This window comes from Phycisphaerales bacterium (assembly GCA_040217175.1).
GTDB lineage: Bacteria > Planctomycetota > Phycisphaerae > Phycisphaerales > UBA1924 > JAHCJI01.
Genome location: JAVJNT010000002.1, coordinates 1203712 through 1259379, shown reverse-complemented (window position 1 = coordinate 1259379; position 55668 = coordinate 1203712). Strand labels below are relative to the sequence as shown.

53 protein-coding genes and 1 tRNA gene (2 of these 54 cut by a window edge) are annotated in these 55668 nt (G+C 68.5%); 25 read left to right on the top strand and 29 right to left on the bottom strand.

Annotation, left to right across the window (positions count from 1 at the left end):
* Positions 1-283: the 5' portion of a VCBS repeat-containing protein gene (locus RIA68_12600; protein MEQ8318282.1), read on the bottom strand. Its footprint begins 914 nt before the window's first position; 283 of the gene's 1197 nt are visible here — the first part of the coding sequence; it begins with the start codon at positions 281-283; its stop codon lies beyond the left edge, outside the window.
* Between the two features lie 239 nt (positions 284-522).
* Here RIA68_12600 and miaA point away from each other — a divergent pair, with 239 nt between their 5' ends.
* Positions 523-1509, top strand: coding sequence for a tRNA (adenosine(37)-N6)-dimethylallyltransferase MiaA (gene miaA, locus RIA68_12595; GenBank protein ID MEQ8318281.1), 987 nt, complete (start codon positions 523-525; stop codon positions 1507-1509).
* Between the two features lie 192 nt (positions 1510-1701).
* Positions 1702-4539, top strand: a complete 2838-nt coding sequence (locus RIA68_12590; GenBank protein MEQ8318280.1) for a DNA topoisomerase — start codon at positions 1702-1704, stop codon at positions 4537-4539.
* 15 nt (positions 4540-4554) lie between these two features.
* Here RIA68_12590 and RIA68_12585 read toward each other — a convergent pair whose 3' ends face one another.
* From RIA68_12585 to RIA68_12570, 4 genes are read right to left on the bottom strand one after another with little or no spacing between them, the layout of a single operon-like run.
* Positions 4555-5043 carry a cupin domain-containing protein gene (locus RIA68_12585; protein MEQ8318279.1) on the bottom strand — a complete coding sequence of 163 codons (489 nt, stop codon included), beginning with the start codon at positions 5041-5043 and terminating at the stop codon, positions 4555-4557.
* A 26-nt stretch (positions 5044-5069) separates the two neighbouring features.
* Entirely contained in the window at positions 5070-6002 is a 933-nt protein-coding gene (locus RIA68_12580) for a DUF5996 family protein (GenBank protein MEQ8318278.1), read from the bottom strand.
* A 37-nt stretch (positions 6003-6039) separates the two neighbouring features.
* The gene (locus tag RIA68_12575; GenBank protein MEQ8318277.1) at positions 6040-7434 is read right to left on the bottom strand and encodes an excinuclease ABC subunit UvrC; all 1395 of its coding nucleotides are present in this window, start codon (positions 7432-7434) and stop codon (positions 6040-6042) included.
* A 27-nt stretch (positions 7435-7461) separates the two neighbouring features.
* The gene (locus RIA68_12570) at positions 7462-7980 is read right to left on the bottom strand and encodes a hypothetical protein (GenBank protein ID MEQ8318276.1); all 519 of its coding nucleotides are present in this window, start codon (positions 7978-7980) and stop codon (positions 7462-7464) included.
* A 100-nt stretch (positions 7981-8080) separates the two neighbouring features.
* On the opposite strand from RIA68_12570, the gene RIA68_12565 reads away from it, so the two are divergent.
* Positions 8081-8941, top strand: a complete 861-nt coding sequence (locus RIA68_12565) for a hypothetical protein (protein ID MEQ8318275.1) — start codon at positions 8081-8083, stop codon at positions 8939-8941.
* 15 nt (positions 8942-8956) lie between these two features.
* On the opposite strand, the gene RIA68_12560 is transcribed toward RIA68_12565, so the two are convergent.
* Entirely contained in the window at positions 8957-9952 is a 996-nt protein-coding gene (locus RIA68_12560; GenBank protein ID MEQ8318274.1) for a prepilin-type N-terminal cleavage/methylation domain-containing protein, read from the bottom strand.
* Between the two features lie 174 nt (positions 9953-10126).
* Here RIA68_12560 and RIA68_12555 point away from each other — a divergent pair, with 174 nt between their 5' ends.
* The 4 genes from RIA68_12555 to RIA68_12540 all read left to right on the top strand — a co-directional run bounded on the left by RIA68_12555 (position 10127) and on the right by RIA68_12540 (position 14234).
* Positions 10127-11080: an ABC transporter substrate-binding protein gene (locus tag RIA68_12555; GenBank protein MEQ8318273.1), complete on the top strand. Its 954-nt coding sequence runs from the start codon at positions 10127-10129 to the stop codon at positions 11078-11080.
* On the top strand, positions 11077-12126 hold the full coding sequence (locus RIA68_12550; protein ID MEQ8318272.1) for an iron ABC transporter permease: 1050 nt from the start codon (positions 11077-11079) through the stop codon (positions 12124-12126). Before RIA68_12555 ends, RIA68_12550 begins: the two co-directional genes overlap by 4 nt.
* Complete coding sequence (locus RIA68_12545; GenBank protein ID MEQ8318271.1) at positions 12123-12983, top strand: ABC transporter ATP-binding protein; 861 nt, start codon at positions 12123-12125, stop codon at positions 12981-12983. Before RIA68_12550 ends, RIA68_12545 begins: the two co-directional genes overlap by 4 nt.
* Positions 12984-13079: 96 nt before the next feature.
* The gene (locus RIA68_12540) at positions 13080-14234 is read left to right on the top strand and encodes a hypothetical protein (protein MEQ8318270.1); all 1155 of its coding nucleotides are present in this window, start codon (positions 13080-13082) and stop codon (positions 14232-14234) included.
* 6 nt (positions 14235-14240) lie between these two features.
* On the opposite strand, the gene RIA68_12535 is transcribed toward RIA68_12540, so the two are convergent.
* Positions 14241-15104, bottom strand: coding sequence for a S24 family peptidase (locus RIA68_12535; protein ID MEQ8318269.1), 864 nt, complete (start codon positions 15102-15104; stop codon positions 14241-14243).
* A 173-nt stretch (positions 15105-15277) separates the two neighbouring features.
* On the opposite strand from RIA68_12535, the gene RIA68_12530 reads away from it, so the two are divergent.
* From RIA68_12530 to RIA68_12515, 4 genes are read left to right on the top strand one after another with little or no spacing between them, the layout of a single operon-like run.
* Entirely contained in the window at positions 15278-15715 is a 438-nt protein-coding gene (locus tag RIA68_12530) for a sigma factor-like helix-turn-helix DNA-binding protein (GenBank protein ID MEQ8318268.1), read from the top strand.
* Positions 15712-16410 carry an AAA family ATPase gene (locus RIA68_12525; protein ID MEQ8318267.1) on the top strand — a complete coding sequence of 233 codons (699 nt, stop codon included), beginning with the start codon at positions 15712-15714 and terminating at the stop codon, positions 16408-16410. The genes RIA68_12530 and RIA68_12525 overlap by 4 nt, the downstream gene beginning before the upstream one ends.
* Positions 16364-17038 carry a GNAT family N-acetyltransferase gene (locus RIA68_12520; GenBank protein ID MEQ8318266.1) on the top strand — a complete coding sequence of 225 codons (675 nt, stop codon included), beginning with the start codon at positions 16364-16366 and terminating at the stop codon, positions 17036-17038. Before RIA68_12525 ends, RIA68_12520 begins: the two co-directional genes overlap by 47 nt.
* Positions 17035-18495 carry a hypothetical protein gene (locus RIA68_12515; GenBank protein ID MEQ8318265.1) on the top strand — a complete coding sequence of 487 codons (1461 nt, stop codon included), beginning with the start codon at positions 17035-17037 and terminating at the stop codon, positions 18493-18495. The genes RIA68_12520 and RIA68_12515 overlap by 4 nt, the downstream gene beginning before the upstream one ends.
* On the opposite strand, the gene RIA68_12510 is transcribed toward RIA68_12515, so the two are convergent.
* From RIA68_12510 to RIA68_12500, 3 genes are read right to left on the bottom strand one after another with little or no spacing between them, the layout of a single operon-like run.
* Complete coding sequence (locus RIA68_12510) at positions 18486-19109, bottom strand: DUF2306 domain-containing protein (protein ID MEQ8318264.1); 624 nt, start codon at positions 19107-19109, stop codon at positions 18486-18488. The two genes, RIA68_12515 and RIA68_12510, sit on opposite strands and share 10 nt — an antisense overlap.
* Before the next feature lie 26 nt (positions 19110-19135).
* Positions 19136-19468, bottom strand: coding sequence for a hypothetical protein (locus RIA68_12505; protein MEQ8318263.1), 333 nt, complete (start codon positions 19466-19468; stop codon positions 19136-19138).
* A 37-nt stretch (positions 19469-19505) separates the two neighbouring features.
* Complete coding sequence (locus RIA68_12500; protein ID MEQ8318262.1) at positions 19506-21296, bottom strand: serine hydrolase; 1791 nt, start codon at positions 21294-21296, stop codon at positions 19506-19508.
* An 81-nt stretch (positions 21297-21377) separates the two neighbouring features.
* Here RIA68_12500 and RIA68_12495 point away from each other — a divergent pair, with 81 nt between their 5' ends.
* Together RIA68_12495 and RIA68_12490 are read left to right on the top strand one after the other, a co-directional pair.
* Positions 21378-21962 (top strand): helix-turn-helix domain-containing protein, encoded by a 585-nt coding sequence (locus RIA68_12495; protein ID MEQ8318261.1) that lies wholly within the window; start codon positions 21378-21380, stop codon positions 21960-21962.
* 239 nt (positions 21963-22201) lie between these two features.
* The gene (locus tag RIA68_12490; GenBank protein ID MEQ8318260.1) at positions 22202-22975 is read left to right on the top strand and encodes a DUF695 domain-containing protein; all 774 of its coding nucleotides are present in this window, start codon (positions 22202-22204) and stop codon (positions 22973-22975) included.
* 24 nt (positions 22976-22999) lie between these two features.
* Here the strand turns inward: RIA68_12490 and nuoF are convergent, their stop codons facing one another.
* Positions 23000-24409 carry an NADH-quinone oxidoreductase subunit NuoF gene (gene nuoF, locus RIA68_12485; protein MEQ8318259.1) on the bottom strand — a complete coding sequence of 470 codons (1410 nt, stop codon included), beginning with the start codon at positions 24407-24409 and terminating at the stop codon, positions 23000-23002.
* A 188-nt stretch (positions 24410-24597) separates the two neighbouring features.
* On the opposite strand from nuoF, the gene RIA68_12480 reads away from it, so the two are divergent.
* A complete protein-coding gene (locus RIA68_12480) occupies positions 24598-25431 on the top strand; it encodes an outer membrane beta-barrel protein (GenBank protein ID MEQ8318258.1) in 834 nt (277 codons plus the stop codon).
* A 43-nt stretch (positions 25432-25474) separates the two neighbouring features.
* On the opposite strand, the gene ribB is transcribed toward RIA68_12480, so the two are convergent.
* Together ribB and RIA68_12470 are read right to left on the bottom strand one after the other, a co-directional pair.
* Positions 25475-26671 (bottom strand): 3,4-dihydroxy-2-butanone-4-phosphate synthase, encoded by a 1197-nt coding sequence (gene ribB / locus RIA68_12475; protein MEQ8318257.1) that lies wholly within the window; start codon positions 26669-26671, stop codon positions 25475-25477.
* 26 nt (positions 26672-26697) lie between these two features.
* Positions 26698-28029, bottom strand: a complete 1332-nt coding sequence (locus tag RIA68_12470; GenBank protein ID MEQ8318256.1) for a serine hydrolase domain-containing protein — start codon at positions 28027-28029, stop codon at positions 26698-26700.
* Positions 28030-28113: 84 nt separating this feature from the next.
* Between RIA68_12470 and RIA68_12465 the strand changes: the two genes are divergently transcribed.
* Together RIA68_12465 and RIA68_12460 are read left to right on the top strand one after the other, a co-directional pair.
* Positions 28114-28782, top strand: a complete 669-nt coding sequence (locus tag RIA68_12465) for an O-methyltransferase (protein MEQ8318255.1) — start codon at positions 28114-28116, stop codon at positions 28780-28782.
* A gap of 24 nt (positions 28783-28806) precedes the next feature.
* On the top strand, positions 28807-28986 hold the full coding sequence (locus RIA68_12460) for a hypothetical protein (protein ID MEQ8318254.1): 180 nt from the start codon (positions 28807-28809) through the stop codon (positions 28984-28986).
* Between the two features lie 9 nt (positions 28987-28995).
* Here the strand turns inward: RIA68_12460 and RIA68_12455 are convergent, their stop codons facing one another.
* Positions 28996-30237, bottom strand: a complete 1242-nt coding sequence (locus tag RIA68_12455; GenBank protein MEQ8318253.1) for a hypothetical protein — start codon at positions 30235-30237, stop codon at positions 28996-28998.
* An 81-nt stretch (positions 30238-30318) separates the two neighbouring features.
* Here RIA68_12455 and RIA68_12450 point away from each other — a divergent pair, with 81 nt between their 5' ends.
* Entirely contained in the window at positions 30319-30969 is a 651-nt protein-coding gene (locus tag RIA68_12450; protein MEQ8318252.1) for an RluA family pseudouridine synthase, read from the top strand.
* A 227-nt stretch (positions 30970-31196) separates the two neighbouring features.
* On the opposite strand, the gene RIA68_12445 is transcribed toward RIA68_12450, so the two are convergent.
* Genes RIA68_12445 through RIA68_12435 form a run of 3 tightly spaced genes read right to left on the bottom strand, consistent with a single transcriptional unit; the run spans position 31197 to position 33491 of the window.
* Complete coding sequence (locus RIA68_12445; protein MEQ8318251.1) at positions 31197-31853, bottom strand: PEP-CTERM sorting domain-containing protein; 657 nt, start codon at positions 31851-31853, stop codon at positions 31197-31199.
* Between the two features lie 30 nt (positions 31854-31883).
* Positions 31884-32648: a GC-type dockerin domain-anchored protein gene (locus RIA68_12440; protein MEQ8318250.1), complete on the bottom strand. Its 765-nt coding sequence runs from the start codon at positions 32646-32648 to the stop codon at positions 31884-31886.
* A 21-nt stretch (positions 32649-32669) separates the two neighbouring features.
* Positions 32670-33491, bottom strand: coding sequence for a type II secretion system protein (locus RIA68_12435; GenBank protein ID MEQ8318249.1), 822 nt, complete (start codon positions 33489-33491; stop codon positions 32670-32672).
* A 107-nt stretch (positions 33492-33598) separates the two neighbouring features.
* On the opposite strand from RIA68_12435, the gene RIA68_12430 reads away from it, so the two are divergent.
* Together RIA68_12430 and RIA68_12425 are read left to right on the top strand one after the other, a co-directional pair.
* Positions 33599-34672 carry a tRNA-dihydrouridine synthase gene (locus RIA68_12430; GenBank protein ID MEQ8318248.1) on the top strand — a complete coding sequence of 358 codons (1074 nt, stop codon included), beginning with the start codon at positions 33599-33601 and terminating at the stop codon, positions 34670-34672.
* A 223-nt stretch (positions 34673-34895) separates the two neighbouring features.
* Complete coding sequence (locus tag RIA68_12425; protein MEQ8318247.1) at positions 34896-36623, top strand: GC-type dockerin domain-anchored protein; 1728 nt, start codon at positions 34896-34898, stop codon at positions 36621-36623.
* A gap of 71 nt (positions 36624-36694) precedes the next feature.
* Here RIA68_12425 and RIA68_12420 read toward each other — a convergent pair whose 3' ends face one another.
* Positions 36695-38722 (bottom strand): cation-translocating P-type ATPase, encoded by a 2028-nt coding sequence (locus tag RIA68_12420; GenBank protein ID MEQ8318246.1) that lies wholly within the window; start codon positions 38720-38722, stop codon positions 36695-36697.
* A 182-nt stretch (positions 38723-38904) separates the two neighbouring features.
* Between RIA68_12420 and RIA68_12415 the strand changes: the two genes are divergently transcribed.
* On the top strand, positions 38905-39957 hold the full coding sequence (locus tag RIA68_12415) for an NAD(P)H-dependent glycerol-3-phosphate dehydrogenase (GenBank protein MEQ8318245.1): 1053 nt from the start codon (positions 38905-38907) through the stop codon (positions 39955-39957).
* Between the two features lie 237 nt (positions 39958-40194).
* On the opposite strand, the gene RIA68_12410 is transcribed toward RIA68_12415, so the two are convergent.
* The 6 genes from RIA68_12410 to RIA68_12385 form a co-directional block, all read right to left on the bottom strand.
* Entirely contained in the window at positions 40195-41109 is a 915-nt protein-coding gene (locus RIA68_12410; GenBank protein MEQ8318244.1) for a hypothetical protein, read from the bottom strand.
* A gap of 75 nt (positions 41110-41184) precedes the next feature.
* Positions 41185-41697, bottom strand: coding sequence for an N-acetyltransferase (locus tag RIA68_12405; GenBank protein MEQ8318243.1), 513 nt, complete (start codon positions 41695-41697; stop codon positions 41185-41187).
* Positions 41698-41706: 9 nt separating this feature from the next.
* Complete coding sequence (locus RIA68_12400) at positions 41707-43071, bottom strand: pyruvate dehydrogenase complex dihydrolipoamide acetyltransferase (protein ID MEQ8318242.1); 1365 nt, start codon at positions 43069-43071, stop codon at positions 41707-41709.
* 64 nt (positions 43072-43135) lie between these two features.
* A complete protein-coding gene (locus RIA68_12395) occupies positions 43136-43531 on the bottom strand; it encodes a hypothetical protein (GenBank protein ID MEQ8318241.1) in 396 nt (131 codons plus the stop codon).
* 15 nt (positions 43532-43546) lie between these two features.
* Positions 43547-44524, bottom strand: coding sequence for a TlpA disulfide reductase family protein (locus RIA68_12390; protein MEQ8318240.1), 978 nt, complete (start codon positions 44522-44524; stop codon positions 43547-43549).
* 60 nt (positions 44525-44584) lie between these two features.
* The gene (locus tag RIA68_12385) at positions 44585-45655 is read right to left on the bottom strand and encodes a pyruvate dehydrogenase complex E1 component subunit beta (protein MEQ8318239.1); all 1071 of its coding nucleotides are present in this window, start codon (positions 45653-45655) and stop codon (positions 44585-44587) included.
* A gap of 147 nt (positions 45656-45802) precedes the next feature.
* Between RIA68_12385 and RIA68_12380 the strand changes: the two genes are divergently transcribed.
* From RIA68_12380 to RIA68_12365, 4 genes are all read left to right on the top strand, one after another.
* Positions 45803-47839 (top strand): M1 family metallopeptidase, encoded by a 2037-nt coding sequence (locus RIA68_12380; GenBank protein MEQ8318238.1) that lies wholly within the window; start codon positions 45803-45805, stop codon positions 47837-47839.
* Positions 47840-47896: 57 nt separating this feature from the next.
* Positions 47897-48586: a TylF/MycF/NovP-related O-methyltransferase gene (locus RIA68_12375; GenBank protein ID MEQ8318237.1), complete on the top strand. Its 690-nt coding sequence runs from the start codon at positions 47897-47899 to the stop codon at positions 48584-48586.
* Positions 48587-48628: 42 nt separating this feature from the next.
* A complete protein-coding gene (locus RIA68_12370; protein ID MEQ8318236.1) occupies positions 48629-49243 on the top strand; it encodes a macro domain-containing protein in 615 nt (204 codons plus the stop codon).
* 39 nt (positions 49244-49282) lie between these two features.
* Positions 49283-49372: transfer RNA gene (locus RIA68_12365), tRNA-Ser, on the top strand.
* 37 nt (positions 49373-49409) lie between these two features.
* Here the strand turns inward: RIA68_12365 and RIA68_12360 are convergent.
* The 3 genes from RIA68_12360 to map all read right to left on the bottom strand — a co-directional run bounded on the left by RIA68_12360 (position 49410) and on the right by map (position 51688).
* Positions 49410-50078 (bottom strand): hypothetical protein, encoded by a 669-nt coding sequence (locus RIA68_12360; protein MEQ8318235.1) that lies wholly within the window; start codon positions 50076-50078, stop codon positions 49410-49412.
* Positions 50079-50081: 3 nt separating this feature from the next.
* Positions 50082-50753, bottom strand: coding sequence for an isoprenoid biosynthesis glyoxalase ElbB (elbB, locus tag RIA68_12355; GenBank protein ID MEQ8318234.1), 672 nt, complete (start codon positions 50751-50753; stop codon positions 50082-50084).
* A gap of 86 nt (positions 50754-50839) precedes the next feature.
* Positions 50840-51688 carry a type I methionyl aminopeptidase gene (map, locus tag RIA68_12350; GenBank protein ID MEQ8318233.1) on the bottom strand — a complete coding sequence of 283 codons (849 nt, stop codon included), beginning with the start codon at positions 51686-51688 and terminating at the stop codon, positions 50840-50842.
* 57 nt (positions 51689-51745) lie between these two features.
* Here map and RIA68_12345 point away from each other — a divergent pair, with 57 nt between their 5' ends.
* Positions 51746-53083, top strand: a complete 1338-nt coding sequence (locus tag RIA68_12345; GenBank protein ID MEQ8318232.1) for a dihydroorotase — start codon at positions 51746-51748, stop codon at positions 53081-53083.
* On the opposite strand, the gene RIA68_12340 is transcribed toward RIA68_12345, so the two are convergent.
* Positions 53084-54175 (bottom strand): aldo/keto reductase, encoded by a 1092-nt coding sequence (locus RIA68_12340; protein MEQ8318231.1) that lies wholly within the window; start codon positions 54173-54175, stop codon positions 53084-53086.
* 34 nt (positions 54176-54209) lie between these two features.
* Positions 54210-55668, bottom strand: partial view of an outer membrane protein assembly factor BamA gene (gene bamA / locus RIA68_12335; GenBank protein MEQ8318230.1) — the 3' portion only. Its footprint extends 974 nt past the window's final position; 1459 of the gene's 2433 nt are visible here — the last part of the coding sequence; its start codon lies off the right edge, out of view; its stop codon occupies positions 54210-54212.

The following is a 55668-nucleotide window of genomic DNA, read 5'->3' as shown; positions in this document are numbered from 1 at the left end:
AGTCGCCGGCGACAAGCTGCCATCCTCTGTCGGCCAGCGGCAAGGCAATGACAGGCTCGAAGTTTCCTTCGCCGTCGTTGCGGAGCACCTGTAGACCTGCGGCGCTCGTGGCCGAGGCGACGTCCAGATCACCATCGCCGTCGAGATCGGCCACCGCGACGGCGCCGAACCTATCGAAGGCAGTCGGGCTCGCGACCATGCGGACGAACAGCGATCGTGCATCGCACGGTTGGGCGGCCGCGTGGGTGTAGAGAAGCAGGCCCAACACCGCCGGGGCGAGCAACGAAGCGGAGCGTATCGACGAGGATTTCATGACAAGGTCCCTTCAAGCCTCCAGCGCGAACGATTCTCGGATGCAGGTACAGCGGGACGGCTCATGCTAACCGCCCCACGGTAGATCTTGCGCCGATTCTTCTTCGATGCCCATCCTCGTCCGCAATCTGGGCAAGCCGCGGCGTTATAGGTCCGACCATCTGCGACACGCCGTACGGATGCCGGCCCGGTCGTACACTCTTGGCTGTCGTGACCGCGCGCCCCCTCATCCCCGTCATCGCCGGCCCGACCGCCGGCGGCAAGACGGACCTCGCCATCGCGTGCGCGAAGCTCGCCGAGGCTCAGGGGCACGTCGCTGCGGGCGGCGCGCAGGTCATCTCCGCCGACGCGTTCCAGGTCTATCGCGGGCTCGACGTCGCCAGCGCCAAGCCATCGATGGACGAGCGCGAGGGCGTGCCGCACCACCTGATCGACGTCGTCGAGCCGAGCGAGCCGTTCACGGTCGCGCAGTGGCTGCAACTCGCTACTACGAAGATCGAGGAGATCGAGGCAGAGGGCGGCTGGCCCATCGTCGTCGGCGGCACGCACTTGTACATCAAGGCACTCATCGACGGCCTCTTCGAGGGCCCGCCCGCCGACGAAGCGCTGCGCGAGCAACTCCGCGCGATGCCCGCCGCCGATCGCCGGGCCGAGCTCGAACGCGTCGACCCAAAGGCCGCCGCACGCATCCACCCCGCCGACGAGCGGCGGACCATCCGGGCGCTGGAGGTCTTCCGCCTCACCGGCACGCCCATCAGCGACCTCCAGCGACAGTGGGACAGCGGCAGCAATCCCCTCGCCGATCGGCTACTGCTGGTGACGCTCCATTGGGAGACCGAGGCCATCAACGGCCGCATCAACGCGAGGGTGAAGGGGATGGTCGAGGCCGGCCTCGTCGAGGAGACCCGCCGGCTGCTGGAGGCCGGCGCCCTCGGCCCGCAGGCCGCGCAGGCGCTGGGCACCAAGCAGATCGCCGAGTTCCTCGCCGCCGATCGTCAATCCGGATTTTCCCTGGACGACGCCATCGAGCGGATCAAGATCGAGACCCGTCGATTCGCCAAGAACCAGCGAACCTGGCTCCGCCGGCTGGCCGCCAGCCCCGGAGATCGGCCGCGTCGGATGTCCATCCATCCCGACCGACAGCCGACGGCTGAAGCGTCGCAAAGCATTGTCAATACTTGTTTTATGGCCAATTGACAACCTTCTACCAACAATCTGCCAACAGTCCGCCCGTAGAAAGTCGCAGAATATCGGCAGTCCCCGGACCGTTTGTCGGCCGATGGAAAGACCCGGCACGGCCCGTTCCCGCCCTGGCGCTTGACAACGCCGCGGCGGGCTCCTTCCGTGTCGAGCGACCGTCCGACCCGTGGGGAAACTACCCACTTTCTCTTGAGCGACCCACGAATGGCGAAGAAGACCTCCAAGAAGAAGACGACCAAGAAGACCTCAAAGAAGGTCTCGAAGAAGACGGCGAGCCGGTCGGCGGGCGCTGGGCGCGGTCGCACCAGCCGGGGCACCGGCTACAAGGCCGGAGCCGCCAAGGGCAAGGACCTGGTCATCGTCGAGAGCCCCAGCAAGGCCAAGACCATCAACAAGTACCTGGGCGACGACTACGTCGTGCTCGCGTCGGTCGGCCACGTGCGAGACCTGCCCGAGAAGGCCGACAAGGGCGACAAGAGCCCCGTGCCCGGCGTCAACATCGAGAAGCGCTTCACGCCGACCTATCGCGTGCTGAACGGCAAGGAAGCCGTGATGCGCGAGCTCAAGCGGGCCGCGAAGGACGCCACGAGCGAAGGCGGCCACGTCTGGTTCGCGACCGACCTCGACCGCGAGGGCGAGGCCATCGCCTGGCACCTCGCTCAGGAGATCGGCATCGACGCCGAGGCCGCCAAGCGCGTGGTATTCGCCGCCATCACGAAGGCCGAGATCGCCAAGGCCTTCAACAACCCGCACCCGATCGACGTCGACAAGGTCAACGCCCAGCAGGCCCGCCGCATCCTCGACCGCATCGTGGGCTATCAGGTCTCGCCCCTCTTATGGAAGAAGGTCACGCGGGGCCTGAGCGCGGGCCGCGTGCAGAGCGTGGCGGTGCGATTGGTCGTCGAGCGCGAGCGTGAGATTCGCGTGTTCGTGCCCGACGAGAGCTGGAGCATCACCGCCAGCTTCGCCGGCACGCACGACGCCGCCCGTTCCCTCGCGCCGCAGTGGGCCAAGCTGCTTGCCGAGCGCGACGAGAAGGGCAACCCGCCCTCGCTCAAGGCCCAAAATGCGTGGCTGGCCAAGCACGACGGCCTGCGGGCCGAGCTGGTCGAGGTCAACGGCGAGAAGTTTGAGATCCTCCAGAAGGGCAAGCTCGATCCCGGTGCCACCGCCGCGGTCAGCGCCGAGAAGTTCCAGCAGGCCGACACGTGTGACATCACGCCGAGCGTCGTCGCCATGCTCGAGCAGGCGGGGCTGACCGACGTCAAGACGCACGTGACCGAGGACGAGGGCGGCCGTGGCCCCGCACGCTGGCTGCGCACCATTACCGGCACGCCCGACCCGAGCATGCCGTGGAGCGTGCGCTCGATCGAGACCAAGCGCACCACCAGCCGCCCGCCGCCGCCCTTCATCACGTCGACCTTGCAGCAGGCCGCCAGCACGCGGCTCGGCTTCGGCGCTCGACGCACCATGAGCGCCGCGCAGGGCTTGTACGAGGGCGTCAACATCCCCGGCGAGGGGCCCGTCGGCCTCATCACCTACATGCGTACGGACAGCACGCACATCGCCGGCGAAGCGCTCAACATGGCGCGCGAGCACATCAAGAAGACCTACGGCGACGACTACCTGCCCGAGAAGCCCAACTTCTTCGGCAGCAGCAACAAGAGCGCGCAGGAGGCCCACGAGGCAATCCGCCCCACCAACGTGGCCTACACGCCCGACCGCGTTCGCAAGAGCCTGAAGCCCGACCAGGCCCGGCTGTACGAGATCATCTGGCAGCGCTTCGTCGCCTGCCAGATGAGCCACGCGCAGTGGGACGCGACGACCATCCTCCTTGATGGCGGCAAATCTGACACGCTCACCTTCAAGGCCACCGGCCGCGTGCTCGTGTTCGACGGCTTCTACAAGGTCGCCGGCGTGCCGACCGCCAGCGACGAGGCGACCCTGCCCACGATCAAGGAGCAGGATACGCTGCACGCCTTCGGCGTCGATCCGCGCCAACGCTTCACCAGCCCGCCCGCCCGCTACACCGAGGCGAGCCTCATCAAGACGCTCGAGAGCGAGGGCATCGGCCGCCCCAGCACCTACGCCAGCATCGTGCAAACCATCCAGGACCGCAAGTACGTCGAGCAGCGCGAGCGCCGCTTCTACGCGACCGACCTGGGCGAGGTCGTCACCGACAAGCTGATCGAGGCCTTCCCGCGCATCATGGACCTGGGCTATACGCGCGAGATGGAGGCCGACCTGGACAAGATCGAGGACGAGCACCTCGACTGGATCGACATGCTCGAACGCTTCTACGGCCCCTTCAAGGAAAACCTCGAGCACGCGCTCGAGAACCTGCAGCACGCCAAGGCCGAGGTGCAGCCCAGCGACTACCTCTGCCCGCGCGACGGCGCCGAGCTCGTCTACCGCTTCGGCAAGAACGGCCGGTTCCTGAGCTGCAGCAACTATCCCGATTGCACATACGCGTGCCCGGTCGACAGCCACGGCCGCCCACGCCCGATCGAGTACGTCGACGTCCGCTGCCCGCGCACGGGTCGGCCCATGGTCCATCGCACGGGCCGCTTCGGCCCGTTCATCGCAACCGACCTGGCCGAAGGCGAGAGCCCCGAGGACGGGCTGATCCTGAACATCGACAAGAAGGGCCACGTCGTGGCGCCGTCGGTTCCGCCACTCGAGACCGAGCTGCCCTGCCCCACGTGCGAGGCGCCGCTCAACCTGCGTAGCGGTGCGCGAGGCCCGTGGCTGAGCTGCAGCCGCTTCCCCAAGTGTCGCGGTCGCGGCAAGTGGAGCGAACTCGACGAGAAGAAGCAGGCCGAGCTCGAGCGCAATCTCGAGGCCCACGAGCGCGCCAACCCCACGCCCATCATCGAGCGCCTCGACGGCACCCCGCTGACCGACGCCAAGGGCAAGCCCCTGGAGAACGCGCCGACCATCTCGCAGCTCATCCTCGACGAGATGCCCGCCGACGCCGTGAGCACGCACGAGCGCCCGGTGCCCAAGGAACACGCGAAGTCGGCGTGAGCGCGACGGTCCGGATCAGTCGTGCCGCATCAACGCCGGCGGCTCGAGGAACGACACGCCCCAATGCTCCCCAAGCTCGCTCAGGCCCTCACGCGTGAGCCTGCCGCTCTTTGCGAGCTTCTCCATCGCCTCGAAAAAGCCCATGAACCGGCCGGGCGTCACGATGATGGCCGTGCGACCCACGCCGCGATCGCCGGCGGCCGTGCACCGAAACCCGTGGGCAACCTCACCCGGCACGAACAGCACGTCGCCCGCGCTCGCGTCGATCGTGCCGTCCCGAGTGAAGAAGCGGAACGCGCCCTCGAGCACGAAGAACGTCTCGTCGAACGTGTGGTGCGCGTGAAACGGCGGTCCGCCGCCGACGGGGGTATCGCCGACGATGACGCCGTGCGAGCCGCCGGTCATGCCGGCGTTCACTGCGATGCCGGCGCGCGTCCCGCCCGCGTGTCCTTCGCCGAGTTCTTGATCGGCCCTCACGATCTGTACGTCGCGTGGTTGGTCCATGCGCTGTCTCGCTTCCTCTTGATACGTCAGTCTCGCGCATCGCCCGGCAGGTCGCACTCGAGTTCGGTGCGATCCCACTTCGCGAGGTCGGCCGCCGCCACATAGGTGCTCTCAAGAAACGCCATGAGCGCCGCGTCCGGATCCGGTGACCCGCAAACCGACGCGTACGGCAGCACGAACTCGCCCAGCTCGTTCGACCACGCTGCCGCGTCCGGCCGCACCGCTGCCTTCTCGAAACCGTCGGGCTTCGGATACGCGTACGAGTAGAACACCGCGTCGGCGTCGTCGTTTCCGGGCCAGAAGCCCGCACTGCTCACCTCGTGCGAGTACGCCTCACGAGCAACCCAATCCGGGAAGTTCGGCACGCCCCCGGGGTGCGGCGGGGCCGTCCGCCCCGAGAACCGCGTGACGGCGAGATCGAAGCTGCCCCAGAAGAAGTGCACCGGGCTGCACTTGCCGTTGAACCCAGCGCGGAACCGCTTGAACACGCGGTCCATCTGCACCAGCGCCCGCCAGAATCGCTCGACCGCCGCCGCGTCGTACGGCCGCTCCTGTGTGTCCTGCTCGAAGGGCGTCGCGTCGGCGATCTCGCTTGGCGTGGTGTAGATCTCGACGCCGAGGCCGAGGCTCTCGAACGCTTCCATCACCGAGCGATAGAACCCAGCAACCGTACCGGACCCGAGGCCAACGCGGCGCACCTGGCCCTCGATCGTCTCGATCACCAGGTCGTGGTCGACGAAGTCGAACCTCATCTCGAACGACCTGGAGCCCTTTGACATGATCGAAGTCGTCAGCCCGCGGGCGCTCACGTAGAGCGGCACGTGCCACGAGTGGTTCGTCCACGGCGTCAGCTCGAGCCGGACCTTGCCGGCCACCTGCGTGTAGAGGTGCAGGGCCTTGGCCGTCTCGGCCCACGAGCCGTAGGTGATTTCGGGCCACGGCGACGCGTTGCTGCTCATGCTGCTCCCTCTCGGCTGCGGGCGAGCACCGAGGCACTCACTCGCCAACGACCTTCTTGCGACGCAAGATATGGTGATAGTGCCGCGCAAACCGGTGGGCTTCGTCGCGCACCTGCTGGCACAGGCGCAGCCCGAAGTTTTCTCGCCCGAGCCGGATCGGCGCCTCGCGCTCCTGGACGTGGATCAACTCTTCCTTCTTCGCGAGCGAGATCACCATGGGCGCCGGCACGTCCATGTCCCGCAGGGCTTCCATCGCCGCGTGGAGCTGGCCGAGCCCGCCGTCGATCAGGATCACGTCCGGGTATAGCTCGTGGCCCGCACCCGCCTCGCGGTATCGGCGCGAAACCACCTCGCGGATCGACGCGTAGTCGTCGTTGCCCGTGCCCTTGATCTTGTAGCGCCGGTACTCGCTCTTGAACGGCCGGCCGTCGACGAAGCACACCTTGCTAGCGACCGTCTCGTTGCCACCCAGGTGCGCGATGTCGAATCCCTCGACCACCCTGGGCGGCTCGTCGAGCCCCAGCGTCCGCTGCAAGCTGCGCATCCCCTTCTCGGGCTCGACGTAGCCGATCTCGGTCTCGGGCTGCCACCCGTCACGCTTGCTCGAGCGCTCCTCGAGCTTCTCGATGGCGGCGATCTGGTCGCGCAGCTCGGCCGCCCGCTCGAATTCGAGCGCGGTGCTGGCCTCCTCCATCTCTCGCCGAAGCTCCACGAGCATCTTGCTCCGCTTGCTGCCCATGAAGCGCACGAATCGATCGACCTGCTCGCCGTATGCCGTCAGCGTCACCTTGTCGGCGCAGGGAGCCGTGCACTGGCCGATGCTGTACAGGAGGCACGGGCGGAAGTACTTGTTCTTCGGATCGCCCTCGGCGATGTCCAGCTTGCAATCTCGGAACTTGAACACCCGCTGGGCAACCTGCACCGCCTCGCGCAGCGCGCCCGCGTTCACGAAGGGCCCGAAGACCTTGGCGCCCTTCATGTACTCGGGCGTGCTGCCGTCGGGCCGCACGCCGGCGGGGTTCCGCGTCACGAACACACGCGGAAAGTCCTCGCGCTGCGTGACGACCAGGTACGGGAAGGTCTTGTCGTCGGTCAGCCGGACGTTGAACCGCGGGCGGATGTCCTTGATCAGCCGGTTCTCGGTCAGCAACGCCTCGAACTCGGTCTCGCACTCGATGAACTCGAAATCCTGCACGACGTCGAGCATCGGGCCCTTGGCCGGCCCCAGGTCGGCGCTGGGAACGAAGTAGCTCGCCACGCGGTCGGGCAACTTGCGGGCCTTGCCCACGTACACAACGACGTCCTTGGCGTCCTTCATGAGGTACACGCCCGGCACCTGCGGCAGCGAGCGCGCGCGCTTCAGCAGCCGGGCGAGTCGCTCGGCCCGGCCTTCGCCCTCCGTCGCACCGTTGTTCGTGGGCTCGTCGCTCAACCGAGCATTGTACGACGACCGTTCGGGCTACCCGCCCGGTCGCTGGCCGCGCATGCTGGATTCCCGCTGATCAGAACGTGCCGCGTCGGCCTCGGCCGCCATCGCACGCTCCTGCCCCTGGCGCTGCACCATCGCCGCGGGGTTCAGCGTGCCCTCGCGCTCGGCCTGCGCCCGCTCGGCCGCCGACCGGAGCTGCGCATCGCGCTCCAGGTCCGCCGAGGTCAGGCCCGTGCCGCGGAACATCCCCAGCCCATACACGAGCACGAGGACCGTAACCAGCACCAGCCCCGCCCCGGCGCCGAACGCGCCGAAGACGAGCTTCGGGCTCATCGAGCCGCCCTGCATCTCCTCGCGCCAGGCCGAGACGCGCTCGCCCAGCCGCTCGCGCAGGCCCGGACCATCATGCTGCCGCTGGAATCGCTCGAACAGCCCGCCGGTCGCCATGCGGTTGTGCAGCCGCCGCCGGGCCTCGCCGCCCGCGTTGAGCGCATCGTCGATCTTGCGACCAACGCCCGCGAAGCTGTCCTCGAACTCACGCCTGCTCATCGGGCCCTCCAGCACGCCGTGCGCTTCCATTGTATCGGAAACCGCCGGAGAACGGACCACCATTCGCACGCCCGAAAACGCTGCGAACGTAGACTCGCCGATGTACTCGGTCGGGAGCGAGCACGAAGGCCACATGCCCAGCGGCCTCACCTGCCTGCACTGCCGCTACGACCTGGGCGGCCTCGACTGGGGCCACCGCTGTCCCGAGTGCGGCTTTCCGGCTCCTACTTCCTGGCCCACCCCTTCGCTCATCGAGGCGCACCCCGCGTTCATCGCCCACCTGCACGGCCGCTTCCGCGATCTCTGGCACGTCGACGCCTGCATCGCCGCGAGTTCCCTGCTGACCGCTTCGGCGGTTACGCGCTCGATGCTGCTCCCACACAGCCAATGGAACGGCATCGCCCTGCTTCTGGGTGCGATCTTCCTGTTCACCGGCGGCCTCTACGGCTGCATCGCCCTGGCTCGCCTGTCAACGGCGCACCGGAACGCACGGAAGGACCTCGACCTGCCGCACCGGCGGGCCATCCTCTGGTCCTTCGTGCTCACGGTCGCGCCATTCGGCGTGCTGGTGCTGGCCGTCTTCTTCGCGTTCGTGGTGCTCTCGGGCATCTGGTGCATCATCGTGCCAACGCTACTGACCTCGGCCATCGCCGTCATCTGCCTGCTCGTGAACACCGGCGAACACGCCTCGACAACCATCGAACGCACGGGCAACAGCCCGCGGTGGACCCGGACCGAGCGCACGACGGGCTTCGTCACCGCATGCTGGCCCATCGCCATCCTGTTCTTCTGGGCCTACCTCGGCGGCGCAGGCGTGTTCGTCGCGATCCTGGTGTTCGTCGCCCTGCTCTGCTTCACCCACGGCCTCCGCATGCGCCACGCGCAGAAGTTCGTGCTCTGCACGCTCCGCGATCGCCGCGACCAACTGTCCGCCGCCGCGGCCGGCCCGGCGACGAACTAGCGGACCGCGTCATACCTACTTGGGAAGGTCAACCCCCCGCATCCCCCCGTTCGTCGCCCAGAAGTACAGCGGATGCTCGCCGTCGGTCGTCGCCACGCCGCCCAGGGGGTCGCGCCCCGACGGCACGCGGCTGGGGTACAGCGGCATGAGGTCGCTCGGCTGGATGCGTCCGCCCGGCAGGAACTCGTCGTTGGCCGCCGCCGCATCGCCCACCTTGCGCATGTCGGCCTGGCGCACGCCGCCGTCGCCCGTCGCCACGTGCGGCCGCGCCTCTGGGTTGCACCAGCTCGGCGCCATCTTCTGCCGCGTCGCGCTCCTGCCGTTCACCGCCACGCGGTTGTTGCGTGCAAAGTCGGCGCGCTCCCACAGCAAGACCTTGTCGGCCGGCTGGGCCATGCTCGCGACCGACATCGGCGCCAACGCACTCGGCCCCATCGCCGCGCGCGAGCCCGCGCCGAACCGGCTGGGCGCGCTCCACATCGTCGGGCTCATGTAATAGCTCGACGGGTAGAGGTACAGGCCGTCCCGGCTGTCCTGCAACGATCGGTACTGCGCGAGCTGGTCGAGCGCGAGGCGGTCGGCCGGCGAGAACTGCACCTCCGTGTCGCGCCCGCCCTGCGAGTTCCAATCGCTGAGCCACGAGTACCAGTACACGCCGAAGAATTCCGTGCTCCACTGCGGTGCCGAGGGCACCTCGAAATTCCACAGCGGCTGGTCCTTGCTCGGGTGCAGCGCGTCGCTCCACACCGAACCCGGCACGCGGCGCTTGCGGGCATCGGTTTCGGGGTTGAAGGGCGTGGGGAAGAACCGCTGCTCGTGCTCGTACAGCATCGTGAGCTGCGACAGGCTCCGCAGGTTGGCCACGCCCACCGTCGACCGCGCGGTCAGCCGGGCCCCGGCCAGAGCGGGGATCAGGATGCCCATGAGCACCCCGATGATGGAAATCACCACCAGCAGCTCGATCAGCGTGAAGCCGTGTGCCGCCCAGCCGTGCGCCCTGCCCGAAGCCATCCGGCCCCCTTCGCCATCCCGTGCCCGATCGCGACCCCACACCGTACTACGCCCTGCCAGGACCAGAGTTGCATGCCGATTCCCCGCCGGAGCGGCCGATCGCTATTGAGACTGCGTCTCAACACGATACCATCCCACCAGGAACCCTCCAGACCCCCAGGAGCCGATTCGCCCATGCCCAGCCGAGCCGTCCCGATCGCGTGTTGCGCCGCCCTCTCTCTGGCCGTCCTGACGGCGTGCGAGGACCAGGCGCCGGCCCCGGAGTCGATTCCCACCGAAGCTTCCAAGACCACCACGTGGCTGGCCCCGATCGATGATGCCGAGGCGACCGAAACACCCCGCGTGGCCGCCCTGCTCCCCTTCGCGGCCGACCAACTCATCGCCCTGGGCGTGCAGCCCGTGCTGGTGCCCACGCTGCCGGGTGGCCAACCCGAGGCCTGGCAGGGCATCGAGGCCGGCGCCCTCGACCACTCGGTGGGCCCCAACGTCGAGCAGGTCATCGCCGCCGACGCCGACGTGGTCATCATGAGCGCCGTGTACACGCAGTTCGTCCCGCAGATCGAAGAGACGACCGACGCCCGTGTCATCACCATGGACGCCGACACGCTCGAAGACGTCTCGACCCACACGCGCACCATCGGCGAACTCGTCGGCAAGCCCGATCAGGCCGACGCATGGATCGCCGACTTCGACGCGAAGCTTGCCGCAACCACGCCCATCGAGTCGGCCGGCGACCCCGTCAGCGTGTTGGCGGTGTTCGGGACGCCGCAGGCCTTCTATGCCTTCCTGCCCGACAGCTACCTGGGCGACCTGGTCGAGACGGCCGGCGGGCGGCTGATCACCAGCGACCTGCCCGCCCATCGCTTCTATCGCGGCCTGGCGCCGCTGAGCATGGAAGCCGTCGTGCAAAAGGACCCCGACGTCATCCTGGTCGTCTTCCACGGCCCCGAACGTGCGGCCCGCGCGATGTTCGATCGCGACCCGCTGTGGGGGCAACTGACCGCCATCAAGGACGACAACATCGCCTTCCTGGGCGAAGACCTCTTCGCCATGCGGTCCGGTTCGCAGGCAGTTGCCGCCCTGGAAGACGTCCGCACCGCCATCGAGAACGCCACGCCCGCCCCATGACCACCCTGGCGGCCGGCCAACCCGCTGCCGTCGCCCCCGCCACGCGCCCTGCGTGGCGTCGCTATGCCACGCCCGCCGCCGTGGTGCTTGTCCTGCTCGTGGGCATGGCGCTCTCGCTCGCGCTCGGGGCCGTGCGCATCCCGCTGGCCGAAGTCCTCGCGACGCTCACCGGTGCGGGCGAGGGCACGACCCAGACCATCGTGATGAACGCCCGCCTGCCGCGCGCCCTGGTAGCCCTGCTGGCCGGTGCCAACCTCGCCGTCGCGGGCGTGCTGCTCCAGGGCGTCACGCGCAACCCGCTGGCCGACCCGGGCATCATCGGCGTGACCGCCGGCGCGGGCGTCAGCGCCACCGTCGTGCTCGCCGCGTTCCCCCAGGCCGCGCACGCGCTGCCGCTCGCGGCGTTCCTGGGCGCGATGGCCTCGGCCGTGTTCGTCTACGCCGTGAGCTGGACGCCCGGCGGCGCGGGCAAGGGCGGCACCAGCCCCGTGCGCATGGTGCTCGCGGGCGTCGCCGTCAACGCCATCCTCGGCGCCGTCATCGGCGTGCTCATCACCGCGTTTGCCGACCGCATCCCCGCCGTCATGTTCTGGACCGCCGGCTCGTTCAACGGCCGCGGCTGGAGCCACCTGTGGATGGTGCTGCCCTACTCGGTGGTCGGCCTGACGCTGGCGTTCTTCCTGCGCTCGCGCGTCCGCATCCTCGAATTGGGCGACGACACCGCATCGACCATGGGCATCTCCGTCGAACGCACCCGCCTGCTCGCCTTCGCTGCGGCCGCCCTGCTCGCCGGCTCGGCCGCCAGCGTCGCGGGCCTCGTGGGCTTCGTCGGCCTGGTCGTGCCGCACCTGGTTCGCCTGGCGATGGGCACCAACCGCTTCATCGTGCCCGTCAGCGCCTTCGCGGGCGGCGCCCTCCTGCTGTGGGCCGACCTCGCCGCACGCACCGTGCTCGCGCCCAGCGAGCTGCCGGTGGGCGTCGTCACCGGCCTGGTCGGCGGGCCCTACTTCATCTTCCTCCTCTATAAGTCCGGGTGGCTGCGATGACGCTCCGAGCGCACAACCTCGCCGTCGACCTACCACCTCGCCGCGTGCTCGCGGGCGTCGACCTGACCATCGAGCCGGGCGAGATGGTCGCGATCGTGGGCCCGAACGGCTCGGGCAAGTCCACGCTGCTGCGCACCCTTGCGGGCCTGCTCCGCCCGGCCTCGGGCAGCATCACGCTCGACGCCAAGCCCCTGCACCGGTACGCCAAGCGCACGCTCGCGCGCCGCCGCGGCTTGCTCGCACAGTCGGCCGACCTCCCACAGCTCACGACCGTGCGCGAGCACGTAGCCATGGGCCGCCACGCGCACGCCAGCGCGCTCGCATCGCTCTTCCGAGCCAGCGACCAGGCGGCGCACGAGGCCGCGATCGACACCGCTATGCAACGCTGCGGCGTAGCGCACCTGGCCGACCGAAGGATGGAGACCCTCTCCGGCGGCGAACGCCAGCGCGTGCGCCTGGCCACCACGCTCGCCCAGGAGCCCGCCTACCTCCTGCTCGACGAGCCGCTCACGGGACTGGACATCGAGCACCAGCTCTCGCTGCTCGACCTGCTCCGCCGGCTCAACGAGGAGACGGGCGTCACGGTCGTCTGCGTCATCCACGAGCTCGGCCTGGCGCTGCGTCACTTCCCGCGCATCCTGGCGATCCACGACGGCGGCATCGCCGCCGACGGCCCGGGCCGCGACGTCCTGACCACCCCCACCCTGCGCACCGTCTTCGGCGTCGACGGCTGCGCCTGCTTCGACCTGCCCGACCACCCGGTCGTGGTATGCAAGAGCCCGGGAGATTGCGCCTCCGGCCGCGAACTGCCGCGAGTTGTCACGCCGAGCCTCGATCGCCGAGCCATTGCCCGATAACGCTCGAGTGTCATCAGGGGCGCACGTGTTGCGCTCGCGATGATCCGTTGGCAAATCGGACTCAAGACGCGCCCCCGCACGTTCGATAACCGGGGTATGGCACCCCAGAAAAGCAACCAGGCCGTCGCTCGGACCGAGAACTCGGGAGAGGACCAGACCGCGTCCTGCCCCGTCAGCAGCGGCCGCCAGCCGTTCAAGCTGTCGGCCCTGCATCCCCGGGCGGGCAAGGCCTCGGCCGCGGGCATCGCCCCGAACCTGATGGGCGAGATGGCCGGCCTGTTCGAAGGCAGCCTCACCAGCGGCTATGGGCCGCAGATCGGCATGGTGCCGACCGTCAAGCCCAAGGCGGATGATCGCCCCGACCGGCCCGCCAAGCCCGCCAAGCCCGCCCAGAAGCGCCGCAGCAAGGCCGCCACCGAAGCCAAGCCCAAGCCGGCCCCACGCCGCATGTCCGCCGAGGAGGCGAGGGCGTACCTCATGGGCTCCGAGGCGCCCGCCGGCCCGAACGCCGAGCCGCGCCCGATGCGCACGCCGCCCATCCCCCAAAACATCCGCGAGCTGCGCGTGCCGGGCTTCACGAACGTCTACGAGCTGCTGCCCGAAGAACCGAGGCTGTTCGCCCTCGAGTCGGTCTACGGCCGCTGGGACGGCAAGATCCTCGTGCTCGATTCGGCGCCCACGCACGTGCAGGTCGTCAAGACCCGGCTCGGGCGCAAGACGCTGCGCCCCTACTGCCAGCACGAAACGCCCGCGACGTACGGGCTGGCGCGCCTCGCATTCCCGCTCGCCAGCCGGGGCGTGCTCGCGGGGACCTGCTACGGCCCGCTACTCGTCAACGACAACGGCCGCGACGAGCTGAAGCGCCAGCGCGACGAGCTGCGAAGGGCAATGGCGCCCACGCTGCGTTTCGTCATCAAGAACATGCCCAACCTGAAGGCCGTCGTGTGCTTGGGCGTCACCGCGTACGACTTCGTGCTGCACGCGATGACCAGCAAGCCCTTGCGGCCCGGCTCGCTGCCGCGTTGGCCCGAGGAATTCGACGCCACCGAGCCCGTGCGTCCCATCTTTGGCGGGCCGACGGTGTTCCTGACGTGTCGCACCTCGCCCGACGCCATCCACCGCCGCGGCGGAGAGACCAGGGCCGCCGCCGACTGGCAGGCCGTCGCCGATCATCTGACCCACCAGGAGCGCCCTCGTGCGCTGAAGAGCATCGGTCGCGCGAAGGCGTCGATGCCCAATCACGCGGCCTGAGACGCACTACTCGCCCACCCTTCGCGTCACGCTCACCGCCGGATACAACCCCACCACCTTCTCCCGCGGCTCGACGCGCGCCTTATGCCTCGGATTAAGCGGCTGCAGGCGGATGAGCTCCTCGCCGTTGGTCCCGCGCTCGAAGTAGATGCGTTTGAAAGTCGTCTCGCTGTCGGGCTCGGCCAGACGCGCGAAGCAGTCCATGCCGTCGCGCACCTCGCGCCCGGGGCTGAAGATCACCACGTCGCCCTCGACGTACCGCGGCTCCATGCTGTCGCCCGTGACGCGCGCGGCGAACGCGTCGGGATCGCCCAGCTCGGGCGCCGCGACGTAGCTGTCGGCCACGCGGGCGGGGTAGCCCAGGTCGGTGAACTCCGCCGCCTGCCCCGCCGGAACCAGGTTGATGAGCGGAACGGCCCCGGGCAGCAACGCTTCGACGCGCTCGCCCTCGCCGCTCTTGTCGCCCTGGGGTGCGATGCGGTCCACGAGTCGCGCCAGCACGCCGCTCTCGAACGCGCGGTCGAGCCCGCCCGGGCCGGCGCGGCGGAGCAGTGCCGCGAGTTGCTGGGCTGCCTCTCCCTGTTCGCGACGTTCGACGAGCTCTTCCCGTACCTTGGCTGGGGTGCTGTTCATCGCGACGGTCTCGCCGAGCGAGCCCGCCTCGAGTTCGAGCGCCCGTTCCAGGCCCGCAAGCATGCGCTCCGTCGGAACGCCGCGCTTGCCCCGCTCCAGCAGCGAGAGATAGCCCTTGGTACAGCCGGCATCCTCGGCAGCCTCGCGCAAACTCAGCCCGAGCCGCATCCGTCGATCTCGGAGGAGCTTTCCGAAGTCGGTCGGATCCCTCGCCGGTCCCTTGCTGCTCTCGGGCATCCTGAAACCCCTTCTCCCAGTCGCTCACAACTGGTTTCCGCGAAATCTCGACCCCACCACCACGATTCTGCGCTATCTGGCGGATATACCAAACAATACCCTTGCATTTGTTTGCTGTCAAGTCGACAATAGGGGGCAAGAGGCTGAACACTTGGTAAACGGAGCGCGACGCCATGCAGACACGACTGGACGATGCAACCCTGGACATGCGACGCAAGCGGCGGCGGGCCCTGGTGACCCGTGTCCTCGACGCCGCCGACCACCTGCCGGCCGACGAGCGGCAGCTCCTGGTCGCCATCTACGGCCGAGGCATGGCCGTCAGCGAGGTCGCCGCGATGCTGGGCGCCCCCGAGCGGCAGCTCCGCCGCCGCGTCCGGGCCCTGGTCCGTCGGGTGTGCGACCCCAACTTTGACGCGGCGGTCCGCCTGAGCCCCGAGCTGCCCCGCCAGCTCCGCCAGGTCGCCCGGCTCAAGGCCATCGAGGGCCTCCCAATGCGGCAGATCGCCCAACGGTTGGGCGTGAGCTATCACACCGTGCGCAAGCACTACGACGCGTTTCGCGCCCTCATCGAGGCGGCCTCTTCCCGCCGCTCGCCCGGGAGCGCCGCGTGAACGACCGCATCGCCCACGCCCGCGCGCTCTTCGCCTTGCCCGCCGGCTCGACCGAGCCCACCCGCCGCTGCGCCCTTCGCGCGGCCCGAGACGCCGCCCGCTCGCTCGCAAGCCTCGAGCCCGGCCAGGTTGCGTTGCTTACCGGCCCGAGCGGCAGCGGAAAGAGCACCGCCATCGCCATGCTGCGCCGCCGGCTGTCGCGGATGGGCCGACCCGTCGTCCATCCGCCGGCGCACCTGTCCAGGCGCCGCCCCACGATTGAGCAAGTGGGCGACGACCTCGACCAGGCGCTCGGCCTCCTCGGCGCCGCAGGCCTTGCGGAAGCCGCGCTGCTCGTCCGTCCGGCTGGCAGGCTGAGCACCGGCCAGCTCGCGCGACTCACGATCGCCGCCGCCATGGATCGCTGCACGCCCGGCTGCGTGCTCGTCGTCGACGAGTTCGCCGCCACGCTCGACGCCGCCACCGCCCACTCGATGGCGCACGCGCTCGCGCGATGGTGCCGCCGGCGTCGCGTCACGCTCGTGGCCTGTAGTGCGCGCGAGGACACGCTCGAAGCGCTGTCGCCCGACCTGCTGGTTGCACTGCCCCTGCCCGGCGATCGCCCGTCGCCGCCCGTGGTCATCACCCGCGCCCCCGCGGAGCCATGCCGTGGCACACGCCTCGCTCGTCCGCCGATTCCGCGTCCCGAGAACTGACACCATCACCATCGAGCCCGGCACGATCGACGACCTGCGGTCGCTGTCGCGCTTCCACTACGTCGCCGGACGCCCCGGCCCGGTCACCCGCATCCTGCGTGCCACCGACGATGGTGAGACCATCGGCGTGCTCGTCGCCTCGATGCCCACCCTCAACGGCCGGTGGCGGGCAATCGCGTGGCCGGGCGACTACGACACGCCCGACAAGCGGGCCAACGCGCGGCGCCTGAACCGCGACGTGCGCGTCATCTCGCGTGTCATCATCGACCCGAGGTACCGCGGGCGTGGCCTGGCCGTCCGGCTCGTACGAGCGTACCTCGACGAGCCGTGCACCCCGCGCACGGAGGCGATTGCCGCCATGGCTCATGCGTGCCCGTTCTTCGAGCGGGCGGGCATGGACCGGATCGACCTGCCGCCCAGCAAGGCCGACGCGAAGCTCATTCGTGCGATGAATCGGCACGGCGTCGAACTGCCCGACCTGCTCGCGCAGGTGCCCAGCGCCATTCTGCCGGCGCTGCGGGCGTGGGCGAGGGCCCGGAAGCTGCGCGGCGGAGACCTCGGGGCCCGCGCCTTCGCGTTGCTCACGCATCCGCCGGTGGCGCACGTGCACGAACGGAGCGAACCGTGACGGTGCTGCCGGCCAGGCCGGCAACGATCGACGAGTTAGCCGCGTGCGTGCGAACGATGCTGGACGTCGAGGTGAGCGCCAAGCCGCTCGCGTATCTTGCGCACGCGTTCTTCGCGGATCACCTGCCCGGGGCGCTCGGCAACACCTCGGACGACGCCATCGACGCGGTCGTGTGGGCCAACCGCGGCGGCGGCAAGACGTTCCTGGGCGCCGTCGCAACGCTGCTAGACCTTGTTTACAAGCCGGGCATCGAGGTACGGATCCTCGGAGGTTCGCTCGACCAGGCCCAGCGCATGCACGCGCACCTGCGGCACCTGGTCCGTAGTCCTGCCGTGAGCGGGCTGGTCGAGGGCCGCGTGACGGATCGCCGGCTGGAACTGACCAACGGATCGAGGCTGGAACTACTGGCGCAGAGCCAGGCGTCGGTCCGCGGCACACGCATCCAGAAGCTGCGGTGCGACGAGGTCGAGCTCTTCGACCCGGCGGTGTGGGAGGCGGCCCAGCTCACAACCAGGAGCAAGGCCGTCGAGTACGACGGCACGACGTACACCATCCGTGGGTCGATCGAGGCGCTCAGCACCATGCACCGTGCGCACGGCCTGATGCGCGACGTCGTCGAGCAGGCCAGCGAGGGCTCGCGCGCGCTGTTCAAGTGGGGCGTCGTCGACGTGCTCGAGCACTGCGGGTCGCAGTACGAGTGCAAGGGTTGCCTGCTGTGGCACGAGTGCCGGGGTTCGGCGAAGTCGGAGGATCGCTCGGCCGGACATCTCTCTATTGCCGACGCGATCTCGCTGAAGGGCCGCGTCTCGCTGGCGACGTGGGACGCCGAGATGCGGTGCGAGCGGCCCAAGAGCGACGATGCGGTGCTACCCGAGTTCGACCAGGCCGTACACGTGCGTGCTGCGCCCGACGTCGAAGAAGACTGGCAGTGGGTGCTGGGCATGGACTTCGGCTATCGCTCGCCGACGGTGATCGTGTGGGGCGCGGTGAGCCCCGAGGGCGTGCTGCACGTCGTGCGCGAGCGCGTGGCGTCGCGGTGCCTGCTGAACGAGCACATCGATGCCATACTGGGCGGTGGGCTGGACGACGAGGCGCGAGCGCCGGCCTGGATCGGCATCGACCCCGCCGGCTGGCAGGGCAATGCGCAGACCGGGCTGAGCGATGCCCAGCAGATGCAGCGGGCCGGGCTGAGCGTGCGCGCGAGGCGGACGACCATCCGGGCCGGCCTCGACCTACTCCGCGCCCGCCTGCGGCCGGCCAGCGGCGAGCCGACGCTGTTCATCTCGCCGCAGTGTCCGCACCTGATCGAGAGCCTGGAGCGCTATCACTACGACATGCAGCGACCCATGAGCGAGGAGCCGGCCAAGGACGGGCCGGACCACGCGGTCGATGCACTGCGGTACCTCGTGACGAACCTGGATCGGCCGGGGGCGTTGAAGGCGGGGAGCTACTTGTAGGTCACCCTTGCCGTGACACGAATCAGCCACTCGGCCACGACCAGATTCGGCAGCCAGCAGGTCCATGCCAGCCAGGGGTAGAAAGACTCGAACGGCACGCCCGCGAGGGTGAGCAGGCCGAGCTGGATGCGCAGCGTGACGGCGGAGAGTGCGAGGGCGAAGTTGCGGATCATCCATCGGCGGTGTGCGGCAACGTCGCCCGCGCGGATGTGGACGAAGGCCATTACGCCCGTGAAGAGCCAGGTGATGGCGAGCAGTGCAAAACCGATCTGGCTCGTCCAGCCGCCGAAGGCGTTCAGCCCGGCGAAGAAGCCCGCGACGCCGCCGATGCCGACTCCGACCATCAGGTAGAGCCGGCCCGAGACGCGGTGCAGCTTCGGATATCGCGAGCGCAATGCGCGCACGAACTGCCACGGACCCAGCAAAAGGGCGAACGCGGCGCCGAAGATGTGGGCATAGATTGTGAGCTTGCTGGCATTGAAGGCGTTCTTCATGTCCGGATGGACGAGGTCGCCCAGCGGCACGAGCGAGTAGGCGACGACCGCGTAGCCAGCGACGCCGAGGGAGCCGAGGGCCATGAGGGCGAAGGCGGCGTTGCGGATGGCGGCGGCCATGTCGCGGAACGATAGCTGCGATCGTGCTAATGCCGAAACAGCCGGTAGACCATCAGGATGCCGCCGCTGAGCAGGGCGCCGGCAACGAGACCGATGATGCCGCCGAGGATGGCGCCGATGCCGGGTCCCGGGGGCGTCGATGCAGTGAAGGCGCCAACTCCCGCGCCGATGGCGATGCTCGCGAGGATGAAGACGGCCTGGAACAGGTTGTCCTTGACGCGCAGGTTCGGGCCGACGGCGACGTCGGCGATGATCTCGTGCGTTTCGGCCTGCCGGCGCTGCTGCTTCGGCTGCGGGGGCTTCGGCAGGGGCGATGGGCCGGGCTTCTTGGACGCTGGGCCGTTGGGTTGCGGTGGCATCACGAGCATGGTACCGGGCGATCGCAGCGGGCGTTGCTCAGGTATCGTCGCCGTCGCCGTCGATGCCGATGCTCACGCCGGTGATGTGGTGGGGCTCGACGGGCTGGAAGGTGAAGCCGAAGGTGATCCAGGCGTCGGTGTTGGGGCTCTGGCCCTCGATCTCGACGAGCGTGGGCGTGTTCGTGATCACGCGGATGCTCTGGAGCATGCCGAACTCGCTGTAGAAGTCGGCGTGCTGCCCCCGGCGTGTCGCGTCGAGCTCGGCCTGGGCGGCTTCGTCCTCGGCGGGCGGGCGGTACTGGCGGTTGACTCGGACGTAGGCGTCGGGATCGCGCTCGCCGACGGCGTGGACCCAGGCCATGGCGCGGCGTTCGCGTTCTTCGGCGGGCAGCGCGGTGGCCGCGTGGCGTTCGTTCATGGATGACTGGACGAGCTCGTGCAGGTCGCGCGCGAGAGCGCCGAAGCGCCGGCGATGGTCCGACCGTGTCAGGTTGGCGCTGTTGCTGATGAGGATGAAGCGGTCGGCCGGCGCGAAGGTCATGCGGACCTCGTAGCCATACATGTCGCCCGCGCCGGCCATGCCCGTTGCGTCGCCGAACATGGTGCGCGCCGCGTCCGGGCCGGCGAGCGTGCCGTCGTGGACGGCGCTCAGGAAGTTGTTGAGGTCGCGGGCGGTCGAGACCTGGCCGCCGCTGCCCATGACGAGCCAGGACGTCTGGCCCCAGTAGGGCGGTGCGTTGGTCTCGCCGTCGCTGCGGGCGCCGTAGCCGATGGCGATGCGGTCGGCCTTGTCGCTCTTGCCGAAGAAGCCGGTGTCGGGCATATTGGCGGGCTCGTAGATGTGCTCTTGCGTGGACTCCTGGTAGCTCTGGCCGCTGGCGATCTCGAGGACGGCGGCGAGCAGGCCCCAGGCCGAGTGGGAGTGGCGCGAGTCGGTGCCGGGCTCGAAGAGGAGCTGCTGGTTCATGATGCGGCGGACGGCTTCCTCGCGGTCGATCCAGCCGTGGTCGGGGTCGCGGTCGGTGGGGATGTCGTGGAAGTCTGGCAGGCCCGACTCGCCGTTCATGAGGTGGTCGAGGGTGATGGAGCGCTTGTCTCCGGGGACGTCGTCGAAGAACTTTGTGATGGGGTCGTGACGGTCGAGCTTGCCTTGGTTGATGAGCTGGAGGATGCAAACGAAGGTGAAGTCGATGGGCACCGAGCCGATGGCGAAGATGGTCTCGCTGTCAACCGGGCGATCGGTGTCGCGATCGGCCAGGCCGTAGCCGGCGTGGTGGGCGATGCTGCCGTCGCGCACGACGAGCAGGACGCCGGAGAAGCCGGCCGCTTCTTCGGCCTTCATGCGTTGGTCGATGGTGTCCCAGGTGAGGTCGGGGACGTCGAGGTCATCGCCCCGGGCGATTGCTCGTGCGCGGGTGAGGGCGGCCTTGAAGTCGTCGCGGTTGCGCAGCGAGTGGAGGTCGCTGTCCTCTTCCATGAGCTCGATGCGGTCGAAGCCGGCGTCGATGGCGGCGTAAAGGCTGGCGATGGCGTCTTCGTGCTTGCCCATGAGGGCCTGCGCGCAGGCGAGGTTGTAGAGGGCGGCGGGGCGGAACTCGGCGAACTCGGCGGCACGCCGGTGCGCGGGGATGGCGCGTTCGTAGTCGCCGGCCGCGTGCCACGCGTAGGCGGCGCGGAAAGCGGCCTGGCCGTCGGTTGGGTCTTGGGCGAGCTGCTGCTCGTAGGCACGGGCTTCGTCACGGAACTGTTGCGGGGCGTCTTGGGCGAGCGAGAAGGTCGAAGCGGCGAGCAGGGCGGCGATGGCGAGTCGGGTGCGTCGTGCGGGCATGGGGAGGTCCTCCAACGAAAATTGGCTGCACCAAACACGGAGTGCTGGCACCGGGGCTCTCCGTCGGCAATAATCAAAAATATGCCCGCGATTGGAAAAAAGGAGCGCCGGACGCGGCCCGAGCCCTACGAGATCCGAACGGCGCGGCAACTCCGGGCCATCGGCACGCCGATCTCGGCGGCGATCATCGAGGAGCTGCGGATGGGCGGGGCCATGAGCGCCGCCGAGATCGCCGAGAAGATCGGCAAGAGCCCGCAGGGCGTGCACTACCACCTGGGCAAGCTGCGCGAGATCGGGCTGGTGCAGGTGGCGGGCGAGCGCGAGACGGGACGGCGGCCCGAGATGCTGTTCGAGATGGAGGCCCACGACGTCCACCTGACCCAGGGCAAGCGCACGCCTGGGCTGCGCCGCGAGATGCTGCGGATGTGCCGGCTGTTCCTGCGGCGGGCGGGCGAGGACTACGAGGCGGCGGTGCACGACAAGGCCGACGAGCGGATGCCCGCCGGCCTGCGGCTGACGCGATCCGTTACGCGGCTGAGCGAGGCGGACGTCGAGGAGTTGGCGGCGAAGCTGGATGCCATCGACCGGTGGCTGGACGAGCGGGATGGTGTGGCGGGAGCGTGCCGGGTGAAGGTGACGGTGGTGGTGGCGACGGGGGAGGCGTGAGGGAGGCTTTGGGGACGTCGGGGATGTTCCGGGGCGCTGCGGGAGGAGCTTGGAGCGCGCCCCAGAGGGCTCCCGCAATTGCGTGAGCGGTCTGCGCAACGGCGGAAACGCTTCGGGACGCGCCCCGGAAGGCTTCGGTGGCGGGCGATGCGCAACTTGAGCGCATTTGGTACCATGCCCGACCATGGCAGGAGCACCTAGTCTCGTACGCCACGCGACCCCACGCGGGGAGAGCACGCATGTCAACGCCTGCTGACAACTGGGCGGTGTATTGGGCGAATGTCGAGGGCAAGGCCGCCACGATCCTGGTCGACCTGTCATGGCGTGATCGGGCGCCGGACCCGGCTCGCCCGATGCTCGTGGAAGTCTCAGTCCCATTCCACGCCTCGGGGGAGGACGGGTTTCCCGATCCGGATGAGCTTAACGCGCTCGACCCGATCGACGATCGCCTGGACGCCGCCCTGCAACGCGGGGTTGACGCCGTACCGGTGGGCTGCATGTCAAGTGACGGGCGGCGGCGCTGGTACTTTTACGCGCGAACCGGCGAGTGTGAGGCCGCGGTGCGTCGGGCCTTTGATGGAAGCGGATACGAGCCGACATGGAGCGCCAAGCCGGACCCGGATTGGAGTGGGTACAACGACACGCTCTATCCCAAGCCGGAAGAATTGCGATGGATCTGGGACGTGCGCGTATTGACGGCGCTCCAGCAGAACGGTGACAAGGCCGAGCGAGAACGCCCAATCGACCACTTCGCCTATTTCAAAGATCGCGGCGATGCGGAGCGGTTTGCGAAGTGGTGCACGGACGAGGGCTTCACCCTGAACGGCGAGCCGGACACGAACGCCGATGATGGGCGATTCGGCGTGGAGTTTTCGCATTTCGGGCCCGCCACGATCGACTCGATCCATGGCCGTACGGTTGCCGCCGATCGCGAGGCGACGCGGCTAGGCGGCATGTACGACGGTTGGGCGACGATCGTGAAAAGGCGACCCTGGTGGCGATTCTGGGATTGAGCGCTTACTGCTTCGGATCGTCGTTTACGAATGCGCCGCCGCGCCGATAGTCATCTTGACGGCGACGTGGCTGGGGCTGACGCGGCTCTCGAACTCGTCGCGGAACTTGTTCATGATGGTGCGCAGGGCCCAGTTGTTGCCATCCGCGAGGCCGCAGATGGTCGTGCCGGGCATCGACCCCATGCTCGTCGCGATCTCGAGGGCCATGTCCAGGTCCTTGGTCTTGGCGTGGCCGTCCTCGATGCGGCTGACGAGCTGGTAGAGCCAGCCGCTGCCCTCGCGGCAGGGCGTGCACTGGCCGCAGCTCTCGTGCTTGTAGAAGCGGGCGATGTTGCGGGCGACGGCGACCATGTCGGTGTCTTCGTCGAAGACCGTCGGGCCGGCCGTGCCCAAGCCCAGCACGTTGTACTTGGTGCCGATGTCGAAGTCGAGCTCGGCCTCGTACTGGTCGGTGCCGAGGATGCCCATGCTGACGCCGCCGGGGATGGCGGCCTTGTACTTCTTGCCGTTCCGCATGCCGCCGCAGTAGTCCTCGACGAGCGTCTTCAGCGGGATGCCCAGCTCGAACTCGTAGACGCCCGGGCGGTTGACGTGGCCGCTGACGCCCATGAGCTTCGTGCCGAAGCTGGGCGGGCCGCCGACGGTGCTCTCGACGCCCTGCTTGGTGAACCACTCGGCGCCGTTCTCGACGATGCTCGGGACGTGGGCCAGCGTCTCGACGTTGTTGATGATGGTGGGTCGGCCGAAGAGGCCCTCGACGGCGGGGAAGGGCGGCTTGATGCGCGGCCAGCCGCGCTTGCCCTCGAGGCCTTCAAGCAGCGCGGTCTCTTCGCCGCAGATGTACGCGCCGGCGCCGCGGTGGACGTAGCAGTCGACCTGGAACTTCGATCCGCCGGTGTTGGCGTCCGAATTGGTCAGGCCCTTGGGGCCGAAGATGCCGTTGTCGTAGGCCTCCTGGATCGCCTTCTCGAGGACCTTGGCCTGGTGGTGGTACTCGCCGCGGATGTAGATGAACGCCTTATCGAGCCGGCAGGCGTAGCAGGTGATGGCGATGCCTTCGAGCACCAGGTGGGGGTCGAAGTCCATGAGCAGCCGGTCCTTGAAGGTGCCCGGCTCGGACTCGTCGGCGTTGATGGCCAGGTAGCGGGGGCCGCGGTCTTCGAGCGACTCCTTGCCTTCCTCGATCTTGGGCAGGAAGGTCCACTTGAGGCCGGTGGGGAAGCCCGCGCCGCCGCGGCCGCGGAGCATGGAACTCTTCACGGCTTCGGTGACGTCGCCGGGGGCCATGGTGAGGGCCTTGCGCAGACCCTCGTAGCCGCCGGTCTTGACGTACTCGTCGTAGCCGACGACCCGGCGGTCTTTGGGGTCGCCGTAGGGCCAGGTGGGGATGCGCTTGCACAGGACGTGCTCTTCGATCTTGGGGGACCAGGCCATGGAGACTCCGTGGGGCTGAATCGGAAGCGGGCTCTCGGAAGCCGAAGGGCTGCAGGAACTTCGCGGGCATTCTAGCGGATGGGGTGGGTGGGCCGATCGACCCTCCGAGGGGTGTTAGGATTGGCCCCAAGCCGCCGAAGGATGGCGGCGTGGTCGAGGATCGGCGGCCCGGGGCGATGGAGCGAGCGATGCGGAATCGGACGACGATGGCGGCGTTGGCCTTGGCGGCCTGTACCACGGCGAGCCTGGGCGAGGGCGGGCGGCTGAGCTTCGTGCACGAGCCCTATGCGCCCGCGGCATCATCGGCAGGCGGGCACTCGGGCGGTTCGCTGGGCAGCACGGGGACGTCGAGCGCCCTCGGCGTGGCCGTCGCGGGCAGCGCGGCCCAGGACGACGTGGAGTGGAGCCGGCGGCAGCGCGAGATCGCGCTCCAGGAGATGTGGCTGTACTACCGCGTGGGCGTGGGCGCGACCGACCGCGGCAGCGCCCGGTTCGAGAACTTCAACGGTCTGGACTTCGACGCCGACTTCGACAGCCCGGGCCTCATCGCGAGCTTCGCCATCGGCGGGCGGTACCGGGTGTGGGCCGACGGCCCTTGGTCACGCGTGGGGATCCGCTTCGAGGTCGAGGGCATCTTCGGCTACGACGAGTACGACCGCAACGGCATCGGGGCCGGGCCTCGGGCGGGCGACGGCGACCTGTTCGAGTACGGCTTGTCGGCCAACATCATGCCCGACGTGAAGCTCGGTCGTTTCAACTTATTCGCCGGCGGTGGCATCGGCGGCTCGCTGTTCACCATCAGCGACAGCAGCCCGAGCGACTACGACGACTCGCGCGGCGCGCTCAGCCTGCAGGCGATGGCGGGCGCGAGCTTCGAGTTGACCGAGCCCGTGTCGATCTACGCGATGTTCCGGTATCGCACGTACAGCAACATCCACTTCTACGACGATTCGGACGTACGCATGCGGCTGCTTGATCTGGACTCGGCGTCGCTGGAAGTCGGTCTCGAATTCAGATTCTGAATCCGGAGGAGGCCCTGGCCTCGGCCTGCACCTCGCCGTCCGCTTACAGACCAACCCGCTCGGCAATGCTCAACCCGAACGCTTCGAGCTGGGGGTACTCGGCGTCGCTGTTGGTGAGCAGGCGCATCTGCGTGATGCCAAGGGCTCGGACGATCTGGCTGCCGGTGCCGTACTCAAGGGCGCCGGCGGCCTGGCTCCTGGTCGGGCTGTCGTCGCTATCGAGGTTGAAGGGCTGGGTGAGGCGGTTGTTGAGATTGGCGTGGGCACTGGGTGTATCGAGCCCGCCGCTGGGGCGCAGGTAGATGAGGGCGCCCTTGCCCGCTTCCTGGAGTTGCCGCATGGCGCTATCGAGGATGGTGCGCGCGTTGCGATCTCCGTGGCTCGCCGCGAAGATGTCGCCCAGCAGGTCGCGACGATGGACACGCACGAGCGTGGGACCGTCTTGCTCGACGACGTTGCCCGCGTCATCGAGATCGCCGACGCCGCCGAGGGTCAGTGCCAGGTGCGGCAGCGGGTCGGTGATGCTGCGGAAGGCGATGAGGTTGAACGGGCCGTGGGCGGTGTCGATGCGCGTGCCGGCCTTGGGCTCGAGGCGTTCGACGAAGCGCTCGGTGCGCAGGCGGTGCTCGATGAGCTGCTTGATCGAGCACATCTTGAGGCCGTGCTTCTTGTTGAACTCGACGAGGTCGGGCACGCGGGCCATCTCGCCGTCGTCCTTGAGGATCTCGATGATGACGGCCGCGGGCTCGAGGCCCGCGAGGCGGCAGAGGTCGATCGAGCCCTCGGTCTGGCCGATGCGCACGAGCACGCCGCCGTCTCTGGCCCGCAATGGATTGATGTGGCCCGGGCGGACGAAGTCGCCCGGCGTCGAGCCCGCATCGATGGCCAGGCGGATGGTCTTGGCCCGCTCGGCCGCGCTGACGCCGGTGGTCAGGCCGTGCTTGGGGTGGCCGTCGATGGCGACGGTGAAGGGCGTGCCCCTGACGGAGGTGTTGACGTCGGCCTGGGGCTTGAGGTCGAGCCGGCGGCAGTCGGCCTCGGTCAGGCTCAGGCACAGGTAGCCGCGGGCCTCGCGGAGCATGAAGCCGATGTTCTCGGCCTCGGCGAACTGGGCTGGCAGCACGAGATCGCCCTCGTTCTCACGCGTCTCGTCGTCAGTGAGCACGACCATGCGGCCGGCGCGGAGCTCGGCGAGGATCTCGGGGATGGGGCTGAAGCCGGGAGGTGTTTGGACGGTCACGGGCGAGGGTAGAACGGAGCCTTGCGTCACGAGCACCCCAGGTCGAACGCGTTCTGGAACGCCAGGAAGTCGAAGATCGTGAGCGCCCCGTCGCCGTCGAAGTCGGTCTCGAGCGAACCGGCGTCGAAGCGGTTCTGGAATGCCAGGAAGTCGAAGATGGTCAGCGAGCCGTCGGCGTCCAGGTCGGCGGCGCACGGGGGCTCGGCGATCTCGCCGGCCTGGACCATGCGGTCGATCTCGGCGGCCACGTCGACGCCCCAGGCGCTGCCGAAGGTCTGGTCGCGGTGGTTGAACAAGACGGCGACGCGGAGGCCCTGGCCGCGCTGCCACACCACCGTGTCGGTGCCCGGCAGCGACCCGCTGTGGGCGCTCAGGAACGTCGGGCCGACGCCGCCGGGCAGCACGACGCCCGAGCTGCCGCCAAAGAGGATGTACGCGTCGGCCAGCGCGAGCAGCGGCTCGCCCGAGGCAATGAGCCCGCCGAAGGACGCCGAGCCCTCGTGGTCCCACCCGCCGTAGGGCCAGCGGACGAACGGGCCGGTCGGGTCGAACACGTTCTGCGCGAAGCCGATGTCTTCCTGGTCGTACCAGGGCTCGAGCGGGCCCTGGTCGGCGGCGAACGTGCGGCCCACGCGAACCGCGCCGGGGTGGCCGAGATCGTCGAACAGGCGCTCGACCTCTTGCTCGTAGGTGTTGCCGGTGACTTGTTCGATGATCAGGCCGAGTGCGTGGTAGCCGATGTTGGCGTAGGCGTACTGCGTGCCGGGCGAGAACTCGAGGGGCTGGCCCAGGATCCACCGCATCTTGTTCATCGGGCCGGGCGGGCTGGGCACGCCCATCTCGCTGGCGATCTGCACGTCGCGGAAGGCGTGGTTGCCCACGAGGTCGCGGTTCCATCCGCCGCGGTGCTGGAGCAGGTTGGCGATGGTAATGTCGCCGATGCGCGGGTCGCCCAGGGACGGGAACGGATCGATGGGCAGGATGCCGCCGCCGGGCTGGCCGACGTCGAACGCCTTGTCGCCGGCCGAGAGCATGCCGTCGGAAATCAGGTTGCGCACGATGGCGGCGGTGATGGGCTTGGAGACGCTCGCGAGGCGCAGCTCGGCGTTCATCGGCAGCGGCGTGGTGCGGGCCCGGTCGAGCCAGCCGAAGGAACGCTGGTAGACGACCCGGTCGTCGAATGCCACGGCCAGCACGCCGGCGGTAATGCCGTTGTCGGTCATCGTGTCCTGCATGAGCCGATCGAGCTCGGCCAGCTGCGGCACGACCCGGCCGCGGCTGGGCAGGTCCTGGGCGAGTGCCGGAGCGACGACGGCGACGGACGCGAGGCAGGCAAGGCAGGCGAGTGGGCGGTGCATGGTCGTTCCCCTCCGGGTTTGCGACGTTGGGTTCATCCATGGTATTGGCCAGCCGCTGCCGGGGTTTCGGCACTACCGTCCCATATGCCCTTCGACATGACCCCCGACCGCTGGCGGCATACGTGCGATTACCTCGACGAGGTCTTCGGGCGTCAGGACGAGCACCTGGCGGGCCTCATGCCCCGGGCGATCGAGGCGGGCATCCCGGACATCGCGGTGTCGGCGTCGGTCGGGCGGATGCTGCTGGCGCTCGCCCGGTTGGTGGACGCGAAGCTCATCATCGAGGTCGGCACGCTCGCGGGGTACTCGGGCATCTGGCTGGCACGCGGGCTCTCGGCCGGCGGACGGCTGCTCACCATCGAGCCCGAGGAGAAGCACGCGGCGTTCGCCGAGCAGATGTTCGAGGAAGCCGGCGTGGCCGATCGGGCCGAGGTCGTCCGCGGATTCGGCACGCCGGTGCTCGAGGCGATGGCGCGCGAGCGGGCGGGCACGGCCGACGTCGTGTTCCTCGACGCCATCAAGAGCGAGTACCCGGACTACCTGCCGCACGCCAGGACGCTGCTGCGCCCGGGCGGGTTGCTGATCGCCGACAACATGCTGGGCTCGGGCGACTGGTGGATCGACACGCCCGAGGGCGAGAACGAGCACCGCGACGCGGCCGACCGCGTGAATCGGCTGGTTGCGGGCGACGAGGGCTTCGAGGCGTTCTGCGTGCCGCTGCGTGAGGGCGTGATGGTGGCGCGCAAGAAGTAGGCGGCGCGAAAGGAGCACATCGAGATGACCTGGTTGACGTGGGTGTTCGTGATCGCGCTGGGCGTGTTTGCGATCCGCAATATCTGGACGATCTACGAGTCTCTATCGCACGAGCCCAAGCGGGCGAGCCGCGCGGGCTGGGCCGTGCTCTTCCTCGTCATCGACGTGCTGCTGATCCTGTGGCTGCTGCGCGTGATTCCGTGACCGAAGACCTCACCCGCCGTTGGCGCGGCGCAGGGCGCTCCGGATGGCGTCGCTGTCGACCTCGGCGATCCAGGTCTGGCTGCTCGGACGATCTTCGCCTTCGGCGAGCGGTCCACGCTGGGCGGTCCACATGAGGTACCGGCCGTCGGGGCTGAACACCGGCAGCACGTCGGCGCCGCTGGCCTGCGTGATGCGGACGGGCGTCGAGCCCTTCGTCGGGTCGGTCCAGATCGCGAAGACCTCGTAGTTGCGGTGGCTGATCTCGCTGCTGGCGTAGACGAGCAGGTCGCCGTCGGGGTGCCAGTAGGGCGCCCAGTTCACGTGGCGGTTGTCGGTGAGCTGGGTTTCCTTGGTGATGCCGATGGGCACGCCGTCTTCGTTGAGCTCGAGGTCGGCCACGAAGAGCTGCAGCAGGTTGTTGCCCTGGCGGTCGCTGCGATAGCAGATGCGTGTGCCGTCGGCGTTGAAGAACGGACCGCCGTCGTAGCCAGCCGCCTCGACCAGCAGGTGGTGCTCGCCGGACTTGGTATCGAAGGCCCACAGGTCGGCGTCGGTCTTGCCCGCTTCGTCGCTCTTGGCCTGGTCGACCTGGGCGTACAGGATCGTGCGTCCGTCGGGGCTCCACGATGCTTCGGCGGTGTAGCCGGGCTTGCTGAAGACCACGTCGGTGATGGCCGGACGCAGGCCATGGAAGTCGTGCTCGTGCTCGGCCGGGATGATCGTGCTGCTGATGCTGCCGGCGACGATCTCCATCTCGCTGGGGAAGCTCCAGGCGTAGCGGCCGGTCGCGCGCTGGTAGCCGGGCACGTTGTCCTGCAGCGGCGGCTCGATGGTGCTGCCGAAGAGGACGATGTTGGCCTGCGTGGGGTGGAACCAGCCGCAGGTGTTGGCGCTGCCGCCCGTCGAGACGCGGATGGGCGTGCTGATGCCGGTGACCGCGCCTTGCTCCATCTCGAAGGGGGCGACGAACATTTCGTAGTGCGGGCTGGGGCCCCGGCCTTCTGGCGGCACGGGCGTGGCCTGGAAGATGACCATGCTGCTCGTAGCGTTGAAGTAGGCCTCGCCCGCGCGGGTGAACATGTCGCGGCTGGTGAGCTGGCGGTGGTTGGTCAGGATCGGAGCCTCGGCCTCGCGCCAGTCGCTGCTGGCGCTCTGGCTGGTCTCGCCGTAGGTGCCATGGCCGTTCTGTGCCTGAGCGATCGAACAGGCCAGGCCGACGCACGCGAGCACACCAAGTCGAATCCCGATCATCATCCGTCCTTCCCGAGCCATCGCCCGGCTGCACCTACCTGAGACTCTGTCGCAACGAGGGGGAGTATATCGTCCCTGCCCATGCCCGACGCCCCGACCGACAGCCTCCTCAGGATCATCCTGGACACCGGCCGCTACGTCGTGGCCGACAAGCCCAGCGGCCTGCTGAGCGTGCCGGGCAAGGGGCCCGAGAAGGCCGACTGCGTGCGAGCCCGCGTCCTCGGGATGTACCCCGACGCGACGGGCCCGATGACGGTGCACCGGCTCGACCAGGACACCTCGGGGCTCATCGTGGTCGCCCTCGACGCCGACGCGCAGCGGGCCATGAGCCAGGTGTTCGAGCACCGCAAGGTCACCAAGCGATACGTCGCCGTGGTCGAGGGCGAGCTGCGTGAGCACGCCGGGCTGATCGACCTGCCGCTGCGCATCGACTGGCCGAACCGGCCAAAGCACATCGTGGCCGAAGATGGCCGCGCGAGCCAGACGCGGTATCGCGTGCTGGGCGTCGAAGATGGAAACACCCGGGTCGAGTTCACCCCCATCACCGGGCGCGGCCACCAGCTCCGCGTGCACGCCGCCGACGAACGCGGCCTGGGCGCGCCGATCCTGGGCGATCCGCTCTACGGCGACACGACCAAGGCCCCACGCCTGCTTCTGCACGCGTGGAGCCTGGAGTTCGCCGACCCGTTCACGGGCGAGCTGGTGCACGTGCGGAGCGAGCCGGGCTTCTGACGAGTCACGCCATGACAAGCCCGCGATGCCGCGCCGGAAGCTCGGAACTTGTACATGAGACTGCGAAGCGTCGAAGAACGGCGCCATCGTCTCGCCAGGGTGCCCCGCGGAGCACTCGATCGGATCCGGCAAACCTTCGAGGCAATCCAAAGAAAAACCGCACACGCGTGAAGCGTGTACGGCCCTCTCCCTCGAAACCTCTGTGATGTTGGCGTGCGGCCCGCGCCCTAGCGGCGGCGGCGGCGCATCGCCAGAGCGCCGAGGCCCAGCACGGCCAGGGAAGCCGGGGCCGGGATGATGACGTCCTCGACGTAGTCGATCGCACGGTCGTGCTCGCCCGGGGCGGCGTCGTAGTCGAACACGAGGTAAGTCGTGTCCGCACCGCTGATGCTGCTGTCGCTGCTCCACAGGTCGATCGCCAGCAGGTAGACGCCCGCAGCCGGATCGTTGAGGTAGAAGTCGTAGTGCTCGTCGAAGCCGGCCGGGCCGACGCCGATGCCGAAGCCCGGGGCGCTGCCGGCCAGCGGGCTCGTGGCGCTCAGCGGGCCGAACTCGAGCGTGTAGGTCTGGGTCGTGCTCACGAAGGTCGAGCCGTCCCAGCGCTGCACGGGGCTTGCGAAGTTGAAGCCCAGGTCGCTGTCGGGGAACACGCCCGCCTCGGCGAAGAGGCCGGGCTCGTCGGCGTAGATGCGGCCGCCGAAGTCGAACATCTCGGCGGCGAAGACGCGCTCGCCGGGAATCACGAACTCACCGCCCGGGCCGTCTTCGACGATGCCGGTGACGATGCGGCCGTCGATGATGAGCAGGCCGACGTCACCCTCGTGGGCCACTGCGGCGCCGGCCGCAATGGCCAGTGCGGAAACACTCAGGATCGCTGCACGCATATCGAAACTCCTCTTCTTCTCTCCGGGCAATCAGCAGCCCGCGTCGAACTCGTTCTGGAAACTCAGGAAGTCAAAGATGGTCAGCGATCCGTCGCCGTCGAAGTCCGCCGCGAGATCGCCCGCGTCGAACAGGTTTTGGAATGCCAGGAAGTCGAAGATGCTCAGGCTTCCGTCGCCGTCGAGGTCGGCCCGGCAGGGCACGCCGATCAGCGTCGCCTCGACCCACGCCACCGCGTCGGCCAGGTCATCGGGGCTGGCGTTCTGGCCGAACACGATGAAGAACGGCTGGCTGTCACCAACCACCGCCGCGTCATCCCATAGCACCAGCTCGAGCAAGTAGACGCCGTCGGTCGACGGTGCCAGCAGCTCGAAGCCCACGTGGTGGTGGAACTTGCCGCTCGTGCTCGCCGTGCCGAAGACGAAGCCGGGCTCCATCCCCGAGTCGGGCGTCTCGATCGAGAACGGTCCCTTGCTGATGAGGATCTTCGGCTCGGCGACATCGACGAAGGCGGCGCCGTCCCACGCGAGCAGCGGTCCCATGACGTCGAACCCGAGCTGGGTCCGCGGCGGGAACGCGTCGGTGGGCGAGTCGAAGCCGGGGTCGTTCGTCCAGTTGGGCAGCTCGCCGAACACCGAGTCGAACACGCGCCGGCCGAACACGGGCGTGCCCGCATCGATGTAGCCCGTCTCGACAGCGCCGGAAACGCCGGTGATGGCGATGTCGCCAGTGTGGAGCTGGGCCAGCGCAACGCCCGGGAGCGCCGCAACCGCCAGCATGGAACACGTCATTCGCATCGTCCTACTCCTTGGATTTGCCTATTGGGCTATGCGTGGGTCGAAGCGGTTCTTCTCGAAACTCTTGTACACGTCCTCGAATACCTCGATCGACGCGTGGCCGTCGAGGTAGCCGTAGGTTGCCTTCGCGGTCCAGGCGCCGGGCTTGCCTCCGTGTGCATTGACCTGGGCCTCGAGCGAGGCCCGGAGCGGGATGCGCCCGCCGGGCGCCGCGCCCCAGTCCTCGGCGTGCACGTGGTCGGTGCGTGCAAAGTCGGAGGTCGCGTCGGTCTCGCCGAAGGTCATCATCAGCCAGTGCACCGTGGCGTACGGGCGCTGCACGAGGCGGTGCGCGTCGTACGTCTGGTCGGGCGAGGGCGAGACGCTGCGGGTGGTGTAGTTGTTCAGGCCGTAGCTCGTCCAGCGGGCCAGCGGGCCGAGGCCCGTGGTCTCGCCCGCGCGCACGCGGCGGAGAGCCTCGACGAACGACATGCCCTCGAACTCTCCGCCCTCTTCGACCGACCAGAACGGGCTGCGATCGACCGGCGAGCGGATGGCCACGCCGTTCTCGGTGTAGTCGGCCAGCAGCACGGGCCACGAGTTCGGCAGGTCGGCGATGCCGCCGTGGGCGAGGCCCGCGTCGACGTAGGCACCCTTGTTCGCGTCGGCGTACATGGTGTGGGCGATGCCAAGACCGCGCACCTGGCTCAGGCAGATCGAGGCCCGGGCCGTCGCGCGAGCCTGGCCGAGGGCCGGCAGAAGGATGCCGATGAGAACCGCGATGATCGCAATCACGACCAGCAGCTCGATGAGCGTGAACGCGTGCGGCGACCGAGCCGCGGTTGGGCTTCTGCGATGGGGCATCAACGCCTCTCCGACGATGTTCTACTGAGAGTCCTCTTTCAATACTACTGTGAATGAGAACGCGTTACAACCAAAGTCGGTGGCGATCTTCCCGGTACCATGTAGGAATGACCGCGATCTCCGCCGCCCCCACCTCCGAGCAGAACCCGGCAATCGGCCAGGCGTTAGTCGTTGGCGGCGTTGACCTTACGACGAACCTGCTCCTAGCTCCCATAGCCAACTACTGCGACCTTGCGTTTCGCCTCACGTGCCGAGACTGGGGCGGCGTGGGTCTGGCCTGCACCGACCTCCTGAGCCCGCAGGGATTGCTCAGGGGCTCGGCCGCCAGCCTCGACCTGGCCCGCACCAACGCCGAGGACAAGCCGGTGGGCATGCAGCTCTACGGGGCCGATCCGGCGATCATGGCCGAGGGGGCGAGGTGGGCGGCCGACCACGGGGCGACGGTGGTTGACATCAACATGGGCTGCCCGGTGGACAAGGTCTGCAAGAAGGACGGCGGCAGCAAGCTGATGTGCGACGTGCCCAACGCGATCGCGATCGCCAAGGCGGTGCGCGCGGCGCTCCCCGACTCGGTGCCGCTGACGGCGAAGATGCGGCTGGGCTGGAGCGAGCAGGACTGCGTCGATGGTGTCGCCGGCCGGCTCGCGCTCGGGCTCGTTGACGTGGGCGTCGCGGCCATCACCGTCCACGGGCGCACGACCGAGATGAAGTTCCGTGGCGACTGCCGGCGTGAGGACATCGCACGCGTCGTACGCACGGTGAAGGACGCGCACCCGACCATCCCGGTCATCGGCAACGGCGACGTGCGCACCGCGCAGGACGCCGTCGACATGATGCAGACCACCGGCTGCGACGGCGTCATGATCGGCCGCGGCGCGCTGAGCACGCCGTGGATCTTCCGGGACGCGTGGGCGCTGCAGACGACCGGCGTCGTGCCGCCCGAGCCGGGCGAGCACGAGAAGCTCGACGTCGTGCGCACGTTCTTCGACCGCATGCTCGAGTATCGCGGCGAGCACTACGCGATGACGCACATCCGCCGGCGGATCTCGTGGTTCGCCAAGCGGATCAATGGGGGGCATTGCAAGCAGCTGCGGGAGGCCATCCGGACCGCGGACGGGCCGGGGGCGGTGTATGGGGCGTTGAACGCCTGGGCGTCTGGCCGACTGCGTGAGAGCGTCTAGCCGAATCGCCAATCAGTCGCCGCCGGTCGAATTCGACGGCGACGCCAGCTTTCCCGTATTCGATCTGCTGGCCATTCAGAACACGCTCGACGCAGGCAATCGCTCAGGCGACTGACGCCGTTCTGAAGTCGCCTATCTTGCCAGATCGCCGAAACCACGTGGGCAAAAAGGCCATCGAACTTTGGGTAAACTTCGGTATGCTGGGGTCGGAAGGATCACAGCCATGCTCAACGACCGTCTTGCCGTGCTGCTGGCCTTCAGCGGCCTCGCCTTGCCCAGCGCCCTGCTCGCGCAGGACGATCCATTCCCTTCGATTCTGGATCTGATGGAACTGGACGGCTCGACCGGCTTCCGTCTCGAGGGTGCCGGGCCCGGAGCGTTCTTCGGCTCTTCGCTCGGATCGGTCGGCGACGTCAACGGCGACGGCTACGAGGATCTTGCGGTCGGTGCTCGGTTCCAGAGCTTCCGGGGCGCGGTCTATGTCTACTTTGGCGCAGAGGGCTTCCCACCGGTCGTCGACGTGAGCACGCTGGACGGCCAGAACGGATTCCGGATCGACGGCGCCAACCCTGGCGACCAAGCGGGCACGTCCGTCGGCGGCAACGTCGACGTAAACAATGATGGCGTAGACGACCTGTTGATTGGAGCCGACCGCGCCGATCCAGACGGCGTACGAGATGCGGGTGAGGCCTACGTCGTCTTCGGCCGAGATGTCGGCGTGGTCGGACCGTTCGCCGCGATCTTTGGGTTGGAAGATCTCGACGCCCTCACCGGAGTTCGGTTCAAGGGCGAGGGCACGTCGAGCTATTTTGGTGCTGGCTTTGGATCCGCAGGCGACTTGAACGACGATGGCTACGCCGATCTGATTTGTGGCGCATACCAATACAGTGCCGGGACTTCGTCGTACGAGGGCGCAGCGTACGTCTTCTATGGAGTCAGCGATGCCTTACCCCCGGTTGTGGAGGCCGGCGATCTCACGCCCGATGAGGGCGTTCGGATCGTCGGAGATCAGCCGGACGAGCGGGCCGGCAGTACGGTCGTTGCGGTGTGCGATGTCAATGACGACGGGCTCAAGGACTTCCTCGTCGGCGCGCCCCGCCGCAAGTACGGGGCCGGCATTGCCTACGTCGTCTACGGCGATACCGATCGTCCGAGCGTACTCGATGAGTTCGGCGACCTCGATGGCACCAACGGGTTCCAGGCCGTCCCACCCGCGGGCACGTATGGCAACAGCGGCCAAGCCGTCGCAAGCCTCGGTGACATCAACGGCGATGGCGTGGACGACTTCGCAATCGGCTCGCCGCTCGAAACCGCGGGCGGACGATACTCCGCGGGCGTGACACGCGTGATCTTCGGAAGAACCGACGGATTCCCGCCCGAGTTGGACACGGGCGACCTTGACGGCACCAATGGCTTCAGGATCGACGGTGCGATGGAATTCGAAGCTAGCGGTAGGTCGATCTCCGCCGGAGACATCAACGGCGATGGCCTGACCGATCTGGCGATCGCTGCGCCATACGCCGAGGGCGAGTTGGGACGCGTGTATGTCCTGTTTGGCGACGACGGTCCCAAGCCGCCAGTGATCCAACTGAGCGACATTGATGGCAGCAACGGCTTTGTCATCACCGGCGGTGGCGGCCGAGACCGCACCGGCTTTGCGACGTCGTTCGTTGGCGACATCAATGGCGACGGCCTCGATGACCTCGCACTCGGTACCTATCCCTCGCCGGGCTACGGCGATGAACGCGCCTACGTCGTGTTTGGTCGGCAGGTTGGCCTACCGCCATGCCCCCCCGACCTCGACGGCGACGGCGCCCTCACCATCTTCGACTTCCTCGCGTTCGGCAACCTCTTCGAACTGATGGACCCGCGGGCCGACTTCGATGGCGACGGGGAGTTCACCATCTTCGACTTCCTGGCGTTCCAGAACGCGTTCGCTGCGGGTTGTTGATTCGAGGCTTCCCGCCCATCAAAGAACCCACGCGAGTGCGTGGGTTCTTTTGTTGAGTATGCCGCGCCTGCTCAGGCCGTCGCGAGCCCGCGCATCGAGGCCTCGCGGCGCTTCGGGCCGCCCTCGGCCTCGCCCTCGATGGCGGCGAAGCTCTCGCCGAATCGGAACAAGCGGAAGCTATTGAACATCACGAACAGCACCGGCAGGATCTGGTAGAGCCCGGCGACGGTGAGGTTGATGAAGCCCGTCGAGGCGATGACCAGGCCAACGATCACGAACAGGATCGAGGCGATGATGTTCTGCAGGATGATCGCCTTGGTCTTACGCGCCAGCTCGATGAAGAAGGGGATGCGCGAGAGGTCGTCGTTCATGAGCGCGACGCCCGCAGAATTCGCCGCGATGTCCGAGCCGCTCAGGCCCATGGCCACGCCTACGTCAGCCTCGGCCAGCGAGGGGCCGTCGTTGATGCCGTCGCCGACCATCATGACGCGGTAGCCGCGGTCAACCAGGTCTCGCACGAGCTGGTACTTCTCTTCGGGCAGGCACTCGGCCTCGATGGCGTCGACGCCCACCGCCACGCCTACGCGCTTGGCCACGCTCAGGCGGTCGCCGGTGAAGATCGCGATGTGCCGGGCGCCCAGCTCGCGCAGGCGCTGGAGGACGTTCTTGGTGTTCTTGCGGACGCGGTCTTCGAGGCCGACGACGCCCATGTAGCGGCCGTCGCGCATCACGTGCACGCCGCTGACGCCCTCGATCTTGGCCTCGACGGCCTCGATGGCGGTGGCCTGGCCGGGCTTGAGTTCCTTCAGCCAGCTCGAGCGGCCGACGTGCAGCTCGCCACCCTGCGTGACGGCGCGGACGCCCTTGCCGTGCAGCTCCTGGAACTCGCTGGGCGTCTCGACGGGCACGCGGGCCTTGTCGGCGGTGCGTGCGATGGACTGCGCGAGCGGGTGGTTGCTGTTCCGTTCGGCCGTGGCCGCGGCCTTCAAGAGGTCCGCGCCCTCGACGCCCTCGGCCGGCACCAGTCGCGTCACCTCGAAGGTGCCGGTGGTGATGGTGCCGGTCTTGTCCATGATGATGGTGTTGACGCTGGCGGCGGCCTCGAGGAAGCCGGTGCTCTTGACCAGGATGCCAAGCCGGGCCGCGGCGCCGAAGGCGGCGACCATGGCGGTCGGGCTGGCCAGCAGCAGCGCGGCGGGCACCGCCACGACGAGCACGGCGAGCGCCGAGGCGAACGCGTCCTGCTGCGTCTGCGCGTTGTTGGCGCTGAGCATGAAGACGATGAACGCAACACCAATCGCGATCGGAACAAAGAACCTTGCCACCTGCTCGATGATCTGCTGACGCTGGGTCTTGGTGCTCTCGGCCTCGCGGATGAGCTGGGTGACCTTGCCGATGGTCGTGTCTTCGCCCACCTGGGTGACCTCGAGCTCGATGATGCCCGAGAGGTTGGTCGTGCCGGCGTAGACGTCGCTGCCGGCCTGCACCGAGACGGGGATGGCCTCGCCCGTGAGCGACGCCTGGTTGATCTCGCTCTGGCCCTTGACGATGCGGCCGTCGACGGGCAGGTTCTCGCCCGGGCGGACGCGGACGATCTGGCCCAGCGTGACGTCGGTGATCTGCTCCTCGCGCTCGTTGCCGTCCTCGTCAACGACGCGGGCCGTGTCGGGCGTCAGGCCGACGAGCGCCTCGATGGCGCGCCGCGCGCCGCTGGCGGTACGCTCGACGATCTCGTTGGAGATGTTCAGGATGAAGGCCAGCAGGCCGGCCTCGAAGTAGCGTTCGAGCGCGAGGGCCCCGCCCACCGCGATGACGACCAGGCACCTGGAGCCGAACTCGCCGCGGCGGATCTCGCGCCACGCCGGCGGCAGCAGGAAGCAGCCCAGCACCAGGGCCGCCACGCCCGCGGGCACGGCGGCGACGGCCTCGCTGGTCATGCCCGTCCAGCGGGCGACGACCGAGCACGCAAGCACGATGGCGGCGATCAGGAAGACCACGATCCGCAGCTCGATGCGGCTCTCCTGCTCGGTCTCGGCGCTCAGGTCCGGGGCCTCGAGCTGGTCCAGGTCTTCTCGGGAGGGGCTGGCGATCGTCGACATGGGCGGGCGTCTCCTGCCGGGGCGATGCTGGGGGACCGACGCGGGGCCACTTTAGGCCCTCGGGCGGCTCTCACCGGCCGCATGAACGGGCGCGTGGGCGCACGAGCACAGGCCCGGCGGGCCGGGGGTGAAGGCCTGCTTACGCCGGGCCCGGCGGGGTGGTTCGCGGCGTACCGTGGCCCATGCGACACGCGGCGGTGCTCGGAGCGGGACAGATGGGGCTGGTGTGCACGGCGATCCTGGCCTCGGCCTCGCCGCGGGAGGGCGAGCCGCACGAAGACGGCTCGGGCGACCGCGACGAGATCGGCCGCATCGCCCTCTGGGGCCACGAGCTCGACGCCCAGCACAAGCTAGCCCAGGTCCGCCGCAGCCCGCTGCTGGAGGGCTTCACCCTGCCCGAGCGCGTGGGGGTGGCCCTGAGCGACGAGTCGGCCCTGCACGGCGCGGGGCTGGTCGTGTGCGCCATTCCGGTACAGCACATCCGCGAGGCGTTTACGAGACTCAAGCCCCACGTGCCCACCGACGCCGGCATCGTCAGCACGGCCAAGGGGCTCGAGCAGGGCACGCTGCTGCGGCCGACCGAGGTGATCGCGGAGGTGATCGGAGCCGAGCGTCCGATCGCCGCGCTCAGCGGCCCCACCATCGCCGCCGAGCTCGCCCGGGGGCTTCCGGCCACCATGATCGCCGCCAGCGGGGACGACCGCTTCGCGCGCGACGTGCAGCGGTGGTTCGCGGCGAGCTACCTGCGGATCTATACCAGCAACGACCTCGTCGGCACCGAGCTGGCCGGCGCGATCAAGAACGTCATCGCCATCGCCGCGGGCATCCTCGACGGCCTGCAGGCCGGCTACAACGCCAAGAGCGCCCTGCTCGCGCGCGGCCTGGCGGAGATCGTGCGCCTGGGCGTCGCGATGGGGGCCGAGCTGGAGACCTTCTTCGGCGTCGCGGGCGTGGGCGACCTAGCGACCACGTGCTTCAGCCCCCAGGGCCGAAACCGGGCCTGCGGAGAAGCCCTGGGCAAGGGCCGCACGCTCGAGCAGCACATGGAGGCGACCATGCACGTGGTCGAGGGCGTCGCGACGACCCGGGCCGTGATGGAGCTGGCGGGCAAGCACAACGTCGAGATGCCCATCTGCGAGGCGGTGCACGCCGTGCTCTTCGACGGGCTCGACCCGGTGGACGCCATCGGCCTGCTGATGAGCCGGCCGCAGAAGCAAGAGCGGCTGGCGGACTGAGCCGGGCCGTCGGCGATCGCCGGCCGACGCCCGCGAACCGGCGATCGGGCCGCCCAGGACGCCATTGCGGATGACCAAAACCGATTTTTGGTCATCCAGAAACGCGATCCGGACGCCCTGAGCGGCGTTCTGGCTGCACCGAGCGACGATCCGGCCGCACGGAACGGCGAGCCGGCCGCCCGAGGCGAAGCCCCGCGCGGACCGGGTGGCGTTGCGGGGCGTCCAGCCGGCCGCCGCTCAGTCCCTCGGCGGCGCCGAGGGCTGGCCCAGCGGCTCCTCGCCCCGCAGGCGGCGGCCCAGGTCGGCCAGGATGCGGTCGTCCAGCGAGATGAGGTGGTGGCTCAGGACGACGCGGCCGGGCACCCAGATGGGGTCCTGCCCGTTGGGGGCGGCGTTGGTGGCGCCCACCCAGGTGTCGCGGAGCGTGGCGTAGGGGACGACGGTCAGATCGTGCGAGTCGCCGATGGTGGCGTCGTCGAGCATGGCCAGGAAGTCCGAGCCGGGTTGCATCTGGCGGGCAGATTCGTCCAGACGGATCCAGTTGGCCAGCTTCGCACCACGGTGCGGGCTGCCCAGGGTGTAGAGCGTCTGGATGTTCAGGCGCACGCCCAGGTTCCGCTTGACCTCGGTGGGCTCGGCCCAGGCCGTGCGGGCGACCAGGCCGCCCATGGAGATCGCAACCACGTCGACCTCGACGGTCCAGCGCTCGCCGGTGAGCGGGTCGACCTCGGTGCCGAACTCGTCGGCGACCTTCTGGGCGACCGTGTCGGCGATGTCGCGGATGTCCTCTTGCCAGACGTACGAGATGGAAAGCACCTCGTCGTCCTCCGCGCCGGTCATGTCCTTGATGCGCCCGGCCAGGCCGCGGCCGGTCATGCTCGGGCTGCGCCAGCCGCTGAGGACGACCAGCGGGCGGTCGAGCCCGACGGGGGCGGCCTCCATCTCGTCGATGGCGGCGTCGACCTCGGCGTTGGTCGCGGGGTACGCGGGGTTGGCCCGGTCGAGGTGGATGCACGAGGCCAGCGCGAACAGGGCCGTGCCAGCCAGCACGCCGATGGCGCCGCGGCGGAGTCGCTTGCGCCACCTGCGGGGCTTCTTGGCCGCGGCGCTCTCGGCGTTCGCGGCGTCGTTGTTGGCGTCTGCGTCGGTCATTGGGCCTCCCGGGGCGGTGCGCCCAGAGAGTGTACTGGGAAAAGCTAGCGACTGCTTACATTTGCATCGGCCGATTTACCCCAGAGCATCGAACGCCGGAGCGTATCGGACCAGCCCGCCGCCGTCAGGCAGCGAGCCGCCGGGGAGGGTGACCACCATGAACGCGTCGCCGGCGTCGTAGGTGCTAGACAGCCCGTGCTTAGCGGCGGGGCGGAAGCCGAAGCGGCGGTAGGAGGCGGGCTCACCCAGCACGACGCAGAACGCCGCGTTCCAGCACGCGGCCAGCCCCGCGGCGACGAGCGTGGCGCCGATGCCACGCGATTGATGGCTCGGCAGCACCGCGACGGGCGCGAGGCCGACGCCGTTGCAAGGTTCGCCGTCGATGGTCACGGGACTGATCGCGACGCAGCCGAGGACTTCGCCTTCGAGCTCGGCCACGAGCGAGACGCGGAGGTCGCCATCGGCGCGCAAGTGCTCGACGAGCTGCGCTTCGCCGGCGGTCGGGAAGGCCGCGCGCAGGACGCGGTCGATGGCGTCGACGTCTCGCTCGGTCTCGGCCCGGATCGTGACCGCCGGCGGCTCGGCCATGCGAGCGTCTTACACCAGCAGCGTCGCGGGCGCTTCGAGCATGCCCTTGACGGTGTTGAGGTACTGGGCCGCCATCGCGCCGTCGACGATGCGGTGGTCGCTGGACATGGTCATGCTCATGACGCTGCCGATCATGAGCTGCCCGTCGCGGACGACCGGGATCTCGCGCGCGGCGCCCACGGCCAGGATGCAGGCGTTGGGCGGGTTGATGATGGCGGTGAAGTGGGCGACGCCGAACATGCCCAGGTTGCTGATGGTGAAGGTCGAGCCCTCCATGTCCTCGACGCTCAGGCCCTTCTCGCGGGCCTTCTTGGCCAGGCGGCGCGTCTCGCTGGAGATGGTGCGCAGGCCCATGCGGTCGGTGCCCTGCAAGACGGGGACGACCAGGCCCCCGCCGCGCTCTTCGGGCAGGGCGACGGCGACGCCGATGTTGACGCTGCCGTGTTGGCGGATGGCGGGCTGCTTGCCGCTGTCGTCCCACGAGCTGTTGACGAAGGGGTGCTGGTGCATGGCCAGTGCACACGCGCGAACGAGGAAGTCGTTGACGGTGAGCTTCACGCCCTGGGCGCTGAGTTGCTCGTTGAGCTGCTCGCGCAGGTCGAGCAGGGCGTCCATGTCGACCTCGACGGTGACCTGGTAGTGCGGGATCGACTGCTTGCTCTGCACGAGGCGCTTGGCGATGGTGCCGCGCATGTTGCTGAGCGTGACGGTGTTGTCCTGCAGCGACGCACCGATGGGAGGCAGTTCGGGCTGGGCGGGCGCACCGCGCGATGCCGGGGCGCTCTCGCCGCCAGACTCGAGGGCGTGCTCGACGTCCTTCTTGACGATGCGGCCGCTGGGGCCGGTGCCGTCGATGCCCGCGAGGTCGACGTTGTGCTCGCCGGCGATCTTCTTGGCAAGCGGGCTCGCGAAGATACGGCCGCCGTCGCCAGCTCTCTCGCTCGATGCGGCCCCGTTGGTGCTGCCGTTGGAAGTCGGGGCCGGCGCGGTTGCCGTACCGCTGGAGGCGGACGACGAGCTCGAGCCCTCGGCCTGCTTGGTCTCGGTCTTGCCTTCGGACTTCGCCGCCGCCTTGGCCTCGCCGCCGCTCTTGGCGGCCTCGGCCCCTGCCCTGGCGGCTTCAGAGACGTCCTCGCCCTCTTCGGCGATGATGACGATGGGGTCGCCCACGTTGACCGACTCGCCCTGGCTGGCGGCGAGCTTCGCGACGGTGCCCTCGTCGAAGGCCTCGAGCTCCATGGTGGCCTTGTCGGTCTCGATGTCGGCCAGCACGTCGCCCGGCGAGACGGTGTCGCCCTCCTTGACGTGCCACTGGACGACGGTGCCGACCTCCATGGTGTCGGACAGGCGGGGCATGGTGACGGTGATCGGCATGGCGGGCTCCGGGCGCGGGTCGGACGTCGGCCGGTATGGTAGCGAACGCGGCCGCCACGCGTGGCTAGCCGGCGGGCGGATGGGGCAGTCGCTTGGGCTTGGGAGGAGCCGCCAGCGACGCCCGGATCAGGTTCTCGATGTCGGCTTCCGAGGGTTGGTCCGCGTCGATCGGCACGAAGCGCTTGCCCCGGCGTCCGGCCTCGCCCTGGAGCAGGCCCGCGGGATCTTCCATGAATTCGCCGAGCGGAAAGTCGAGCCGGAGCACGCCGCGGCGGTGGACGATCTGGCAGATCGAGCCCTTCACCGGCCCGCCGCGATCGGGGTCGTAGATCGAGATGGCGTCCCACGTCACGCGCTCGGCGGCGTGCGGCGCGAGCTCGAGCACGAGCCGGCGGACCGACGCCGCGCGCCGCCGCAGCGACGCGGGGAGCTCCATCATGAAGTCATCGGGCGTCGGCATGCGAGATTGGGCGTGCTACTTCTCGGCCAGGGCCTTGCGGTACTGCTCGAGCGTGCTCGAGTAGTAGTCGAGGAAGCCCGCGGCCGCCGGATCGGTCTTGCAGATCTCGACGGCCTCCGCCTGGAGTTGCACGGCCCTGGCGGTCTCGCCCTCGTCCGACGCGAGCTTCGCCAGGCTGTGCAAAGCGAAGGCGTCGCGGCCTTGCTTGAGCTCGTTGGCGCGTGTGGCGTACTCGAAGGCGACGGCCTTGTCGGCGTTCTGGATGCGGTTGCCGAAGTTGAAGGCGATGCCGAACGCGATCTTGCCCAGCAGATCGCCATCGTCCCAGAAGCCGGTCTTCGCGGCGGCCCAGTCCTCCTCGGCCATGATCCGGTCCTTCTCGGCCTGGATCGCCAGCTCGCGCTGGAATTTCTTCGCGTAGGCGGCCTCGTCCCACGTGCCAGCCAGCACGGCGTCGAGGATCTCGGGCAGTTCCTCGGCCTTCGGCAGGCCCACCCACACGAGCGTGCCGTCGGCGTCGATGATCGCCGCCTGGGGACGAACGCTTCGCACGCCCTCGGGCAGCAGCAACTGCGCCGTCGAGGCGTCGGCATCGACGCCCATCGCAAAGCGAGCACGGTCGTACTGCGTGCGCGGCTTCTGGCCCTCTTCGACCGCGACCGGCGTGCTGAGGAATCGGACGACGGTCGAGAGCTTCTCTTCCGTGACGCCGATGAAGCGGACGTTTCGATCGGCGTACTGCTCCTGCAAGCCGCTGATCTTGTCCATAGCCGCCACGCATGGCACGCACCAGGTGGCCCAGAAGTCGACGACGTACACGGTCCCGGGCTCGAACGCCTTGACGGGATCGCCCTGGGGGCGATCGAACCGCACCCAGTGCTCGAGGTCGATCGCCTCGACGCGCTCGCCGATGGAGAGCGTCTGGATCGGCGTCGAGTCTTGTGCAGGCTGGGCGAACGCCAGCGAGAGCAGCGGCAGGACGAGCGCGAGCATGGCGGGCCTCCTCGGAGCAAACCTCTCCCTTGTTAGGGATGAGCCCCGGGCGGTTGCCCGTCAGGCGTTCACGACGCCCTTGACGGCTTCCACAATCCTGCTCGCGTTGGGCAGGTACTCCGCCTCCAGGTTCTTCGCGTACGGCGTCGGCACGTCGGCCGTGTTGACGCGCACGGGCTGGTAGTCGAGCCAGTCGAAGGCGTGCTCGATGATCTGGGTGATGACCTCGCTCGCGACGCCGGCGAAGGGCCAGCTCTGGTCGACGATGACCACGCGGTTGGTCTTCTTGACGCTCTTCACGATGGCGTCGATGTCGAGCGGGCGGATGGTTCGCATGTCGAGCACATCGACCTCGATGCCCTCGCTCGACAGCGCTTCGGCGGCTTCCAGGCAGAAGTTGACCGGGCGGCCGAAGCTGACGAGCGTGCACGCGTCGCCCTCGCGCGCGAGGCGAGCCTTGCCGAAGGGGATGAAGTAGTCTTCCTCGGGCACGTGCATGGAATCGCCCAGCATGCGCTCGCTCTCCAGGAAGAAGACCGGGTCGGGGTCGGCGATGCTGGTGCGCAGCAGGCCCTTGGCGTCGAGCCCGTTGCTGGGGATGACCATCTTCAGGCCCGGCACGTTGCTGAACTGGCCCTCGACGCACCAGCTATGCGTGCTGCCGAGCTGGCCGCCCGCGCCATCGTTGCCGCGGAAGACGATGGGGCAGCCCCACTGCCCGCCGGACATGTACAGCATCTTGGGCGCGTTGTTGAGGATCTGGTCCGCCGCGACGAGGCTGAACGACCAGCTCATGAATTCGACGATGGGTCGCAGCCCGCTCATCGCCGCGGCGATGGCCATGCCCGCGAAGCCGTTCTCGCTGATGGGCGTGTCGATGATGCGCTTGGGCCCGAACTCGTCGAGCATGCCCTCGCTGACCTTGTACGCGCCGTTGTACTCGGCGACTTCCTCGCCCAGCAGGAAGACGCGCTCGTCCTCCCGCATGGCGAAGGTCATGGCCTCGCGTAGCGCCTGGCGGAACGGGATCGCGCGGTCGCCGTCGCGCGTGGGCTCCTGCCAATCCGAGAAGTCGGGGAAGGGCTGGGCCTTGAGCAGGGCGGGGTGCTCGATATCGATCATGGCGGGCATGGGCGGTTCCTTCGCGGAGACGGGCTGCTGGGGCGGAGGGCGAAGGGGATGGTATACGACACGGCCCGCCTGCGCAGAATCCGGACGCAGCGGGCAGCCCGCGTAGACTGCCCCGAGTCCGACGCCCGGACCCTACGGGAGACCTCGATGCGATCCATGCTTGCCTTCGTGATGGCCCTTCTTGCCTGCCTGGCCCCTGCGGCCGTCGCCCAGACGGGCGAGGAGCGTCCCTTCGATGCTTTTGCGCCGCTGGACCTGCCCACGCCCAACGCCTTTCGGCTGGGCTCGGGCGCGCCCGGTCCGCAGTACTGGCAGCAGCGCGTCGACTACGAGATCGACGCCGTGCTCGATGCCGAGAGCCAGCGGCTGAGCGCCACGCTCGAAGCGACGTACCACAACAAATCGCCCGACACGCTGACGTTCCTGTGGATCCAGCTCGAGCAGAACCTGTTTCGCCAGGACAGCATCGGCACGCGCAGCCGCACCGGCGGCGGGCCGATGCGGGCCATGGACGAGGCGTTCAACGGCGGATACGACATCCCCTACGTCCGCTCGGGCGGCAAGGAACTCGAGTTCACTATCTACGACACGCTCATGCGCGTCGAGCTTCCGCGGCCGATCAAGCCGGGCCAGCGGTTCCGCTTCGAGCTCGAGTTCGCCTTCGATATGCCGCCCTACCTGCGCCGCATGGGCGCGGAAGACGTCTCGCAGGGCCGCATCTTCGAGTATGCCCAGTGGTTCCCCCACGTGTGCAACTACGACGACGTGCACGGCTGGAACACGCTTCCGTACGCCGGCAGCGGCGAATTCTACACCAACTTCGGCAACTACCAGGTCAGCATCACCGTGCCGCGCACGTATCTCGTCGCGGGCTCGGGCGTGCTTCAGAACCCCTCGCAGGTGCTCACGCCCACGCAGCGGCGTCGCCTCGAAGAAGCCAAGAAGAGCCGCGAGACCGTGATGATCCGCTCCGCGGAAGAAGTGGGCGATCCGGCGTCGCGGCCAAGCGGCGAGGGCCCGCTGACGTGGAAGTTCCGCGGCGAGAACATCCGCACCTTCGCGTGGGCCGCGAGCGACGCGTTCATCTGGGACGCCTGCGGCGCGGTCATCGAAGGCGTGAACGGCCGCGAAAAGACCGTGCTCTGCCAGTCGCTGTACCCGGTGGAAGCCGAAGAGTGGAAGCCCTCGGCCGAGCAGGGCGGCAGCACGCAGTATGTTGCGCACAGCGTCGAGTTCTACAGCGACTTCCTCTATCCGTACCCCTACCCGATCATGACCAACGTGAACGGGCCCGAGGGCGGGATGGAGTATCCGATGATCATCTTCTGCGGCGGGCGCACGGGCCGCGGGCCGCTGGGCGTGACCGACCACGAGGTGGGGCACACGTGGTTCCCGATGGTCGTCAACACCGACGAGCGTCGGCACGCATGGATGGACGAGGGCTTCAACACCTTCATCGGCATGCACTCGCTGGCAAACTTCCGTGGTACCGAGCTCGACCCCAGCCGGGCGCGTCGCCAGACCATGCAGCTCGCGCGCGGCCGCAGCCAACCGATCGCCGTGTTCCCCGATCGCAACCTGCCGGGCCTGCTCGGCCGCCTGCAGTACCGCAAGACCGCCATGGGCCTGCACCTGCTGCGCGAGGTCGTGCTTGGGCCCGAGCGGTTCGACTATGCGTTCCGCGAGTACGTGCGGCGTTGGGCCTTCAAGGGCCCCCAGCCTGCCGACTTCTTCCGCACGATGGAGGACGCGGCCGGGGCCGACCTGGCGTGGTTCTTCCGCCAGTGGTTCCTGGAAGATGGCACGCTCGATCAGGCGGTCGAGGTCGCCTTCAGCGAAGAGCCGGAGCTGACGGAGACCGAGGGCGAAGGCGACCAGCCCGAGGCGCCGTACGTGCCGACCGCGACCATCACCGTGCGTTCGCTGGGCGAGATGGTGATGCCGGCCGAGGTCGTGGTGCAGTTCGACGACGGGTCGATCGAGCGGCGTTCGTACCCCGTCGAGGCCTGGGCAACCACGCGCGAGCGTAGCTTTGAGATCGTGCTCGATGGCCGCAGCCTCCGCCGGGCGATCGTGGACCCCGAGGGCCTGCTGCCCGACGTCGACGCGGACAACAACCGCTGGTTGGCCGACGGTGAGGCCGAAGAAGTCGCATCGGCCGAGCGCGACGGCGAAGAGGGCTGAGCCGCAGAGCAAATGTTTCGCTCAAGGCGCGTGCTCGCCGCCGTCGATGCTTCCTGCATGACCGTCCAAGCGACGAGCCTCGACCAGCCGGTGCAGCCTCGCATCGTGGACGCCGACGGGGCTTTCACGCGGCGGTACGAGCGTGGCCTGGCGCTGACGGGCATGCAAGACAATGCCTGGCGGCGGCCGCGCTTCTACCACCTCGCCCAGATGTTCGCCCTGACGCGAGGCGTGCCGGGCGCGACCGCGGAAGCCGGCGTGTATCGCGGGCTCGCGTCGTACGTGCTGTGCGAGATGAGGCGGGCCGAAGATCCGGGCTTCGATGGCGTGGGCCACTTTGCGATCGACTCATTCGAAGGACTGAGCGAACCAACCGAGGCCGACGAGCATCCCGGGTACGCCGGCCGATTCGCCGATACGTCCCTGGAGATTGCGCAGAAGTCGCTCGCGGACTTTCCGGGCGCGACGCTCGTCAAGGGCTGGATACCCGAGGCGTTCGACGAACTGCCCGAGCAGACGTACCGCTTCGTGCACGTCGACGTCGACCTGCACGACCCCACGATGGACTCGCTGGCCTACTTCTACCCGCGGCTGTCTGCCGGTGGCGTGCTCGTGATCGACGACTACGGACCCTGGCCCAACGGAGACTTTCCGGGCTGCAAGCTCGCCGTCGATGCGTTCGCGGCAGGGCATGGCTTGTCCATTGCGGTGCTGGACACGGGCAACGCCGTGCTCGTCAAGCGCTAGGCTCTCTCGTCGCTGCTCGTGCGACCGAAGAGGAACCGCCGCATGCCGCCGGTGATCGAGGCCATCTTGGACGACATCACGACGCTCCGCGTTGACGCGATCGTCAACGCGGCCAACGAGATGCTGGCGCCCGGCGGGGGCGTGTGCGGTGCGATCCACAAGGCTGCCGGCCCGAGGCTCGAGGACGCCTGCCTCGAGCTGCCCGAGGTCCGCCCCGGCGTGCGGTGCGAGCCGGGCTCGGCCATCGTGACCAGGGCCTTCGAGCTGCCTGCACGCTGCGTCATCCACACCGTGGGCCCGGTCTGGGTCAACGGCCGCAGCGGCGAGGACGACACGCTGGCTCGGTGCTATCGGTCGTGCCTGGAGCTCTGCCGCAAGGGCAAGATCGGCTCGATCGCCTTCCCGGCCATCTCGACGGGCGTGTATGGATTCCCCTCTGAGTACGCTGCGATCATCGCCGTGCGGACGATCGCAGCGGCCATCACGCCCACCGACGACGAGCCCGACCCCTTCCCGAAGCTCGCCTCGATCACGCTGTGCGCCTTCGACGACCAGACCCTGGCGCTGTACCGCCAGCAGCTCGCCGCGGCGGAGTTGCCTCAAGACGGGGCCCGGGGTGATCCGAATGGGAAGCATGACGCGGCCCCTGCTGGTTGATACCATGCGGGCCCGCCGGGACGCATGTCCCGGCCGTCAGGAGTGGTGCCCGAGAGGCTGAAGGGGCCGGATTGCTAATCCGGTGTACTGGTTTTACCGGTACCGAGGGTTCGAATCCCTCCCGCTCCGCTTCGTGAGACGCCCGCTGAAAAGCGGGCGTTTTTCATTATGCCGGGCTGGCGGCGATGCCCCAGCCGCACTCGGAGCACGAGCCGGCGGTTGCCGCGCCCTCATACCCGCAATCGGGGCATCTCCCGGCCGCTAGCCGCCGCCTCATCGTCTTCCATCGCAAGCCGGCGACGACCTGCAGCAGCGGAACGCACACCAGGAGCACGTTGGCAAGCAAGCCCCACCTCGGGGCGAGCGGGAGGGCCTTCGGCGAGCCCCATGAGCCACGACCAAGGACGAGGCCCTTGCGCCAGCCGACGCGACCGTCGAGGATGGCCACGAACTCGGACACCGTCGCCGGCGGCGTGCCCGACACGTGACGAGCACCGACGCTACCGACCATCAGCGACTTGAAGGGCCATCCGAACTGGATCTCTTCGTAGAACATCCGGTACTGGCCGTTGCGCCATGTCGTGGTGGCCTGCCGCTCGTACCTTCGCACGAGCGAACTGGGCAACGCGTATTCGGCGGACGTTGGCGTGTGCGCATCGCGACCCACCAACCAGGACGGCATGGCCGCCGGCTCTGCCGATCTCGTGACGCTCCATCTCGAATAGTCCTGCAGGAGCGCAGCGGCGACGGGTACGCCCACCGCCCATGCGATTCCCGCTGCGATCGCCAGCACCAACGCCCAGGTCGGCACGAGCTTGCGAGCGCGATGCGCCACCGCCTACACCGCCGCCGGCTGCTCGACCATCTCCATCACCTTGTCCACCATCGCCCCGATGCCCGTGAATACGGCGCCGATCGACTGGTCGCACATGTAGGCGGGCGTGGAGACGATGCGATGGCGATTGTCGAAGACGATGCCCTCGCCTTCGCAGTCTTGGTGGGTTGCGCCCATGGCCTCGAGCCCGTCTGCCGTGCCCTTGTCGGTGCCGATGGTGAGGTTTGGCCCCAGGTCGGCCCCGAAGATGCGGGCGGCAACGGCGGGCGAGATGCAGGCAAAGCCGAGCGGCCGGCCGGCCCGCTGGGCCTCGGTAAGCACGCGCGTGACCTCGGGGTGGGCCGAACACTCGGCGCCCTTGCTGGCGAAATCGCACAGGTTCTTAGCCGCGCCGAATCCGCCGGGCAGCACGATGGCGTCGAAGTCGCCGCCCTTGACCTTGGCCAGCGGGGTGACGTCGCCGCGGGCGATGCGAGCGGCTTCCATCAGCACGCTGCGCTTCTTGCCGGTGGGCTGCTGGTTCAGGTGGTTGATCTCGTCGAGTTCCATCTCTGGCGCCAGGCACACGGCCTGCGACCCATGGCGATCGATCGCGTGAAGCACGGCGACCGCTTCGTGGATCTCCGAGCCATCGAACACGCCGCACCCGCTGAGAATCACCCCGATCTTCGCCATCAAAGCCCCCTCTTGATTGCCGTCGACACGTGGGTGTATACCGCCAGGAAGCGGGTAGCGTTGCAGGTTGCCTACTTCGAAACAACTTACTTTGAAACGACGTCGGGCAGTTGCTCGAGCCCGGCCGTGAGGTTCCTGGGGCCGTCCTCGGTGATCAGGACGTCGGCCTCGTAGTGCACGCTCTGGCTTCCGTCGGCGATGTCCAGCGGCCAGGCGTTGCCGTGCTGGGTGATCTTGCCGGTGCCGACGGCGATCATGGGCTCGACGGCCAGCAGCATGCCGGGCGTGAACTGGTGGTGGGCCTCGCGCCATTCCATCGCCGCAACGACGGGCACCGTGTTGGAAATGAACGGCGGCGCGTGCAGCGTGCGGCCGTAGCCGTGGCCGCCCAACCCCCGCACCATGTGGAACTTACATACTTTCTCGACGTGGTGCTGGATGGCCCGGGCCCACTCGATGAGTTCGGCGCCGGGCTGCATGGCCTCGATGCCTAGTCGCAGGGCCTCCTTGCCGCAGTCCATCAGCTTGCGTGTCGTCGCGTCGGGCTCGCCGAAGCTGTAGGTGTACGCGGCGTCGCCGATCCAGCCGTGCTTGCTGACACCGATATCGACCTTGAGGACGTCGCCCTCCTCCAGCGGAGCCTGGTGGCTGCCCGGGTGGCCGTGGACGACGGTTTCGTTCACGCTCAGGCACGCGTGGGCGGGAAAGGGCGGGTGGCGGCCGGCGCGGTAGCCTTTGAAGCAGCTCTTGGCGCCCATGCTGGCGAGGGTCTCGCCCACGAAGCGGTCGATCTCGGCCAGCGTCTGGCCGTGTTGCAGGAAGCCGACGATGGCCTCGTGGGTCTGCACGACGCAACGGGCGGCCTGTGCGGCCAGCTCGATCTGTGCGTCCGTGATGGGCGGCTGGGCGCTCCTGCGCCGCGTCGTGGGTGCCATGGGTGCGTTCCTCGCGGCTAGCCTAGGTCGATTTCACGCACCGACCAAGGAACGACCATGCCCCCAGCCGTATCCCGAGTCCGCATCGACAACGCCACCTGCGTCTTGCCGGGCGGTACTCGCCGGGCGTCGGTGCTGCTGGGCGGTGGACGCATCCTGGACGTCGACCCGGCCCCCAGCGCCCACGCCGACGAGGTCATCGACGCCGGCGGCCTGCACCTGATCCCCGGCGTCATCGACAGCCACGTGCACTTCCGCGAGCCCGGCCTGACGCACAAGGAGAACCTGCACACGGCGACGCTCGCGTGCGCCAAGGGCGGGGTGACGACCTTCATCGAGATGCCCAACACCGTGCCGCCGGCGACGACGCAGGAGGCCATCGACCATAAGTTAGAGCTCGCCGCCGGTCGGTGCATCGTCAACTACGGCTTCTACATCGCCGCCAGCACCGACAACCTCGAAGAACTCAAGAACGCCCAGCGCGTCGCGGGCATCAAGATCTTCATCGGCTCGAGTACGGGCAACCTGTACGTGCACGACCAGGACGCGCTGGAGGCCATCTTCGCTACAACGGCGCTGCCCATCTGCGCCCATTGCGAGGACGAGCCCACCGTGCAGGCCAACGCGGCGAAGCTCGATGGCGGCACCACCGTGCACGATCACTCCAAGATCCGCGACCACGCCGCGGCGAAGATCTGCACGGCCCGCGCCATCGATCTGGCACTTCGTCACGAGCACCGCTTCCACGTGCTGCACGTCTCGACCGCCGACGAGGTGCCGCTGATCGCCGAAACGCGCAAGACCCATCCGGGCATCGTCTCGGGCGAGGCCTGCCCGCACCACCTCTGGTTCACCGTCGACGATTACGACCGCCTGGGCACGCGCATCCAGATGAACCCGGCCGTGAAGACGAAGGCCGACATCGAGGCCCTCTGGAAGGCGCTGCACGACGGCGTGCTCGAGATGGTCGTGACCGACCACGCGCCCCACACGCTCGAGGAGAAGAAGCAGCCCTACCCCAAGAGCCCCAGCGGCATGCCCGCCGTCGAGAACTCGCTCGCCGTGATGCTGACCGCCATGCACGACGGCAGGTGCACGCTCGAGCAGATCGTGCGATGGATGTGCGAAAAACCCGCCGAGACCTGGCGCATCGTGAACAAGGGCTCGATCACCCCGGGCTATGACGCCGACCTGGCGCTTCTCGACCTCGACAAGGCCCACGTGGTCAAGGACGACGAGCAGCTCACCAAGTGCCGCTGGAGCCCCTGGCACGGCCAGACGCTCAAGGGACAGGTCGTCCGCACGATCGTGGGCGGGCGGACGGTGTTCGACCAGGGAAAGATCGACCCGATGCACCGGGGCACGCCCGCGCGGTACGCGTACGAGACCGCGTAACTACCAGCGCTCGTCGTCGTTCTGCGGGGCCATCTTGGGTGTCTCGCTCTCGACGCCGTTGACGGTCGTGCCGCCCTGGATGGCGTTTTGGATGCCCGCCAGGAACGAGTGGGGGAAGATGGGGTCGGGCTCGCTCAGCTCATCGAGCCGCCTGGTCTCGTCGCCCGAGAGCTCCAGGTCGATGGCGGCCATGTTGTCCTTGAGTTGATCGAGCTTCCGCGCGCCGATGATGGTGGAGGCCACGCCGTCGCGATCCTGCACCCACTTGAAGGCGACCTGCGCCGCGCTGACGTCGTGCGCGTCGCCGATCTCGATCAGCGCGTCGATGATCTTGAACGTCCGCTCGCTCAGGTGCTTGCTGTCCTTGTCGTAGCGGCCCTCGCCCTCCTTGGGCGTATTCTCCCGCGTGTACTTGCCGCTGAGGATGCCGCCCTTGATCGGGCTCCAGGGCGTGACGCCCAGGCCCATCTCGCGTGCCATCGGCATCAGATCATGCTCGACCGTGCGCTCCAGCAGCGAGTACTCGATCTGCAATGCAATCAGCGGATTCCAGCCGCGGAAGATGGCCTCGTACTGGGCCTGCACGACGCGCCATGCGGGCGTGTCGCTGAAGCCGATGTAGCGGACCTTGCCCGACCTGACCAGGTCATCGAGCGCCCGCATCGTCTCGTCGAGGGGCGTGTGCTTGTCGTGGAAGTGCATCCAGTACAGGTCGATGTAGTCGGTCTTGAGCCGGCGGAGGCTCTGCTCGCAGCTCTCGTAGATGGTCTTGCGCGACGCCCCGCCACCGTTTGGGTCGCCCGGGTACATGTTGCCCAGGAACTTGGTGGCGATGACCACGCGATCGCGGTTGCCCTTGCCCGGCCCGCTGTCGAAGTAGTCGCCGATGACGACCTCGCTGTGGCCCTTGGTGTACATGTTGGCGGTATCGAGGAAGTTGCCCCCGGCGTCGAGGAACGTCCGGATGACCTCGTTGGACGTCTCGACGTCGCTGCCCCAGCCCCACTCCTTGCCGAAGGTCATGGTGCCCAGGCAGAAGGGGCTGACGCGGAGTCCGCTTCGGCCGAGGGTGATGTAGTCGGTCAGTGGCATGCAGGTCTCCCGCTTCGCAAATTTGGCAATGGCCCTAAAACGGCACCTCAACGGTAAAGTTGAAGATCCGCGTGTCGTCCGTTGGTTCCTTGACGATGGGGAAACCAAAGTCGAACGCCAGCGGCACCGGGGTCAGCGCGGGAACGGTCAGCCGCAGGCCCGTACCCACCGACACCCGCCAGTTGTCGAATCCCGGCCTGTTGGTCACGGTGCCCATGTCGGTGAAAAAGACCAGGCGAAAGTTGTCGTTGAAGATCGGCTGCTGGATCTCGGCGCCCACGAAGAACTCCCACGTGCCGCCGACCTGGTCGTCGCCCAGCATGCCCGTGTCGTTGCGGATGCCGACCGGGCCGATGCCGCGGACGCCGAAGCCGCGAAAGTTCGAACCGCCCGAGTTGAGCCGCTCGAACACGGGTACGTCGCTCGGCGAGTCCGGGATGTAGCCGATTCGGGACGAGAAGTTGGCGACCGTCGCGCGGCCCAGGAAGTCCTCTTGGAGGGGGACGTACACGATGCCGCTGGCCCGCAGCCGCGTGAAGTCCCAGTCGTCGGTCAGCAGGCCCGCCTGCTCGATGCTCGTGCGTAAGGCCGACCCGCGCGTGGGCAGGAACGGACGATCGAAGCTCGATCGCGAGAACGTCAGGCCCAGCACGTCCAGCAGGCTCTCGCCCTCGCTGTCGAAGAGGTCGACCGGGCGGTCGGGCTCGATGTCGCGCACGCGCACCTGCTCGAACCGCGTCGAGAGGCCGGCACGCCACCGCGTGCCGAACGCGCGCCCGAGCGACAGCGTGCCGCCCAGGCGCGCCTCGTCGAAGTCGTCGAACTCGAACGAGCGGTAGTACGCGGAAGTGTCCAGGCTGTAGTCGCCCTCGAACAGCCGTGGCTCGCCGAAGGCCACCTGGTATCGCTCGCTGATGTTGCCCGGCTCGACGCTGATCGAGGCGCGCTGCCCGCCGCCGCGGAACGCCCGCCGGCCGATGAACTCGTCGAAGCTCTCGGGCCAGTCGGCGATGTCGAAGTTGCCCTCGCTGATCGAGATCTGCCCGATGAGGCCCGAGTCGCTGCTGACGGCCGCCCCGATCTGGAAGTTGGCCGTCCGCGCCTCCTGGAGGCTGATCAGGACGTCCCGGTGGTTGCTCGGCCCGGCGGGATCCTGCAAGACCACCTGCACGTCGGGCCGGCCGATGGGGCCGAAGAACTGCGATCGCTGGAGGTTCTGCTGCGTGCGCAGGCCCGCCGAATCTTCGACCAGCACGCGCTCGTGGATGTCCGCGGGCGTATCGGGTTCGAGCTCGATGAACCGCATCACGACGCGCAGCTGCGTGATGGAGTTGCCGATGACGTTGATCAGGCCCACCTTGCTGGCCGGGCCCTGGCTGATGCGGACACGCAGGTCGACCAGGTTGTCCTCGGCGTCGGTCAGATCCTCGGTCTGGACGACGGACGTCGTGTAGCCCATCCGCGTCAGGGCGGCATAGACGTCCTCGACGCCC

What these genes read in the sequence shown, in the direction of transcription:
- RIA68_12480 (MEQ8318258.1), top strand. Translation starts at nt 24,598, where the DNA reads ATGCGGAATCGGACGACGATGGCGGCGTTGGCCTTGGCGGCCTGTACC.
- RIA68_12405 (MEQ8318243.1), bottom strand. Translation starts at nt 41,697, where the DNA reads ATGGCCGAGCCGCCGGCGGTCACGATCCGGGCCGAGACCGAGCGAGAC.
- RIA68_12415 (MEQ8318245.1), top strand. Translation starts at nt 38,905, where the DNA reads ATGCGACACGCGGCGGTGCTCGGAGCGGGACAGATGGGGCTGGTGTGC.
- RIA68_12375 (MEQ8318237.1), top strand. Translation starts at nt 47,897, where the DNA reads ATGACCGTCCAAGCGACGAGCCTCGACCAGCCGGTGCAGCCTCGCATC.
- RIA68_12580 (MEQ8318278.1), bottom strand. Translation starts at nt 6,002, where the DNA reads ATGAGCAGCAACGCGTCGCCGTGGCCCGAAATCACCTACGGCTCGTGG.
- RIA68_12385 (MEQ8318239.1), bottom strand. Translation starts at nt 45,655, where the DNA reads ATGCCCGCCATGATCGATATCGAGCACCCCGCCCTGCTCAAGGCCCAG.
- RIA68_12545 (MEQ8318271.1), top strand. Translation starts at nt 12,123, where the DNA reads ATGACGCTCCGAGCGCACAACCTCGCCGTCGACCTACCACCTCGCCGC.
- RIA68_12570 (MEQ8318276.1), bottom strand. Translation starts at nt 7,980, where the DNA reads ATGAGCAGGCGTGAGTTCGAGGACAGCTTCGCGGGCGTTGGTCGCAAG.
- RIA68_12490 (MEQ8318260.1), top strand. Translation starts at nt 22,202, where the DNA reads ATGTCAACGCCTGCTGACAACTGGGCGGTGTATTGGGCGAATGTCGAG.
- RIA68_12470 (MEQ8318256.1), bottom strand. Translation starts at nt 28,029, where the DNA reads ATGCACCGCCCACTCGCCTGCCTTGCCTGCCTCGCGTCCGTCGCCGTC.
- RIA68_12535 (MEQ8318269.1), bottom strand. Translation starts at nt 15,104, where the DNA reads ATGCCCGAGAGCAGCAAGGGACCGGCGAGGGATCCGACCGACTTCGGA.
- RIA68_12430 (MEQ8318248.1), top strand. Translation starts at nt 33,599, where the DNA reads ATGACCGCGATCTCCGCCGCCCCCACCTCCGAGCAGAACCCGGCAATC.
- RIA68_12455 (MEQ8318253.1), bottom strand. Translation starts at nt 30,237, where the DNA reads ATGATCGGGATTCGACTTGGTGTGCTCGCGTGCGTCGGCCTGGCCTGT.
- RIA68_12420 (MEQ8318246.1), bottom strand. Translation starts at nt 38,722, where the DNA reads ATGTCGACGATCGCCAGCCCCTCCCGAGAAGACCTGGACCAGCTCGAG.
- RIA68_12550 (MEQ8318272.1), top strand. Translation starts at nt 11,077, where the DNA reads ATGACCACCCTGGCGGCCGGCCAACCCGCTGCCGTCGCCCCCGCCACG.
- RIA68_12380 (MEQ8318238.1), top strand. Translation starts at nt 45,803, where the DNA reads ATGCGATCCATGCTTGCCTTCGTGATGGCCCTTCTTGCCTGCCTGGCC.
- nuoF (MEQ8318259.1), bottom strand. Translation starts at nt 24,409, where the DNA reads ATGGCCTGGTCCCCCAAGATCGAAGAGCACGTCCTGTGCAAGCGCATC.
- RIA68_12410 (MEQ8318244.1), bottom strand. Translation starts at nt 41,109, where the DNA reads ATGACCGACGCAGACGCCAACAACGACGCCGCGAACGCCGAGAGCGCC.
- RIA68_12540 (MEQ8318270.1), top strand. Translation starts at nt 13,080, where the DNA reads ATGGCACCCCAGAAAAGCAACCAGGCCGTCGCTCGGACCGAGAACTCG.
- RIA68_12370 (MEQ8318236.1), top strand. Translation starts at nt 48,629, where the DNA reads ATGCCGCCGGTGATCGAGGCCATCTTGGACGACATCACGACGCTCCGC.
- RIA68_12510 (MEQ8318264.1), bottom strand. Translation starts at nt 19,109, where the DNA reads ATGGCCGCCGCCATCCGCAACGCCGCCTTCGCCCTCATGGCCCTCGGC.
- map (MEQ8318233.1), bottom strand. Translation starts at nt 51,688, where the DNA reads ATGGCACCCACGACGCGGCGCAGGAGCGCCCAGCCGCCCATCACGGAC.
- RIA68_12530 (MEQ8318268.1), top strand. Translation starts at nt 15,278, where the DNA reads ATGCAGACACGACTGGACGATGCAACCCTGGACATGCGACGCAAGCGG.
- RIA68_12345 (MEQ8318232.1), top strand. Translation starts at nt 51,746, where the DNA reads ATGCCCCCAGCCGTATCCCGAGTCCGCATCGACAACGCCACCTGCGTC.
- RIA68_12505 (MEQ8318263.1), bottom strand. Translation starts at nt 19,468, where the DNA reads ATGCCACCGCAACCCAACGGCCCAGCGTCCAAGAAGCCCGGCCCATCG.
- RIA68_12440 (MEQ8318250.1), bottom strand. Translation starts at nt 32,648, where the DNA reads ATGCGAATGACGTGTTCCATGCTGGCGGTTGCGGCGCTCCCGGGCGTT.
- RIA68_12390 (MEQ8318240.1), bottom strand. Translation starts at nt 44,524, where the DNA reads ATGCTCGCGCTCGTCCTGCCGCTGCTCTCGCTGGCGTTCGCCCAGCCT.
- RIA68_12445 (MEQ8318251.1), bottom strand. Translation starts at nt 31,853, where the DNA reads ATGCGTGCAGCGATCCTGAGTGTTTCCGCACTGGCCATTGCGGCCGGC.
- elbB (MEQ8318234.1), bottom strand. Translation starts at nt 50,753, where the DNA reads ATGGCGAAGATCGGGGTGATTCTCAGCGGGTGCGGCGTGTTCGATGGC.
- RIA68_12395 (MEQ8318241.1), bottom strand. Translation starts at nt 43,531, where the DNA reads ATGCCGACGCCCGATGACTTCATGATGGAGCTCCCCGCGTCGCTGCGG.
- RIA68_12450 (MEQ8318252.1), top strand. Translation starts at nt 30,319, where the DNA reads ATGCCCGACGCCCCGACCGACAGCCTCCTCAGGATCATCCTGGACACC.
- RIA68_12500 (MEQ8318262.1), bottom strand. Translation starts at nt 21,296, where the DNA reads ATGCCCGCACGACGCACCCGACTCGCCATCGCCGCCCTGCTCGCCGCT.
- RIA68_12555 (MEQ8318273.1), top strand. Translation starts at nt 10,127, where the DNA reads ATGCCCAGCCGAGCCGTCCCGATCGCGTGTTGCGCCGCCCTCTCTCTG.
- RIA68_12565 (MEQ8318275.1), top strand. Translation starts at nt 8,081, where the DNA reads ATGTACTCGGTCGGGAGCGAGCACGAAGGCCACATGCCCAGCGGCCTC.
- RIA68_12465 (MEQ8318255.1), top strand. Translation starts at nt 28,114, where the DNA reads ATGCCCTTCGACATGACCCCCGACCGCTGGCGGCATACGTGCGATTAC.
- RIA68_12460 (MEQ8318254.1), top strand. Translation starts at nt 28,807, where the DNA reads ATGACCTGGTTGACGTGGGTGTTCGTGATCGCGCTGGGCGTGTTTGCG.
- RIA68_12585 (MEQ8318279.1), bottom strand. Translation starts at nt 5,043, where the DNA reads ATGGACCAACCACGCGACGTACAGATCGTGAGGGCCGATCAAGAACTC.
- RIA68_12340 (MEQ8318231.1), bottom strand. Translation starts at nt 54,175, where the DNA reads ATGCCACTGACCGACTACATCACCCTCGGCCGAAGCGGACTCCGCGTC.
- RIA68_12495 (MEQ8318261.1), top strand. Translation starts at nt 21,378, where the DNA reads ATGCCCGCGATTGGAAAAAAGGAGCGCCGGACGCGGCCCGAGCCCTAC.
- RIA68_12400 (MEQ8318242.1), bottom strand. Translation starts at nt 43,071, where the DNA reads ATGCCGATCACCGTCACCATGCCCCGCCTGTCCGACACCATGGAGGTC.
- RIA68_12425 (MEQ8318247.1), top strand. Translation starts at nt 34,896, where the DNA reads ATGCTCAACGACCGTCTTGCCGTGCTGCTGGCCTTCAGCGGCCTCGCC.
- RIA68_12560 (MEQ8318274.1), bottom strand. Translation starts at nt 9,952, where the DNA reads ATGGCTTCGGGCAGGGCGCACGGCTGGGCGGCACACGGCTTCACGCTG.
- RIA68_12435 (MEQ8318249.1), bottom strand. Translation starts at nt 33,491, where the DNA reads ATGCCCCATCGCAGAAGCCCAACCGCGGCTCGGTCGCCGCACGCGTTC.